Origin of the sequence: Streptomyces sp. NPDC005576, assembly GCF_042871745.1 — a bacterium.
In the GTDB taxonomy this organism is placed as follows: domain Bacteria; phylum Actinomycetota; class Actinomycetes; order Streptomycetales; family Streptomycetaceae; genus Streptomyces.
In genome coordinates this window covers 56,993-114,663 of the sequence record NZ_JBIAJC010000016.1, presented here as the reverse complement: position 1 = coordinate 114,663, position 57,671 = coordinate 56,993, and the positions used below count along the sequence as shown (strand labels likewise).

Sequence of the window (57,671 nt, the reverse complement as noted above, 5' to 3'; positions counted from 1 at the left end):
CGGCCGCCGTACCCGGTTCGGAGTGGACGATCGGCGAGGTGGCAGCCCATCTTGCACTGGCCAACGAGCTGATGGCGGACCTGGCGGCCGGACGGGAGCGTCCTTACGGCGACGGTACGCCGCAGAGTCTGGCACCGGCCAACGCGCAATCGCTCGCGGCGTTCGAGGAACGCCGTGCGGAGCCGCTCGCGGCGGCGATCACGGAGCAGGCGGAGGCGTTCCTGGCCGCCATGGATACGGCCGCCGCGGACCGGGCCGCCGTGGACCGGGCTGCCGTCGGCCACCCGCCGCTGATTTCGCCCCTGGGCCCCATGGACCGGGGCGTACTCGCGTCCTATCTGCTGACGCACATGCTGGGCCACGGCTACGACCTCGCGCGCGCGCTGCGCCGCCCCCACATGATCGACGGCGAGCGGGCGGGCCTGTGCGTGCCGTTCCTGCTCTCCGTCATGTCGCGTGTCGCCGACCCCCTCGCCACTGCCGATCTCACGGCCCGCTATGCCGTCAGGTTGCGGGGCGGCGGACCAGTGTTCGGGGTCGACCTGACCGGCGGCACGGTCGTCGTCACCGAGGGGCTGCCGCAGCGGCCCGACTGCACCCTCCTCATCGACCCCGTCGCCTTCCTGCTCATCGCGCTCGGGCGGCGCTCCCCGTGGCGGGCCATCGCCCGGGGCCAGGTGTTCGCCCGGGGGCGCAAACCGTGGCTCGGCCCCCGCTTCCCGACGCTCTTCACCGCGCCCTGACAGCGGGACGGCCGGGGAGACCCGTCACCGGGTTCCGCGCAGTTGGAGCAGGTAGACGGCGGTCAGCGAGACGGCGCGGTCCTCGTCGTGCGACAGCTCCACGAGGGCATGGGACGCCGTCGTCCCCGGGATGCCCGCCAGCGCCTGGGTCAGTCGTCCGCGTGCGGGCGCTCCGGTGGTGTCGCGGGTGAGGCGGTCGACGAGCCCGGTCGCGATCCGGTCGGCCGTCGCGGTGTCCGCGGCCAGCTCGCTCAGCGCGTCCGCCGCGTCGGTGTCGTTGCCGCCCTCCTCGATCATGTCGATGAGGGTCGGGACTGCTTCGGCCGCTCCCCGTGTGCCGAGCGCCAGAGCCGCGTACCGGCGTACCACGTCGTCCGGACCGTTGAGGGCTTCGCGCAGGTGTGCGGTCGTCTCGGCACCCGGCAGTTCGGCGAGGGACTGGACGGCCCGTTTCCGCACCGCGGCCACCGGTGAACCGAGCCCCTTCGCGAGCAGTTCTCGGCCGCGGTCGCCCGACTGCGCCAGCGCCCACCGCAGCGCCCCGGAGACGACAGGGTCCGTCTCGCTCAGGACCGCCTCGACCAGGACCTCCACCGGCACCGGAACCTTGTCGACCGAGGAGAGGGCCGCGCGCTGGCGGGCGTCGGCGCTCTGCGACCCCAAGGCCTGCAGGAGCGCCACCACGTGGAGGACGCCCTCCCAGTCGGCCGGGTCCGCGGCGTCGATCCGGCGCAGCCGCGTGAGCAACTCGTGCTCCGCCGCGATGCGTTCGTTCGTCCGGCGGATGAGATCGTCCACGAGGGCCGCGGGGGTGAAGCCGGGGTCGTCGAGCGCGCGGCCGATCTCCCGCAACGACAGACCCAGCGACCGCAGGCTCTCGATGTGGAAGATCCGCCGGATGTCCTGTGCGGAGTACTCCCGGTAACCGGAGCCCGTACGGCCCGAGGGCCGCACCAGGCCGAGCGATTCGTAGTGCCGGAGCATGCGGGCACTGACCCCGGACCGTCTCGAGACCTCACCGATCAGCACGGTTCTCATCGTCCGTGCCGGGGGCGCCGGAGAGGGCCACGACGCGCTTGGCCTCCTCGATCGCCGACTCGAATCCGGTGTCCGGGTCGCGCAGCAGTTGCTCCGTGGCGAGCGCGTGGGCACGCGCGCGCGGGTCGGCCGCCGCCGCGGTCCGGAGAGCGGGCACGATCACGTCGCCCAGCGCGACCAGTGCCTGGCTGAGACTCAGCCAGGTCGTACGCCCACCGCGTCCCAGTTGGCCCGCCAGTACTGCCGCCAGCGCGGGTTCCTCGCCTTCCGGTACGAGCAGGACCGCTGCCCGCCACGCACTCTTCGCCACCTCGTCGTCGGCGTCCGACAGGAGTGCGGGTGTGATCGTCGGCCAGGCCTGCCGGTCACCGATCTTGGACAGCGTGTGCAGTGCCTGGCTCCGTGCCTGCGCGCGCTCCGAGCGGACCTCCTTGAGCAGCACGGGGAGTGCCAGGTCCACCGGGTGGCGGACGAGCGCCCACGTCAGCATGTCGCGGACGAAGAACTCCGGCTCGATCGCGCACCGCTCGACGAGCTTGTCGACGAAGCACGGGTCGGGCGTCGTTCCGACCGCCAGAGCCGCCCGCAGTCGCACGGTGGGATCGCTGTCCTCCAGCGCCTGGAGCGCTCGTGTCGCGTCCGCGCCCTGTCTCGTCATGGTCATCGGGACCACCTCCTCGGGGAGCAGTGAAGACCTTGTCACCGTGTCAAGGTCAAACGGTGCCGGCGGACCGGTGCCGTCCCGCGGGGACGGTACTGCCCTCCCTCACGGCCCTCTCGGCCCCGGCTCTCGGCCGGGCGGGGCGTTCCGCTCACACGGCCTTCCCCGGGTTCAGGATGCCGCGCGGATCGAAGGCGGCCTTGATGCGCCGTTGCAGTGCGTGGTTCTCGGCGCCCAACTCCTCCGCGATCCACTGCCGTTTCAGTGTTCCGACGCCGTGTTCGCCGGTGAGGGTGCCACCCAGCCGGAGCGCGAGGGCGAAGATGTCGCCGGCCGCTTCCCAGACCGCCTCGGGGAGTTCGGTGAGGGCCGCGTCGACCACGATGATGGGGTGCAGGTTGCCGTCGGCCGCGTGGGCCAGGGTGAAGACCGGCACCCCGCGCCGGGTGGAGATGTCCGCGATGCCCCGTACCGCCTCGGCGAGCCGCGAGCGGGGTACGGCGATGTCCTCGATCAGCGGGCGCCCCCGGCGTTCGAGCGCGGGCAGGGCGAGCCTGCGCGCCGCGAGCAGGGCGTCCGCCTCGGTGTCGTCGGCGGCGACGGCGAGCGAGGCGGCGCGCCCACTCAGGACGGCCACGACCCGCTCGGCCTCGGCCCGCGCGCCGGCGCCGTCGCACTGGACGATGAGGAGAGCCGCACCCCGGCCGCGCAGCGAGGTGCCCTCGGCCGCGTCGATCGCGTCGAGCACCGGTCCGTCCAGCAGTTCGGCCGTCGCGGGCTCGATGCCGGCCGCGGTGATCGCGGTGGCGGCGTCGGCCGCGGCAGCGAAGGTGTCGAACCAGGCTGCCAGGGTGGCGGTCGCGACGGGTATCGGCCGCAGCCGCACGGTGGCTCCCGTGATGACGGCGAGGGTGCCCTCGGAGCCGGTCAGCAGGGCCGTCAGGTCGTATCCGGCGACTCCCTTGACCGTGCGCCGGCCGGTCCGTACGACCGTCCCGTCCGCGAGTACGGCTTCCAGGCCCAGCACGCTGTCCCGGGTGACCCCGTACTTGGCGCAGCGCAGGCCGCCGGCGTTGGTCGCGATGTTCCCGCCGATCGTGGAGAGGGCCGCGCTCGCCGGGTCCGGGGCGTACCGCAGTCCGTGGGCGGCGGCGGCCCGGTCGAGGTCGGCGGTGACGACGCCCGGTTCCACGACGGCGAGTTGATCCTCCGGGGCGAGTTCGACGATCCGGTTCATCCGGGACAGGTCGAGAACCAGGCTGCCCTCACCGGCCGTCGCCCCTCCGGAGAGTCCCGTACCCGCGCCGCGCGGCACGACCGGGACACCCAGCGCGTCCGCGTGGCGCAGGACCGTGGACACGTCGTCGGTGCGCAGGGCGTGCACGACGGCGAGCGGTTCGCCGGGAGAGGGGGCCCCGGAGCGGTCCGTGGCGTACGGCGCCGTGCGGAGGGGATCACTGGTGAGCCGGTCGGGGGGCAGGTCCCGGGCGAGCAGACCGAGCAACCGGGCCCCCGCCGCTGCTTGTTCGACGGATGGGGCGGCGGTGTTCACGGGGCGGCCGTGGTGTGCGACATGCGGCCAGGATGGCGAACCCACCGGGTACCTACAACAAGGAAGAACGATCACAAGTGATCGTGAATGCTTATTGATTGATGCTAGCGTTCCCGCATGGGTCCAGTTTTCGACATTGTCGCTCTGCGCAGTCTCGTCGCCGTCGCGGACCGCGGCGGATTCCACCGGGCCGCTGAATCCCTGATGCTCAGTCAGTCGGCGGTCAGTCAGCATGTCCGACGCCTGGAGCGGGCGTTGGGCAGCCCGGTGGTCGAACGAGCGGGCCGGGCAACCCGGTTCACCGAGGCCGGGGGCCTTCTCCTCGAAGAGGCGCGCCGGATACTCGGCGTCCACGACGAGGCCGCACGCAGGCTGCTCGGCTCCGAGCCCGCCACCATCGTCATCGGCTCCACCGAGCACGGAGCCGACCAGATCCTCCCCCGGATCACCGAGGCCGTGCACGGGACGCTCCCGCACTGCCGGGTCCGGTTCCGCATCGATCGCTCCGCACGACTCGTGGAGGCCGTGGACCGCAGATCGGTGGACCTGGCGGTGTACGTGACCGAGGCGGCCTCCACGGAGGGCATGCAGGTCGGCGGGATGCCCCTGACCTGGTACGCCGCACCGGGATGGTCGCCGCCCCCGGACCCGGCGCCCCTCCCGCTGGTGGCGGTGGCGGCGCCGTGCGCGATCCGCCGCAGGGCGCTGGACGTACTCTCCGCGCACGGCATCGCCGCCTCGGTGGTCTGCGACGCGGGCTACCTGGCAGGAGTACTGGAGGCCGCGCGCGCCGGCCTCGGGGTGGCCCTGCTGGCGACCGCGGGCCGGGGCCCGGACGGCCTGGTCGAGTACGCCGGCCTGCCGCAGGCACCCGCGATCCGGATGAGCGCGCACGCCCGGCCGGGCGCCGACCCCGCGATGGTAATGCACGCGGTGGAGGCCGTCCGTTCCCTGCTGGTCGGGCTGGTGCCGCGACCGGCAATGCCCGTCCCCTGCCCCTGAGGAGCGGTGGCCGGTGCGTGCGACCGCAGGGCGGCCGGCGGGGGAGGCGACGGCCGCGGGCCGGACGCCGTCGGCCGTGCCCGCCCGGTGAGCCGTACCGCCCGGACACCGCTCCGGCGAGTCCCGGCGGCCGCCCCCGACTCCGGGCGGCGCGCCCTGGATCGTAGGGCAGATCCTCTCGGCGCTGCGCGATGTCTTGACGTGACCCCGACAGAATGGCTTCATGGGAGCGCTCCCACCTATGGGAGCGCTCCCATATCGCCCCCTGCTCGACGCGTCCACCCTCTGGAGCCGCAGTGAGAACAGCGAGAAACACGGCACGAACGCACCCCGCCCCGCTCCTGAGGAGAGTGCTGACCGCTCTCCTCGGGATCATCCTCGTCGGCGCCCTGGCCCCGGCGACCGCTCTGGCACAGACCCGCTCGACGGAAGCCGCCACCACCGGGCTCCACATCAGCAACGGCCGCCTCCTCGAAGGGAACGGCAAGGACTTCGTGATGCGCGGGGTCAACCACGCGCACACGTGGTACCCGGGCGAGACCCAGTCGCTGGCCGACATCAAGGCGACGGGCGCCAACACCGTCCGCGTGGTGCTCTCCGACGGTTACCGGTGGACGAAGAACAGCCCCGCCGAGGTCGCCGGGATCATCACCCAGTGCAAGGCCAACCGGCTCATCTGCGTCCTGGAGGTGCACGACACCACCGGTTACGGTGAGGACTCCGCCGCGGGGACCCTCGACCACGCGGCCGACTACTGGATCAGCCTGAAGGACGTGCTGGCCGGTCAAGAGAGCTACATCATCATCAACATCGGCAACGAGCCCTGGGGCAACACCAACCCCTCCGGGTGGACCGCGCCCACCATCAGCGCCGTGAAGAAGCTGCGGAGCGCCGGCTTCCAGCACACGATCATGGTGGACGCCCCCAACTGGGGCCAGGACTGGCAGGGCGTCATGCGCGCCAACGCCCAGTCGGTGTACGACGCCGACACCACCGGCAACCTGATCTTCTCGATCCACATGTACAGCGTCTACAACACCGCCCAGTCCGTCACCGACTACCTGCACGCCTTCGTGGACGCCAAACTGCCCATCCTCATAGGCGAATTCGGCGGGCCGGCGGACCAGTACGGGGACCCGGACGAGGACACCATGATGGCCACCGCCGAGCAGCTGAAGCTCGGATACCTGGCCTGGTCCTGGAGCGGCAACACGGACCCGGTCCTGGACCTGGTCATCGACTTCGACCCGGCCCGGCTCAGCCCCTGGGGCGAGCGCATCTTCCACGGTGCCAACGGCATCGCGCAGACCTCGAAGGAAGCCACCGTCTTCGGTGGGTCGACGGCCGACACCAAGGCCCCGACCGCTCCCGGCACCCCGACCGCCTCGGCGGTGACCGCCACCTCGGCCACACTCAACTGGTCCGCCGCGACGGACGACGTGGGCGTGACGGGGTACGACGTCGTACGCGTCAGCGGCACCACCGAGACCTCGGTCGCCGCGACCACCACCACTGGTGTCACGGTCAACTCCCTCACCGCGGGCACCGCCTACTCCTTCGCCGTGTACGCGCGCGACGCGGCCGGCAACCGTTCGACCCGCTCGGCCGCAGTGAGCCTGACCACCGCCACCGGCGGCGGCACGCCGGGGGCAGGCTGCTCCGTCGCCTACCGCGTGGTCGGCGACTGGCAGAGCGGGTTCCAGGGCGAGATCACCCTCCGCAACACCGGCACCGCCGCCATCAGCGGCTGGAAGCTCGGCTTCTCCTTCGCCAACGGCCAGACCGTCAGCAGCATGTGGGGCGGGACCGCCACCCAGAGCGGAAGCGCGGTGAGCGTGGCCCCGGCCTCGTACACCTCCGCCATCGCAGCCGGCTCTTCGGTCACCCTCGGCTTCCTCGGCACCCGGGGGGCCACGAACACCTCGCCGGCCTCCTTCGACTTGAGCGGGACGGCCTGCACCGTCGTCTGACCCGGCCGGTCCGGTGCCCGGCAGGGGTACCCGCCCCTGCCGGGCACCGGCATGGAACAGCCCCGCCGTCCCAGCATGCGGACTGCCCATTGCCCGCGGCGTCGCCGACTGCCAGGGTCCATGACCATGACAACGTTCGGGGAACTCGGGTACACGCCCGCCCTGCTCGTGGCCCGTCGCCACGTGGACCAGTGCAGGCAGTCCAGCGCGCTCTGTCGCTGACACTGCCCGTCCGGCGCGCCCGGAGCAGCCGCCGTCCGGCGCTCCCTCGTGCCGCTCCCGGTCGTCTCCGCAGGTCCGCCGCGCGGTCACCGGTCCTCCTGGGGCAGTAGCGACCACCCGTCGCGCACCGTCCGACGCGGGGACCGGCTCCGGCTCCCTCCGCACGACCACGTGGAACCTCTCACCCGGCTCGTGCCGGGCTCACGTGCCTGCGGTCCTGCTCCTCGATCCGGCCTGTCCCCCAGCCTTGTGCCGCGGATCCCGGCTGCATCCGGCCGTCCTCCGTCCAGCACGGCCGCCTCTGCCGTCCCCAGCCGAATGGACTCACCCGTGTCTCGTCGTCCGTCCTTGTCCCCGCGCGCCGCCGTGCTGAGCGCCGCCCTGTTCACCCTGGCGGCCGCGTTCCCGGCCCAGGCGACGTCGGGGTTCGGCCCGTTGCCGCCGCACAACCCGTACAGCGGCCCCCAGGGCACCGCGACCATGCACGGCGACACCGGCTCGTCCGACGCCACTCCGCTCCCCGGGCCGGGTACGGGTCCGCTGACTTCGAAGCGCGTCGCACTCCAGTCCGCCTGCCCCACGATCCTGGTCGGCTCGGACGGCTACCCCGTGGCCCTGTGCACACCGATCTTCGGCCAGGTACCCACGGTTCATCTGCTCGACCCCGTGACCGGGGAGTCCCTGACGAAGCTCACCATCGCCAAGGGCTCACTGCTGGGTGGGGTGTACGCCTACCTCGACGACCAGGACCGACTGGTCGCGGTCGACGGCAACCGCGACCTGCTCCGCATCGGCCACCGCCGCACCGCGTCGGGAGGCTGGGAACTGTACGTCGCGAGCTCCCTCTCGCTGACGGGAGCCGTCCCGGAGGGCGACGCTGTCACCGGCGTCTCGCCGGACTGGCGGGGCCGGGTCTGGTTCGCCACCGGCGGCGGTGTGGTCGGTACGGCCGACGAGCGCACCGGCACCGTCCGCTCACTGGCTCTGCCCGCCGGGGAGCGCGTCGACAACTCGATCTCAACGGCGCCTGGCGGCACGGCGATCGCCACCAGCCACGCCACGTATCTGCTGACGGCCACCGAGGACGGCACGCCCACCATCACCTGGCGGCAGCCCTACGACCGCGGACCCGCCCGCAAGCCCGGTCAGCTGAGCTGGGGCACCGGCTCGACCCCGACCTTCTTCGGGCCGCGCACCGGCACCGACTACGTCACCATCGTGGACAACGCCTCCCCTACCGAGAATCTCCTCGTGTACCGGACCGACACCGGCGCCCGGGTCTGCTCGGTCCCGGTGCTCAAGTCCGGCAGCGGCAGCGAGAACTCCCCGGTCGCCGTGGGCAACTCGGTCTTCGTCGCCAGCACGTACGGCTACCCCTACCCCGCCCTCCCGGAGAACGCCGGCACCAGCGTCCCCGCCTCGGCCGACTTCACGGGCGGCTTCAGCCGGGTCGACGTGCGCGCGGACGGCTCCGGCTGCGATCTGAAGTGGGACACCGACACCCGCTCCTCGGCCGTGCCCCGTCTGTCCACGGCCGACGGCCTCCTCCACACCATCGTCCGCAGTCCGCTCATCCCGGGCACCAACAGCACGTCCATCCTGGACAACTTCGCGTACGCGGAGATCGACCCGGAGACCGGCAAGACGGTCCGCACCAAGTCCGTCGGCACGGGTTCGCTCTTCGACAGCCTGCAGATGGTGGGTTCCATCGCCCCCGGTGGCGTGGTCTACCAGGGGACCATCACCGGAGTGGTGCGCGTCTCCAACGGCTGAGCTGCCCGAGGGAGAGGCGTGGGGCGGAGACTTCGCGGGGACGTCCCGCGCCGGGTGCGGTACGGCTGGCCCCGGGCGCGGGGGCGCGGGGGTGCGGGGGTGGCATCGCGCGCGACCCCCGCACCCGGGCGCCGTCACGGTGTGGCCGTCTCCCTCCGTGGCGCCGGCAGGAACCCTGTGCCCTGGAAGTACGTCAGGTAGCGGGTCACCACGTCGTCGGTGAGGGGCGGCAGGTGGACGCCGAGGGCGGCCACCGCCTCGATGGTCCGGCCCGAGTCGAAGCGGCGGTGGTCGGTCGCGCCGCCCTCCGCACTCTCCCCTTCGCCGAGGAACAGCTGCGCGGCGTTGCCGGGCTGGGCCGCGATGCGGGACTGCCACTGGTCGGCGGGGACGGTGCGCACCTCGTGGCCGAGGCGGCCGGCCGCCTCGAAGACGCGGTCCAGACCGGGCGCGTCCGGGTGGGTGTGGTGGTACGTCGCGTTGCCCGGGCGCCCGCGGAGGGCGAGCGCCACCACCGCGGCGCTGACGTGGTCCACCGGCACCCAGCCGGTCGAACCGTGCGGCAGGTCGGGTACCGCGCCGGCCTGCAGGCATCCCTTGATCAGCTGCCAGAGCAGATCACGGTTCTGGCAGGCGCCGGTGGTGGTGTCCCCGCTGATGCGGCCGGGGCGGTGGACGCTCACCACGAGCCCGCGTTCCCGGGCCAGGCCCACGAGTCCTTCGGCGACCCACTTGCTCTGCGCGTAGCCGTCCGGCAGCCGCGTGGCCGGGCCGGTCGGGCTCGTCTCCGTGAGGGTGATGGGGGCCGGACCGGAAGCGGGGGCGTAGACGCCGGTGGTCGAGACGTAGTGCATCCCCGGTGAGGCGGAGTCGGCGAGCAGGCGCAGCAGTTCCTCGGTGCCGGCGACGTTGGCGGCGCGCAGGTCTCCGTACGGGGCAGCGAAGTTGACGTGTGCGCCGTTGTGCAGGACGGGGCCCAGGCGGCGCACCAGGGCGGCCCGGTCCTCGGGCGCCAGGCCGAGGCCGGGGGCGGCGAGGTCGCCGGGGACCGGGTGGATCAGCTCGGCGTACCGGGGGTGCCAGAGGCCGTAGTGCTCCAGGTTGGCGCGCAGCCGGTCCGCTGCCCCCCGTGCGTCGGCGGCGCGTACCAGGCAGTCGACCGGACCGCCGGTGGACTCGATGAGGTCGCGCAGGAGGAAGGCGCCCAGGAAGCCGGAGGCGCCGGTGAGCAGGGGGCGTGCGGCGGGGCGGGCCGGGTGGCGGGCCGGTGCCGGCACCCGGGCCCCGTGGCCGGTGGCGGTGATGTCCGGGGCGAGGCGGACTTCGGCGGCGAGGTCCACTGCGGTGGTGTCGTCCGACCGGCTCTCCTCGCGTGCGGTGCCTCCCAGGAGGCGGTCCATGCCCTCGGCCGTGGGTGCGGCGAACAGGGCGCGCAGGGTGGGGCGCCGGCCGCAGCGTTCCTCGATCCGCTGGGCGAGGGTCACCGCGAGCAGCGAGTGGCCGCCGAGCGCGAAGAAGTCGTCGGTGACTCCGACTTCGTCCATGCCGAGTGTCTCCGCGAACACCTCGCAGAGAGCCTTCTCGCGGTCCGTGCGCGGGGCGCGTCCGCCGGTCGGCGCGGCCCTGTCGGGCAGGGGCAGGGCCCGTCGGTCGGTCTTGCCGTTGGGGGTGAGGGGCAGCCCGTCGAGGCGTACGAAGGCGGCGGGGACCATGTGGTCGGGCAGGGCGGCGGCGAGGTGGGCACGCAGCTCGGACGCGTCCGGCCCGGCCGCGCCGTCGGCGGGCACGGTGTACGCGACGAGGCGCCGGTCGCCGGGCCGGTCCTCACGGACGACGGCGCAGGCCGCCGAGACGCCGGGCAGGGCGGTGAGCAGGGCCTCGATCTCGCCGAGCTCGATGCGGAAGCCGCGAAGCTTGACCTGGTCGTCGACGCGGGAGACGTAGACGAGGTGGCCGGGTTCACCGGGTCCGGCGTCCGTGGCCCAGCGGACCAGGTCGCCGGTCCGGTACATCCGCCCGCCGGTGCGGTCGGCGGGGTCCGCCACGAAGCGGCTCGCGGTCAGGCCGGGCCGCCCGTGGTAGCCGCGGGCGACTCCCGCTCCGGAGACGTACAGTTCGCCGACGACGCCGGGCGGCACGGGTGCGAGCCGGTCGTCCAGGACGTGGACGCGGGTGCCGTCGACGGGTACGCCGATGGGCACCGTACGGTCGGGGGCGAGTGGTCCGTCCGCGTGCTGGGCGGCGCTCATGGTCGCGCAGACGGTGGTCTCGGTGGGCCCGTAGGCGTTGACGAGGAAACGGCCGGACGCCCATTCCCGTACCAGGGCCGGGGTGCACGCCTCGCCGGCGAGCACCACGGTGGTCCCGGTGGGCAGCGAACCGGCCGGCATCACCGCGAGCGCGGCGGGCGGAAGCGTGAGGTGGGTGGCGCCGCGCTCGCGGACGGTGGCGGCGAGGGTGGGGCCGGGCAGCAGGGCGTCGCGTTCGTCGATCTCCAGGCAGGCTCCGGAGAGCAGCGCCATGCAGAGTTCCCAGAACGCGGCGTCGAAGCTGACGGACGCCATGTGCAGCACCCTGCTGCCGGGGGTGACGCGCAGCCGTTCCCGCTGGGTCCCGGCCATGGCGCCGACACCCCGGTGGGTGACGACGACCCCCTTGGGCCGGCCGGTGGAGCCGGAGGTGTAGATGACGTACGCGGGGTGCTCCGGGAGCGGGCGCCGGGCCGGAGTGGCGCGGGCGCCGGGGTCGCCCGCGTCCGCGGCGTACAGGTGGGGCACCGGCGTCACGGGGAGCCGGTGGTGGATCTCGGGGGTGGTCAGGAGGAGGCGCGGACGGGCGTCCTCCAGCATGTAGGAGAGGCGGTCGGCGGGGTAGTCGGGGTCGAGCGGTACGTACGCCGCCCCGGCCTTGAGGACGCCGAGGAGGGTGACGACGAGGTCGTGGGTGCGCGGCAGCGCGACCGCCACCCGGTCCTCCGGACCGATACCGAGGGCGGCGAGCCGGTGCGCGAGCGCGTCGGCGCGGGCGTCGAGAGCGGCGTACGTCAGGGTGGTACGGGCGTCGCGGACGGCGGGCGCGTCCGGGGTGCGCCGGACCCACTCCTCGAAGAGCGAGGGGACGGTGGAGCCGCGCAGGTCGTCCGCGGGACCGGTGCCCCATGTCTGGATGCGGCGGCGCTCGGCGGGTTCGAGTACCTCGTACGTGTGGAGCGGGCGGTCCGGGTCGGTGGTGACCGCGTCGAGCAGCAGGACGAGCCGTTCCGCGAGGGCGCGCACGGTCGCCGCGTCGAAGAGTTCGGTGGCGTAGTCGACGGTGGCCTCCATGCCCTCGGGCGCCCCGCTGCCGTCGTGGGTCTCGGAGAAGGTGAAGGAGAGGTCGAACTTGCTCACGGCCGTCTCGACGGGCAGGGCCGTGACGGCGAGTCCGGGCAGTTCGACGGGGGCGGCGGGGGTGTGGTTCTGGAGGACGAGCATGGTCTGGAAGAGCGGGTGGTGGTTCTGCGAACGGGCGGGGTTGAGCAGTTCGACCAGCCGTTCGAAGGGCACGTCCTGGTTCGCGTGCGCGGAGAGGTCGAACTCCTTGACCCGTGCGAGGAGTTCGCGGAACGTCGGGTCGCCCGAGAGGTCGGCGCGGAGCACCAGCGTGTTGACGAAGAAGCCGACGAGGTCGGTGGCCGCCTCGTCGGTCCGGCCGGCGACGGCTGTGCCGAGCGGGATGTCGTCCCCGGCGCCGTGGCGGGAGAGCACGAGCGACAGGGCCGCCTGGAGCACCATGAAGACGGTGCTGCCGGTGGTGCGGGCGAGGTCGGTGATCCGTCGTGCGGTGGCGTGACCGAGGGTGAAGGAGTGGGTGGCGCCGGTGTGCAGGGAGACGGGCGGGCGCGGCCGGTCCCAGGGCAGCTCGACGATCTCCGGCAGGCCTGCCAACGCGGTTTCCCAGTGGGCGAGTTGGCGGTGCAGCAGGCTGTCCGGTCCGTCCTGCGCGCCGCCGAGCAGGCGGCGCTGCCAGAGGGCGTGGTCCGCGTAGTCCAGCCGGAGTTCCGCCCAGGCGGGTGCCTCGGCGCGCAGGCGCGCGCGGTAGGCGGTGGCGAGGTCGCGGGTGAAGGGTGCCAGGGACGATCCGTCGGCCGCGATGTGGTGGATCACCAGGACCAGGACGTGTGCGTCGTCGGCCGGGGTCCGCCCCTCGACGAGCGGCACCAGACGCAGCAGGGTGGCGCGGACCGGCAGCCGGTGTTCGATGTCGATTGGTTCGGCCGCAGCGGCCCGGACGCGATCGGCGAGCTTCTCCTCGTCGACGGTTTCGACGAGGAGCGGGAGGCGCACGTCCTCGGGGTCGGTGATGTGCTGGCACGGCCCGCCGTCGCGCTCGGGGAAGACGGTGCGCAGGGAGGCGTGCCGGATGACGACGTCGTGCAGCGCCCCACGCAGCGCCCCGGTGTCGAGCGGCCCGTCGAGGCGTACGGCGAAGGGAATGTTGTAGGTGGCGGAGGGGCCTTCCAGCCGGTGCAGGAACCACAGGCGCTGCTGGGCGTAGGAGAGCGGGAGGACGGCCGGGCGTTCCTGCGGGACGAGGGCGGGGCGGGCGGGCCGGCGGGCCTGCTCCAGGGCTTCGGCGAGCGTGGCGACGGTGGGGTTCTCGAAGAGGGTGCGGATGTCCGCCTCGGTCTCCAGGGCGGTGCGGACCCGGCCCACCAGGCGGGTGGCGAGCAGTGAATGACCGCCCAGCGCGAAGAAGTTGTCGTCGGCGCCGACGCGGTCCACGCCCAGCACGTCGGCGAAGAGTCCGGCGAGTATCTCCTCGTGGGCGCCGCGCGGCGCCCTTCCGGCCGGTCCGGGCCGCCGGGCGGGCGCCGGCAGGGCCTGGCGGTCGAGCTTGCCGTTGGGGGTGAGCGGGAGGGCGTCGAGGGGCTGGATGGCGGCCGGCACCATGTACGCGGGCAGGTGGCGGCCGACGTGCGCCGCCAGCAGGCCGGGGTCCGGGGTGCGGCCGGGTGCGGGGACGACGTAGGCGGTGAGGGTGCGGTCGCCGGGCAGGTCCTCGCGGACCAGTACGCAGGCGGCTCGTACGGACGGATCGGTGCGGAGTACCGCCTCGATCTCGGCGGGTTCGATGCGGTGGCCGCGCAGCTTGATCTGCTGGTCCACCCGTGCCAGGTGGTGCAGCGCACCGTCCTGGTCCCGGCGCACGAGGTCGCCGGTGCGGTACATGCGCGCTCCGCCCCCGGCGAAGGGGTCGGCGACGAAACGCGTGGCGGTGAGCCCGGGGCGGCCGAGGTAGCCGCGTGCGACGCCCGGACCCGCGAGGTACAACTCCCCCTCGGCGCCCGCCGGTACAGGACACAGGGCCGCGTCGAGGACGTGGGCGCGCATGCCGTCGAGCGGCCGGCCGATCGGGGGGACTTGGCCCGGGGCGTCGCCGGGGCGGACGCGGTGGAGGGTGGCGAAGGTGGTGGTCTCGGTGGGCCCGTAGACGTTGAGGACGGCGGTGCCGGGGTGGGCCGCGGCCAGCCGCTGGAGGACGCCGGGCGCGGCGGCCTCGCCGCCGGCGGCGGCCAGTCGGAGCAGGCCGAGGGCGCCGGGGTCGGTCTCCGCGACGACGTTGAAGAGGGCGGTGGTCAGGAAGGCGGCCGTCACCTGGTGGCGTGCGACGAGGTCGCGGATCGCGGCGGGCTGGAGGGTCCCCTCGGGGGCGAGGACGATGCGGCCGCCGTTGAGGAGGGGGACCCAGATCTCGAAGGTGGAGGCGTCGAAGGCGTACGCCGAGTGCAGGAGGACGGCATCGGCGACCCCTCCGCCCCAGGTCCGGTCGGCGGCGAGGGAGGTGATGTCGGCGTGGGTGACGCCGACGCCCTTGGGCAGTCCGGTGGAGCCGGAGGTGAACATCACGTAGGCGAGGCGGGCACTGTCCCCGCCGGGCGGGAGGGTGCCGGGGGTGGCCGGCCCGCCGTGCAGCAGCCGGCCCGCGGCGTCGACGGTCACCACCGCCATATGGCCGGGCAGTTGCTCCAGCATCGGGTGTGCACGGTTGGCCTCGTCGACGATGAGCACGCGCGGGCCCGCCACTTCCGCGACGCGGACGAGGCGTTCGGCGGGCCAGCGCGGGTCGAGGGGCACGTAGGCGGCACCCGCGCGCAGAGCCGCGAGTGAGGCGGTGACCACGGCGGTCGAGCGGCCCATGAGGATCCCGATGCCGGACTCCGCGCCCGTTCCGAGGCCCGTGAGTGCCCGGGCGAGTTCGTCCGCCAGGCCCAGGAGCCGGCCGTACGTCAGCTCCTCGCCCGCGCCGGTGACGGCGATGCTCTCCGGCTGCCGGGCGGCGATCCGCGCCACCACGTCCGCGACGCCCGTCTCCGTTGTACCGGGCGGGAGTTCGGCCCCCCGCCCCAGAGCCAGCAGCGCCTCCCGTTCACCGTCCAGCAGGACGGGTACGGCGTCGGCGCGCAGATCGAGCCCCTGCGCCATCGCGGTCAGCAGGCGGCGCATGCGGGTCGCGGTGCGGGCCACCTCGTCGCGGCCGAGGACGGCGGCCCGGTGGCCGAAGGTGATCCGCAGGGTGTCGCCGGGGGCGATGGTGAGGGTGAGCGGGTAGTGGGCGGCATCCGTGCCGCTGAAGCCGGTGACGGCGAGTCCGGTCAGCCCCTGCTGGGCGGTGCGCAGGGCCTCGGCGTCCAGCGGATAGTTCTCGAACACCGTGAGGGTGTCGAAGAGTTCGTCCAGGCCGGTCATCTCGCGCAGCTCGGTCAGCCCCACGAACTGGGCGCCGAGGAGGCGCCCTTGCTCGTCCTGGAGCCGGGTCAGGAGCGTGGCGAGGGTGTCGTCTGCCGCCGGCCGCAGTCGGACCGGCACGGTGTTGATGAACAGCCCGACCATCGACTCCACGCCGGGGATCTCGGGCGGACGGCCGGAGACGGTGGTACCGAACACGATGTCCTGGCGTCCGGTGAGCCGGGCGAGGAGCAGCCCCCAGGCGCCCTGTACCAGGGTGTTGAGGGTGAGCCGGTGGGCTCGGGCGGTCTCGCGCAGCCGCCGGGTGGTCGCTTCGTCCAGGTCGAGCACGAGCGTCGCGGGCAGCTCCCCGGAGGCAGGCAGTTCCCCGGAGGCAGGCAGTTCCCCGGTGGCAGCCAGTTCCCCGGAAACCGGCGATCCCCCGGAGGCCGGCCGGGCTCCACCGGCGCGTCCGGCGAGCAGGGTCGGCGCCTCGATCCCGGCCAGCGCGGTGCGCCAGGTGTCCAGCGCCTCCGCACGGTCCTGCTGGGCCAGCCACGCGAGATAGGTGCGGTACGGGGCGACGCGCGGCAGGGCGGAGTCGTCGCCCCCGGTCGCGTACAGCTCGAACAGCTCCCGTACGAGCACCGGCATCGACCAGCCGTCCAGCAGGATGTGGTGGGACGTCATGACGAGCCGGTGGCGGCGGGGCGCGGTACGGACCAGCGTGAAGCGCATCAGGGGCGGGGTGCCGAGGTCGAAACGCCGGGTGCGGTCGGCGGCGAGGAACGCGGCGAGGCGCTCCTGTGTCGCCGCGGGGCCGTCCGGGCCGGTCAGGTCCAGCTCCTCCAGCGGTACCGGCACCTCGGCGGCGACGGCCTGCACGGGCTCGTCCAGGTCCTCGTGGAGGAAGCCGACCCGCAGGTTGGCGTGCCGCCGCAGCAGGCCGCCGACGGCGGCGTGCAGTGCGGGGACGTCGGGGGAGCCTTCGAGGTCGAAGACGAACTGCGCGGTGTAGACGTCCACGGCGGTGGAGTCGTACAGCGCGTGGAAGAGCATGCCTGCCTGCAACGGCGTCAGCGGCAGTACGTCCTCCAACTGGAACCCGGTCACTTGCGTCCACCCCACTTGTTCTGCAGTCGGTCGATCTGGGCCTGGTTCAGGGAGACCAGGGGGAGGTCGGACGGCGTCCAGCCGCCCGCCTCGGGCCGTTCGGCGTGTTCGGCGAGCACGCGCAGGGCTCGGCCGAAGGCCTCGGCCAGGGCTTCCACGTCCTCTTCCGGGAGGAGTTCGGCGGGCCAGGTCCAGCGGGTCACCAGGCTCGGGCCGTCCGGCCCGTCCTCGGTGTGCGCGTTGATGTCGAGCACATGGTGGACGGGCATGCCGGGGTCCTGGGGCCGGGGGCCGCCGCCGTCGAGCAGCACCTCCCAGTCGGCGCTCCCGCCCGAGTCGGCCGTACCGGACGAACCCGTGTACCGGCCGAGGTAGTTGAAGCCCATCTGGGGGTCGTGCGCGGCGGCCAGCCGGGGGCGGGTCGTCGCGTTGAGCCGACGCAGCATCCCGTAGCCGACACCGTGGTCGGGGACGGTCCGCAGTTGTTCCTTGACGCGCTTGAGGGCCCGTTCGGCCAGGGCGGCGTCGAAGCGTCCGGGGGCGCGGGGGTCGAGAGGTCCGGGGTCGAGGCGGACCGGGTACAGGCTGGTGAACCAGCCGACGGTACGGGAGAGGTCGAGGCTCTCGTCGATCTGCTCCCGGCCGTGGCCCTCCAGGTCGACGAGTACGCCGGCCCCGCCGGCCCCGCCGGCCCCGCCGGGACCGTCCGTGCCGTCCGTGCCGTCCGTGCCGTCCGCGCGGTCGAGGGACCGTTCCGCTCGCCAGGCGCTCACCGCGAGGGCGAGGCCGGTGAGCAGCACGTCGTCCACTCCGGCGTGGAAGGCGGTGGGGACGGTGGTGAGGAGGGGCCGCGTCCAGTCGGCGGGCAGCCGGGTGACGAGGGTGCGGGTCCGGCCGGCGGTGTCCCGCCCGGGGTCGAGGGGGCGGTGTCCCAGTCGTGGATCGGGGGTGCTCGACACCGCTTCCCAGAGCGGGAGTTCCGCCTCGCGGGCGGGGTCGTGCGCCTGGGAGGCGAGGAGGTGCGCCCAGTGCCGGTAGGAGGTGGTGGGGGCGGGGAGCAGTGCGCCCGGTCCGGCGCCTGCGGTGACGATCCGCCAGGCGGTGGCCAGGTCGACGGCGAGGATGCGCCAGGAGACCGCGTCGACGGCCAGGTGGTGGACGACGAGGAGCAGCCGCCCCCGCGCCCGGGGTCCGGCATCGCACCAGACGGCTTCCACGACGTTTCCGTCCGAGGGGCTGAGCCGTCCGCGGGCCTCCTCGCCCGCTTCGGTGACGGCCGCCCGGACCGCGTCGGTGTCGAGGCCCGCGATGTCGATCCGGGTGAGCCGGTCGCGGGCGGTGACGGAGCCGGTGGGCAGCGCTTCGAGGACGGGCTCGCCGTCGGCCGCCCGGGTGACCCGGAGCCGGAGCATGTCGTGGTGGTCGATGACGAGTTGGAGGGCTGCGGCCAGAGTGTCGGGGCCGGCTCCCAGCGGTGTGCGCAGCACTCCGGACTGGTTGTAGCCGTCCGTGATTCCGGGACGCTCCAGGAACCAGCCGACGATCGGGGTCGCCGGCATGGTGCCGGTCCCCCGCGCGTCCGCCGCGGAGGTGGCCGGGCCGAGCGCGGCCGCCCGGTCGAGCGGGGTGGCCGCGGCGGCGATGGCCTCGGGCGTGCGGTGGACGAAGACGTCGCGGGGGGTGACCCGGAGGCCGGCCTCGCGGACCCGGCTGACGAGCTGGATGGAGAGGATGCTGTCACCGCCGAGGGCGAAGAAGTCGTCGTCGGCGCGGACGGCGGGTGCGCGCAGGACGGAGGCGAACACGTCGCAGAGCACCTGTTCCCTCGCGGTGCGCGGCCGGCCGCCCGGACGTGCGGCGGCGGGCCTGGCCGGGGCGGGCAGGGCCCGTCGGTCAGTCTTGCCGCTGGGCAGCAGGGGCAGCGCGTCGAGGGGCACGAATACGGCGGGCACCATGTACGGCGGCAGGGTCCCGGCGAGGCGGGCGCGCAGTTCGCGCTCCGTCGGCGTCGGGGCACCGTCGTGCGGGTCGGGGACGGTGTAGGCGACCAGACGCCGTTCGCCGGGCCGGTCCTCACGGACCAGGACGCAGGCAGTGGCGACGCCGTCGAGAGCGGTGAGCGCGGCCTCGATCTCGCCCGGCTCGATGCGGAATCCGTTCACCTTGACCTGGTCGTCGGCACGCCCGACATGGGTGAGCAGACCGTCGGTGTCCCGCCGGACGAGGTCTCCGGTGCGGTACATCCGGCTTCCGGCGGGGCCGTACGGGTCGGCGACGAACCGTGCGGCGGTCAGGCCGGGGCGGCCGAGGTAGCCGCGGGCGAGTCCGTCGCCCGCGAGGTGCAGTTCCCCGGTGACGCCGGGCGGCACGGGCCGCAGACCGGCGTCGAGTACGTAGGCGCGGGTGTTGTCGACGGGGTGTCCGAGCGGCACGCTCCCCTCCCCCGCAGGCTGGTCCGCTCCGGTGGCCCGTTGGTGGTGGGCGGTGGCGTCGATGGTGGCCTCGGTGGGCCCGTAGAGGTTGTGCACCTCGGTCCGCCACTCCCGTCCGACGCGTTCCGCCAGAGCCCGGGGCAGGGGTTCGCCGCCGCACAGGACGGCCCGCAGCGTGCCGGGCGCCGCGTCGGGACCCGTCTCGGTGAGGACGACCGAGAGGTGCGAGGGTACGAACTGGGCGAGGGTCACGCCCTCGGCGTGCATCCTGGCCAGCAGCCCGGCGGGGTCGTGGTTGAGGGCGGGCGGCACGGGACAGGTGGAGCCGCCGTGCAGCAGGGGCAGCCAGGTCTCCCAGACCGAGGCGTCGAAGCTCGGCGAGGTGCGGGCGAGGACCCGGTCGTCACCGGTGAGGCCGAGGTGGTCCGCCATCCACGCCATGTGGTTGGTGAGGGAGGCGTGGGTGACGACCACGCCCTTGGGCCGGCCGGTCGAGCCGGAGGTGTAGATGACGTACGCCGCGTCGCGCGGGTCGGGCGCGGCGGCGGGCGGTGCGGTGCGCCCGGTGGACCAGGTGGCCCGGTCGTCGAGCGCCAGACGGGTCACGGAGAGGCCGGCTCGTTCGGCGCGGGTGCCGTGGGTGAGGAGCAGCGCCGGGCGGGCGTCGTCGAGCATGTGGGCGATGCGCGCCTCGGGGTACTCCAGGTCGACCGGCAGATAGGCGGCTCCGGCCTTGGTGACGGCCAGCATCGCGAGGGCCTGGTCCGCGGTGCCCTCGAGCGCCAGGGCGACCAGGTCGCCCCGGCCGATGCCCCGGTCGTGCAGGTGGTGCGCCAAGTCGTCGGAGAGCGCGTCGAGTGCGAGGAAGCTGATCCCGTCGCCGCCGTCGCGTACGGCGGTCGCGCCGGGGGTGCGGGCGACTTGCGCGCGGAACGCCTCGGGTGTGGTGCGGGCCGCCGGGGGGCGGGCCCGGCCGTGTGCGACGCGGTCCAGGCTCCGCCGCTCGTCCTGGTCGAGGACCTCCACGGCGTGGACGCGCCGGTCGGGATCGGCGGCGAGGAGGGCGAGGAGGCGGGTCAGCCGGGCGGCGAGGGTGTGGGCGGTGGCGGGGACGAAGAGTTCGGTGGAGAACTCCAGGACGCCCCCGAGGCCGGCGGGCCGCCCGGCGTCGTCGTACGTCTCCGTGAAGGTGAAGGTCAGGTCGAATTTGCTGATGCCGGTGTGCACGGGCTGTTCCGTCACCGTCAGCCCGGGCAGGCCGATCGTGGCGTCCCCCTGGTTCTGCAGGACGAGCATGGTCTGGAAGAGCGGGTGGTGGTTCTGGGCGCGGACGGGGCTGAGGGCGTCCACCAGCCGCTCGAAGGGCAGGTCCTGGTGGGCGTAGGCCGCCAGGTCGAAGTCCCGCACGCGGTCCACGACTTCACCGAACGTCGGGTCGCCGCTCAGATCGGTGCGCAGCACCAGGGTGTTGACGAAGAAGCCGACCAGGTCGTCGAGTGCCTCGTCGGTGCGGCCGGCGACCGCGGTGCCCAGGGGAATGTCCTCTCCGGCGCCATGGCGGGAGAGGAGGACCGACAGGGCGGCCTGGAGGACCATGAAGAGGCTGCTGCCCCGGGTCCGGGCGAGGTCGGCGAGCGCCCGGTGGGTGTCGGGGCCGACGGTGAAGGGGTGGGCGTCGCCGCAGTGCGCGGGCACGGCGGGTCGCGGCCGGTCGCAGGGGAGTTCGAGGAGGTCGGGGGCGCCGGCGAGGGCGGTGCGCCAGAAGGCCAGTTGGCGGGCGGCTTGGCTGGAGGGATCGTCCTCCTCGCCGAGGAGTGCGCGCTGCCAGAGGGTGTAGTCGGCGTACTGGACGGCGAGTTCGCTCCAGCCCGGCTCCTCGCCACGGGCTCGCGCCCGGTACGCCTCGCCCAGGTCGCGGGCGAGCGGGGCGAGGGACCAGCCGTCCCCGGCGATGTGGTGGAGCACCAGTACCAGTACGTGGGCTTCGGGTGCGAGTCTCACCAGCCGTGCCCGTATGGGGAGTTCGGCGCTCACGTCGAAGGCGTGCGTCACCTCGGCGGTGAGGGTGTCGCCGAGGTCGGAGGGATCGGTGTCGCGGGGTGTCAGGTCGAGGTCGGCGCGAGCGCTGCCGACCACCAGCTGCCGGGCCACGCCGTCGGTGTCGGGGAAGACGGTGCGCAGGCTCTCGTGGCGCTCGACCACGTCCGCGAGGGCGCTCTCCAGGGCTTCCACGTCGAGCGGGCCGTCCAGCCGGAGCACCAGCGGCACGTTGTAGGTCGCGCTGGGCCCCTCCAGCCGGCCGAGGAACCAGAGGCGCTGCTGCGCGAAGGAGAGCGGTAGCGGATCGGGGCGTTCGGCGGCTCTCCGGAGCGGTCTCCTGGCCGCTTCGGCACCGTCCAGGACCGCGGCGAGGGCGGCCGGGGTGGGGTGCTCGAAGAGCGCCTTGACCGGTATCTCCACTCCGAGGGCGGTGCGGATGCGGGCGGCGAGGCGGGTGGCGAGCAGGGAGTGTCCGCCGAGGGCGAAGAAGTCCCCGTCACCGTCGACGTGCCCCCCGCCGAGTCCGAGGACGTCGGCGAAGAGTCCGCGGAGGATCTCCTCGCGGGCGGTACGGGCGGTACGGGCGCGGCTCGTGCCCGGGCGGTCCGGGCCCGCGTGCGCGGGTGCGGGGAGTGCGCGCCGGTCCACCTTGCCGTTGACGGTCAGTGGCAGCGTGTCGAGCAGCACGAACGCGGAGGGCACCATGTAGGCGGGCAGGGACCGGCCGAGCGCCCGGGCGAGGTCGGCGGGCGTCGGGCGCGTTCCTGCGGTGGGCACCACGTAGGCGACGAGGCGCCGGTCGCCCGGGGTGTCCTCGCGGACGACGGCGAAGGAGTCGGCGACCCCCTCGCAGGAGGCGAGGACGGATTCGATCTCGCCCAGTTCGATGCGGTAGCCGCGCAGTTTCACCTGTCCGTCGGCGCGGGTGACGTAGGCGATGTGCCCGTCCCGGGTCCAGCGGACGAGGTCGCCGGTGCGGTACATCCGTCCGCCCGCCGGGCCGTACGGGTCGGCGACGAAACGGCCGGCGGTCAGCGCGGGCAGTCCGGTGTAGCCGCGGGACACCCCGCGCCCGGCGAGGTACAGCTCGCCGACGACGCCCGGGGCGACCGGGCCGAGGGAGCCGTCGAGCACGTACAGCCGCATGCCGTCGAGCGGGCGGCCGATGGGCGGTGGTCCGGCCGGAAGGGTTGCGGCCACGTCGAACCGGGTGGCGAAGGTGGTGGCCTCGGTCGGCCCGTACACATGCAGGACGCGGAGGCCGGGCGTGGCGCCGGCGATCCGCTGCATGGCGTCCGGGGAGGCGAGTTCGCCGCCGGCGCACAGCAGGCGCAGGCCCTGGAAGGCCCCCGGATCGGTCTCGGCGATCACGTTGAAGAGCGCGGTCGTCAGGAAGACGGCGGTCACGCCGTGTTCGTGGACGGCTTCGCGCAGGACGCGTGCTTCCAGGACGCCCTCCGGCGCGACGACGATCCTGCCCCCGTGCAGGAGCGGGGCCCACATCTCGAAGGTGGAGGCGTCGAAGACGTACGCGGAGTGCATCAGCACCGCGTCGGCGGCACCTCCGCGCCAGGCGGCGTCCTCGGTGAGCGCGGCCACGTCGGCGTGGGTGACGCCGACCCCCTTGGGCAGGCCGGTGGAGCCGGAGGTGAACATGGTGTATGCGAGGGCTTCGGGCCCCGGCGCGGCGCCCGGGCGGCCCGGCCGCTCGGGGGCGCCGCGCAGGACCCGGCCGAGCCGGTCCACCACCACGACCGGCAGCCGGCCGGCGGTCGCGGTCACCCACGGTGAGGCGAGGGCGCTGTCATCGACGACCAGGACCCGCAACGACGCGACTCCGGCGACCTGTTCGAGCCGCTCCTCGGGCCAGCGCGCGTCCATGGGTACGTAGGCGCCGCCCGCGCGGACGGCGCCGAGGGAGGCCGTCACCACGGCGGGCGACCGGGCGAGGAGCACGCCGACACCTGCCTCGGGGCCCACGCCGAGTCCGGCCAGCGCTGCGGCCAGGTCGGCGGAGAGCGTGTCGAGCTCGGTGTAGCTGAGGGCGGTGGTGGCGTCGACGACCGCCGGGGCGTCCGGGGTGCGGAGCGCCTGGGCCGCGAAGAGGGCGGGCAGGGTGGTGTCCGGTGCGGGCTCACCGAGAGGGGCGCCCGTGCCCCAGCGGGTGACCCGGGTGTGTTCGTCGGCCGTCAGCAGGTCGTGGCGGGCGAGCGGTCGTCCGGGGTCGGCGGCCACCTGGTCCAGGAGGCGGACCAGCCGGTCGGCGAGGGTGACGACGGTGTCCCGGTCGAAGAGGGCGGTGGCGTACTCGATCCCGGCCGTGAGGCCGCCGCCTCCGCGTTCCTCGGTGAACGCGAAGGTGAGATCGAACTTGCTCAGGCCGTTGTGGACGAGCCGGTCCTCCACGATGAGCCCGGGGAGTTCGGGGCGGACGGATTCCTGGTTCTGGAGGACCAGCATGGTCTGGAAGAGGGGGTGGTGGTCGCCGGCCCGGACCGGGTTGAGGCTCTCCACCAGCCGCTCGAAGGGCACGTCCTGGTTGCTGTAGGCGGCGAGGTCGAACTCCCGCACACGCACGAGGAGTTCTCGGAAGGACGGGTTGCCCGACAGGTCCGTTCGCAGGACCAGGGTGTTGACGAAGAACCCGATCAGGTCCTCCAGCCCTTCGTCGGTGCGCCCGGCGACGGGTGTGCCGAGCGGGATGTCGTCGCCCGCGCCGTGCCGGTGCAGCAGCGCGGCCACCGCCGCCTGGAGCACCATGAAGAGGCTGCTTCCCGACTCCCTCGCCAGGTCGAGGAGCCGGGCGTGGAGCGCGGGGGTCACGTCGAACTCGTGGACGTCTCCACTCGGGTCGGCTGTGACCGGGCGCGGCCGGTCCAGCGGCAGGTCGATCAGGCCCGGCAGCCCGGCGAGGGCGGTGTGCCAGTGGTCCAGTTGCTGCCGCAGCGCGCTCTGCGGTGCGATGCCGTCGCCCAGGGTGGCGTGCTGCCAGAGGGTGTAGTCGGCGTACTGGAGCACGGCGCCGGTCACCGGTGCGGGTTCTCGGCCGGCGAGCCGGTCCCGGTATGCCTCGCCGAGGTGGCGGGCGAGCGGGGCGAGGGACCAGCCGTCGCCCGCGATGTGGTGCAGGACCAGCACCAGGACATGGCGGCCGGGGGCGGAGCGCAGGAGCAGGGCGCGCAGCGGCAGGTCGGTGGTGACGTCGAACGGCTCACGTACGGCGTCGAAGACGGTCTCGTCGAGATCGGCGGGGGCCACCCCGACGACCGGCAGTGCGGGAGTGGCGATGTCGGCGCCGACGACCGACTGACGCGGTGTGCCGTCCCGCTCGGGGAAGAGGGTGCGCAGCGACTCGTGCCGCTCCACGACGTCGCGCAGCGCCGCGCGCAGCGCGTCGGCGTCCAGCGCGCCGTCGAGTTCGAGCACGAGCGGGATGTTGTAGGTGGAGGTGGGTCCTTCGAGGCGGTTGAGGAACCAGAGCCGCCGCTGGGCGAAGGAGAGTGGCAGCGGATCGGGCCGCCGTTCGACCGGTACCACGGGCGGGCGGGTCCGGGCGGCCGGGTCGAGGGCGCGGGCCAGGCCCGCGACGGTCGGGTGCTCGAAGAGGGTGCGTACGGCGATCTCCGCGCCCAGTACCGCACGGACCCGGCTCACCACGCGCATGGCGAGGAGCGAGTGTCCGCCGAGGTCGAAGAAGCTGCTGTGCCGGCCCACTCGGGGTTGGTGCAGCACGTCGGCGAAGATCCCGGCGAGCAGCTCCTCCCGCAGGGTGAGTCGTCCCGGAGCGGCCGGCCCGTCTGTGTCCTGACCGGGTTCGGGCAGGGCACGCCGGTCCACCTTGCCGTTGGGCAGGAGGGGCAGGGCGTCGAGCACGACGACGGCGGAGGGCACCATGTGGTGCGGGAGGGCTTCGGCGAGGCCGTCGCGCAGGGCGGCGGGGTGTACGGCGGCACCGTCGGTCACGGCGTAGGCGACGAGCCGGCGTCGGCCGGGCGCGTCCTCGCGGATCACCGCGCAGCCGCCCGTGACGCCGGGGCTCGCCAGGAGCGCGGCCTCGACTTCCCCCAACTCGATCCGGAAACCGCGGAGTTTGACCTGATCGTCGGCGCGGGCCAGGTAGTCGAGCAGTCCGTGGCCGTTCCACCGGACCAGGTCGCCGGTCCGGTACATGCGGCTGCCGTCGGCCGTGAAGGGGTCGGCGACGAAGCGTTCGGCGGTCAGGGCGGCCCGGCGCAGGTAGCCGCGGGCGAGGTTGGGCCCGGAGAGGTACAACTCCCCGGTGACGCCGGGCGGTACGGGGCGCAGCCGGCCGTCGAGCACGTAGGCGCGCATGGTGTCCACCGGCCGGCCGATCGGGACGGTTTCGGCGGGGGAAGCGGTCCGGGGGCCGTCCTCACGGTGCGCGGTCGCGTCGATGGTCGCCTCGGTGGGCCCGTACAGGTTGTGCACGTCGGCGCCCCAGCGGCCGGCGATCTGGTCGGCGAGTGCGCGGGGCAGCGGTTCGCCGCCGCACAGCACGGCGCGCAGCCGGGGCAGTGGCGCGGCATGGGCCGCCTCCGCGAGGACGTGGGTCAGGTGCGAGGGGACGAACTGGGCCACGGTGACGCCGAACCGGTCCATCCAGGCGAGGAGTTCGGCGGGTTCCCGGTTGGCCCGGGGCGGCAGTACGCAGACCTCGGCTCCGTTCATCAGCGGGAGCCACAGTTCCCAGACGGAGGCGTCGAAGCTGGTGGAGGTGCGGGCGAGGACCCGGTCCTCGCGGGTGAGGGCGAGGTGGTCCGCCAGCCACGCCATGTGGTTGGTGAGCGCGGCGTGGGGCACGACCACGCCCTTGGGGCGGCCGGTGGAGCCGGAGGTGTAGATGACGTAGGCGGGGTCCGCCGGGTGGGGTACGTGCCGGGTGCGCGGGACGTGCGGGGCGGCCGGGTCCGCGGGGGCGTCGAGGGCGAGCCACGGCAGGCCGGCCGCCGGCAGCGTCGGGTGGGTGGCCGTGGTGGTGAGCAGCAGGACCGGCCGGGCGTCGTCGAGCATGTGCCGGATGCGGGCGGCCGGGTATTCCGGGTCGACGGGTACGTAGGCGGCGCCGGCCTTCAGCACCGCCAGCAGGGCGACGACGGTGTGGACGGACGGGGGCGCGGCCACGGCCACCCGGTCCTCGCGGCCGGCGCCCCGCTCGCGCAGGGCGTGGGCGAGGGCGTCGGCGCGGGCGTCGAGCTCCGCGTAGGTGAGGCTGGTGTTCTCGTCGCGGACCGCGACCGCATCCGGGGTACGCGCGGCCTGCTCCCGGACCGCCTCCGGGGCGGTGGTGGCGGGCAACGGTCGCGCGCTGCCCCTCCCCTGGGCGAGCATCCGGTCCCGCTCGTCCGGTCCGAGCGGGTCGAGACTCCCGACGGGGCGGTCGGGATCGGCGACGGCGAGGGTGAGCACACGGGCGAACCGGGCGCTCAGGCCGCGGGCGGTGGCCGCGTCGAAGAGGTCGGTGGCGTACTCCAGGTATCCCCCGATCCCTCCGGGCGCCCGGGTTCCCGCGCCGGGCTCCTCGGCGGCGGAGTCGCCCGCCGGAGAGCCGAGTTCGGTCAACGAGAACGTCAGGTCGAACTTGCTGATCCCGGTGTGCCGGGACCGGTCCCGGACGGCGATCCCGGGCAGGTCCAGGTCCGTCCGCTCCTGGTTCTGGAGGACCAGCATGGTCTGGAAGAGGGGGTGGTGCCCTCCGGACCGCTCGGGATTGACGGCCTCCACGATCCGTTCGAAGGGGAGGTCGCCGTGGCTGAAGGCGGCGATGTCGAACTCCCTTACGCGTTCCAGCAGTACGCGGAAGGTCGGGTCGCCGGAGAGGTCCGTGCGCAGGACGACGGTGTTCACGAAGAAACCGACCAGGTCACCGAGGGCCTCGTCGGTGCGGCCCGCCGCGGCGGTGCCCAGAGGGATGTCGGTGCCGGCGCCGTGGGCGTGCAGCGTCACCGCCAGCGCCGCCTGGAGCACCATGAAGGGGGTGCAGCCCGCCGCGCGGGCGAGCCGGACGAGCGCGGCGTGTCCGGACGTGGGCAGGGCGAAGGGGACCGCGTCGCCCCGGTGGCTCGGCGCGGCGGGGCGCGGCCGGTCCAGCGGCAGGTCGAGCAGGTCGGGGGCGCCCCGCAGGGCTTCTCGCCAGTGCGCGAGCTGGATCGCCGCCAGGCTCTCCGGGTCGGTGTCGTCGCCGAGCAGCCGGTGCTGCCAGAGCGTGTAGTCGGCGTACTGCACCGGCAGTGCGGGCCAGTCGGGGGTGCCGGTTCCCTCGGTCCTGGCGCGGTAGGCGGCGCCGAGGTCGCGGACGAGGGGGGCGAGGGACCAGCCGTCGGCGACGACGTGATGGAGGACGAGGACCAGGAGGTGACGGGCCGGGGCCTCCTGGAGCAGGCTCGCCCGGACGCTGAGGTCGCCGGTGAGGTCGAAGGGCTCGGCGGTCAGGCGGCGGATCGTTTCCTCCGCCCAGGCTCCCGCGTCGGGCTCCCCGGCCGGGGGCCGCCGTACGGTGAGCGGGACCAGCTCCGCCGCGGCGGCCGCGTCGAGGACGTGCTGGCGGGGCACGCCGTCGTGCTCGGCGAAGACGGTGCGCAGGCTCTCGTGCCGGGCGACGACGTCGGCCAGGGCGCCCCGCAGGGACTCCGTGTCGAGCGGCCCTTCGAGCTCCAGGACGAGCGGGATGGTGTACGTGTCGCCGGGGCCCTCCGCCCGGTTGAGGAACCACAGCCGCCGCTGCGCGAAGGAGAGCGGCACCGCTTCGGGCCGTCGCTGCGGTGTGAGGGCGGGCCGGGCGGCGCCGGCGGTGTCGAGGACCGCCGCGAGCGAGGCGACCGTGGGGTGGTCGAAGAGGGTGCGCAGGCCGATTTCGGTGCCCAGGGCGGCGCGCACCCGGCCGGTGAGGCGGGTGGCGAGGAGGGAATGGCCGCCCAGGGAGAAGAAGTTGTCGTCGGCGCCGACCGCGGGGACGCCGAGGACGTCGGCGAAGAGACCGGCCAGCACCTCTTCGTACGCGGTGCGCGGGGCACGGCCCGTGGCGGCCGCGGCGGGTGGGGCGGGCAGGGCGCGGCGGTCGATCTTGCCGTTGGGGTTGAGCGGAAGCGCGTCGAGCGTCACGAACACCGAGGGCACCATGTACGCGGGCAGCGCGCGGCCCACCCGGCGGGCGAGCGCGGTGTCGTCCGGCCGGGCGCCCGCGGCCGGCACCACGTACGCGACGAGCCGGCGGTCGCCGGGTATGTCCTCGCGGACCAGCACGCTGACGGCCCGTACACCCGGGTCCGCGAGGAGGGTGCCCTCGATCTCGGCGGGTTCGATGCGGTATCCGCGGAGTTTGACCTGCCCGTCCACGCGCCCGACGTATTCGATCTCGCCGTGCGCGGTCCACCGGACGAGGTCCCCGGTGCGGTACATGCGGTCCCCGCGCGGCCCGTGCGGGTCGGCGACGAACCGGCCGGCGGTCAGCGCGGGCCGGCCCCGGTAGCCGCGTGCGACACCCCGGCCGGCCACGTACAGCTCCCCCACCACGCCGGGCGGCACCAGGGCGAGGCCGGCGTCGAGGACCTGGAGCCGCATCCCGTCGAGCGGGCGGCCGATGGGAGGCACCTGGCCGGTGTCCGGCGCCACCCGGTGGCGGGCGGCGAAGGTGGTGGTCTCGGTGGGCCCGTACACGTGCAGGACCCGGGTGCGGGGCGCGGCGGCGGCCACCCGTTGCATCAGTTCCGGCGTGGCGGCCTCGCCGCCCGCGGCGACCAGCCGGAGCCCGGCGAAGGCCGCCGGGTCCGCCTCGGCCACCACGTTGAACAGGGCGGTGGTCAGGAACAGCGCGGTCACCCCGCACCGGTCGACCAGGCCGGTGAGGACGGGTGCCTCCAGGACGCCCGGGGGCGCGACGACCACCCGGCCGCCGTGCAGGAGCGGAACCCAGATCTCGAAGGTGGAGGCGTCGAAGACGTACGCGGAGTGGAGCAGCACCGCCTCGCACGTCCCGCCGGTCCACTCGGTGTCGGCGGTCAGTGCCAGCACGTCCGCGTGGGTGACCCCGACGCCCTTGGGCAGGCCGGTGGAGCCGGAGGTGAACATCACGTAGGCGAGCCGGTCGGGGTGCGTCGCCGCCGGGAGGCGCCCCGGAGCGGGTGGAGCGCCGCGCAGCACACCGCCGAGGGTGTCGACGACGATCACCGGCAGGACGGCCGCCGTCACCTTGACCCAGTTCTGTCCGGCGGCGGCCTCGTCGACCACCAGGGCACGGACGTGGGCGACGTCCGCGACGCGGTCGAGGCGCTCCTCCGGCCAGGCGGCGTCCATCGGTACGTACGCGGCGCCCGCGCCGACCACACCGAGGGTGGCGGCCACCACGGCGGCGGAGCGGTCCACCAGGACACCGACGCCGTCCTCGGCCGCGAGTCCCCAGCCCGCGAGCGCTCCGGAGAGTGCCGCCGCGCGGTGAGCCAGTTCCCGGTAGGAGAGCGTGACGTCGCCGTCCACCACCGCCGGGGCTTCCGGCGTACGGCCTGCCTGCGCGCCGAACGCCTCCGGCAGGCCGCCGGCCGGTGCCGGCAGGGCGGCGCCGCGGCCGTGCCCGAGGAGTTCGCGGGCGGCCGGGCCGTCGGTCAACGTCAGTTCATGCAGGGGGGTTTCGGGGTCCGCGCCGGCGAGGGCCGACAGGAAGGAGATGACAGCACGCTGGCTCAGCTGCACGTCCTCGGGGCGGTACAGCTCCGGGTTGGCGTCGAACCCGATCAACGGCCCGGTCCCCTCGGAGCGTTCGGAGACGAAGAGGGAGACGTCGTCGACCGGGCCGATGGACAGCACCCGCGAGACGGCGGGAGTGCCGGCGAACTCGAGGTCGTACTCGTAGCCCATGATGTTGACGACGACGTCCGTCAGGCGTGCCGCGTCGTCGGTCATTCTGAGTTCGCGGGCGAGTTGTTCACGGGAGAAGCGCCGGTGGCGGAGGGCGCCGCGCATCTCCAGGGCTACGGCGCGGACGAGTTCACCGACCGTCATGTCGGCGGTGATGCTCAGCCGCAGCGGCAGGATGTTGGCGGTCATGCCGACGATGTGCCGCAGTCCGCCGTGGCGGCCGTTGGAGGCGAGGCCCACGACGACGTCCCGGGTGCCGGTGGCCCGGCCCACGTAGGCGGCGACGGCGCTCACCAGGACGGCGGTCCAGCTGGTGCGGTTGGCGGCGGCCAGCCGGCGCAGTTCGTCGAGGACGGTGACGGGCAGGGTCTCGCCGGTGTGCAGGTGCACGCCGTCCGCGCCGGCGGGAGCGGCCGGTGCAGGAGTGTCGGTACGGCGGCGGATGAGCGGCGCGCCGCCCCGTGCGCCGGTCCCGCCACCGGAGCTGTCGGAGCCGTCGGCCCGCACGGCGGCGGTGGCGTCCGGCGCCCGGTCGGCGAACTTGGCGGTCCAGTAGGCCCGGTCGGCCGTGTACCGGTCGGAGTCGAGGTAGGCGGCCTCGTCCGCGAGGAGGTCGGCGAGCGGGGCGGGCGGCAGCTCGGCCTCGGCCACGTCCTCGCCCCGTGAGAGGCGCGCGTAGAGGTCGGCCACCAGCCGTGCGAAGACGGCGCCACCGAGACCGTCCACCACGAGGTGGTGGAAGCGGATGTACCAGTAGTGCCATCGGGGGCCGAGGCGCAGCAGTGCCATGCTGTGGCGTGGGGCGTCGATGCGGTCGACGGTCGCCATGTCGTCGGCCATGTAACGCTCGGCGGCGGCGGCGGGGTCGTCGTCGCCGGAGAGGTCGACCAGGCGGAGCCGGTCGGGGCGGGACCGGGGCGGCGGCACGACCCGTTGACGCACGCCTGCGTCCGTCAGGACGAACTCGACGTTGAGGCTGTCGCAGAGGGCGGCCGCGCGGGCGACGGCGGCCGCGAACACCTCCGCGTCGAGATCACCCCGGATCTCGAAGCATTCGGCGATGTTGAACTTGGGGCTCTCCGGCTCGACCAGTTGTCCGTACCACACACCTTGTTGCGCCACGGTCAGCTCGAAGAAGTCTTCGGGAATCGAACGAGAGGGGATCACGTCGTTTTCAGTCATGCCTGGTCGACACCTTCGGGGAGAGATTACGGGGACGACGGAGGGGGCGGAGGCAGAAATCCGCCGCGCCGGTGCGCACATCGCCGGCAAAGGGTCGCGGAAGCGGAGAGAGGGACGGGCGCACCGCATGGCGGAAACATGGGGGCTCACGCCGGGCGCATTCACCCGGCGCAGAGCCGCCACCCCCGTCCGAAGGGGCCACGGGGTGCCTCGTCGACGGTCTCCGCACGGCTCGTGCATTCCGCCCGGCGCAGCAGGAACACTTCCGCCGAACAAGGATCGGAGGCCAGTCGCACCCCGGTCGATTCCACTCCGGCCAGACCCGGTGGCGCCCAGGCCCGGTAGGGGCAGGACGCGCGAGGGCCTGAAAGATGAGAAGCGATCAGGACGCGTACCGGATCGCGCCCACGAGCGCAGGCGTCCGAGAGGGCGGAGCGCCCCCGTGTGCCTTGCGGTCGGCGTCACGGCTCGCGGAGAATCGACCTGCTGGTTCTGAGACGCGGCGGCGCAGGGTCAGAGCGTCGGGCGCCCGCATGTCGTTCTCCTGCAAGCCCTTACTCGGCCGCGGCCTCCATGGCTCGCACCAGGCCGGCAGGCCGCATGTCGGTCCAGGCGGCCTCGATCGCTTCCAGGCACTCCTGACGCGACCCCTCCGGACCGACGGCGCGCCAGCCTCCCGGGATCTCGATGTGCGCGGGCCACAGCGAGTACTGCCCCTCGTCGTTGACCAGCGCCACGAACCGTCCCGACTCGTCGTCGAAAGGATTGGTCACGGCCGTCCCCCACTTGTTCTCGCTCTTTCTGCGACATTTCATCAGCCATTCCCGAGCACACCACGCCGGGGCATTCCCCGCCGTGACTTCGCCGGCCCGACCCTTCCACCCGAGGCGTCGGCCATACCGAGAGCGCCAGCACATCGCACGCTCTTTCGATCGACCTGAGCGACCGGATCGGGGTCACCCGACTTCACCCGTTCACGCCAATCACATTAGAGGACGTACGGCCGACCATGTCTCGATTCAATCCATTGCCCGCACACCTCTTACCCAGGGGGGCGACCCACCTCGCCCAGGACATATGCCAAGTGATCACTCGTGAACCTGTTCAGTCATCAACTATCCCGCTTGGGCGGATATCACTGAATTTGATCCCGGGGATTTCTGAAAAGCGCCCGCGCGCGCCCGCAGACACCTGAGCACCGAGTGATGCAAACGCGCTCCCGTGCGCCGGGCACGCGCCCCGTCCGCCGCGCCGTCACCCGTGCCCCTCACCCTTGCGTGGCGTGCCCTGCCCACGTCCCGCGCCCCGTACGCCGCATTCGCGTCCGCGCGCCCCGTTCTGCGCGCCCCGTTCCGCGCGCCCCGTTCCGCGCGCCCTGTTCTGCGCGCCCTGTTCTGCGCGTCACGCTCCGCGCATCACGATCCTGGCGACGCGATCCCGCGAAGCGGCTCTTGCGCCGGGTGGAGCGCGACCGGGCGCGCCCCGCCCGGCGTCAGAGGGCGATCAGCCCCGCCGGTGTCGTCCGGAAACCGCAGATGTCGGCGTAGAACGTCCGCAGATGCTCCTCGAAGTCGACGTGCAGCCAGGCGCACCCTGCGGCGCGGGCCTCTTCGACCGCCACAGCGACGAGAGCCGCACCGACCCCGCGCGACCGGCGGTGCCCCGCCACCACCGTGTCGAGGAGGAAAGCGTGGAGCCCGCCGTCCCAGAGCACGTTGACGAAGCCGATGAGGGAGCCGTCCTCCCAGGCGCAGACCCAGCCCAGGCTGTGGCGTTCCAGTCGCGCCCGCCAGTCGGTCCCGGAGGCCGGAGCGCCGAATCCCTCGGCGTGCAGCGCGTCGAGGGTCGCGTTGTCGAAGTCGCCCCGCCACTCGTACGTAGTCGTCACACCAGGAGCGTAGGGGCGTCGGGCGACGGGGCGGGAACGGAGTGCAGGGCGCCGGGGGAGGCGGCCGAGCAGCTCGGCGGGACGAGCTGCCTCCGAGGCCGCGCCGGTCTCCGCACCGGACAGCCCTCCGCGCCGCCGGAGACCTTCTGAGGGGATGGAGCGGCTCTCCGAGCTGCGGCGGGAAGCCGCCGAGGGGCGTGCCGGCTGGGCCGTCGTCTCCGGTGGGCCCGGCACGGGCAAGACCCGCCTGCCGTGGAAGTGGTCCGGCATGCCTCGCGTCCGGCTTCCGCGTGGGGTGGACCCGGTGCACCGGGAACGCCGGGGCTCCGGTGCCCCTCGGTGGACGGGGAACGGTCCGGCGGAGCGGCCGGCGCGGGATCTCCGTGACCGGGCGGCGGCAACGAGGTCGTCACCGGGCGCGGTGGTGCCGGTCCTGTACGTGGTGCCGGTCCTGTACGTGGCGGAGGATCTCCACCGTGCGGACGACGGCCTGAGCGGGCTGCTCACCGGCTGTGCGCGCGTGGTGCGGGGAGCTCCGTTCGCCGTCGTGGCGGGAACCCCTTCCTGCTCACGGAGTCGCTGAAACTCCCCGAGCACCTCCGGACGGGTGCGCACGCCAGGACGCCTCCGGCCGTGCGGAGCGTGACGCGGGTCCGGCCGGCCGGGCTGACGCCTGCCACGCGCGTCGGATCGTCCACATCATGGCGGCCTTCGGGGACCGCCGGACATGGCTCTTGTCGCCCGGTCGGCCGCCATGCCGGTCCGTGACGTACTGAGGTCGGCGGACGGGAGCGTCACCGCCGGGCAGCCGGCCTGGGGGACGACCCCGACGCCCCGTATCCGGGCGGCGGTTACCGTTTCCCGGCCGGGCTGCTGAGGCGGGCGGTCCTGGCGGAGCTCGCGCCGTCCCGCAGGGAGCTCCTGGGCGCGGCCCGCCCGGTCGCACACAGCGCCCCCTGCCCGCGGGCGAAGTCCACCTCGCGGCACCGGGTGGACGGCCCGGCGTGGCCCACCCCGGAGTTGCCGGTGCTCCCGCCGAGTGCCCCGAACGCCGGGGACGGCCACGCCCAAGCGCAGTGCTACGCCGCTGTCACCTGCCGGTTCGCCGCAGGTGGACGGAGGTCCCCCGCCCGGCGACGGGAGGTCCCCGCCCGGCGACAGCCGGAACCGGCACACCGGCACCCCCGAAACCCCTCGTCCGGGGCCTGCGGGCGGTCTGCGGGAATGAGCCCGGCCGGGCTCGCACAACGCTCCGGCGGATGACCAACTCTCCGCCGGATCAACGAAGTCCGACCGATCACGGCTGTCCGGCGGACCACGCCAGGACGGTGGCGCCGCCCAGAAGCGCACACCCGGCCCCGGGCCCCGAACCGCCGGACCCCGCCCGCCTGTCGGTACTCAATCCGTCGGCGGGCCAGTCACTCGACCGGCCAGTCCCTCAGCAGGCCGTCCCCTCGACAGGCCACCGCTCAGCCGGCCGGTCCGCTCAACAGGCCGGTCCGCTCAGCCGGTCGAGCGGACGGCACGCAGGATCAGATCCGTCACAGGTTCCGGGTCGCTCACCGAGGCCGCGTGCGGCGCACGGACGCTGACCGTGTGGGAGCCTGCCCGCTCGGCCATCCACTCCTCGGCGGCCGGCGGGATGTTGCGGTCCTCGGTGGCGACGAGGTACCAGCTGGGGATCTCCTTCCAGGCGGCCGCGGTGGCCTTGCCCTGGAGGGCGGCGAGGGCGATCGGACGCTGGCCCGCGGCCATCACCCGGGCGGTCTCGGCAGGGACCCCTGCTGCGAACTGCCCCTCGAAGAGCTCCTGCCGGATGACCAGTTCCTCGCCCCGGCCGCCTTCGGGCAGCGGGTAGTACTGGGCGGTGGTCGCCTCGCCCAGGGTGCTGCCGGGGAACTTCCCGGTGAGTTCCAGCGCGCTCTCACCGATGTCCGGCACGAAGGCCGCGATGTAGACGAGGGCCTTGACCTGAGGGAGGCCGGAGGCGGCGATGCTGATGACCGAGCCGCCGTACGAGTGGCCCACCAGCACGACGGGGCCCGAAACGCTCTCCAGCACGCTGCGTATGTAGGCGGCGTCGCTCTCCAGGCCACGCAGCGGCAGCGCCGGCGCCACCACGGGAAGGCCCTCGTGCTGGAGGCGTTGGATCACCTGGTTCCAGCTGGAGGCGTCGGCGAAGGCGCCGTGGATCAGGACGACGGTGGGGCCGGTGGAGGGAGACATGGGGCAACTCCTGGTGAGGCGTGGTGCGGACGGGGGTGACCGACCGGCCGGGGTGGGGCCGGGCGGTCAGGAGGAAGGAGGAACGGTGCGTGGCCGACGGCGGTCCGGTGGTGGGAAATGCCGCTCGCCGGGTCCGCGTCAGGCGCGGACGAGCGGGGTGTCGACGAGGTGCTCGGCCAGGAACCACGCCTGCAGTTCACCGGTCCGGATGACCTGCGAGACCAGCAGGTCGTTCGTGCCGTCGTCGCCGAGCTCGATGGTCCTGGCCGCGGCGTCGTGGGCGTCCACGAGGATCGCCTCGTGCGCCTCCAGCAGCCGGGACAGCATCGCAGGTACCTCTTCGACACCGTCCGGAGGGCGCGGGACGGAGGTGATCTCCGCGACGTGCCGGGGGTCCCCCACGGCGACCCCGCCCAGGGACTGGACGCGTTCGGCGATGGTGTCGACGAGTTCGAGCTGCTCACCCGCGTGCTTGTCCAGCACCAGGTGCAGTTGGTAGAAGGTCGCGCCGCGCATCAGCCAGTGGTGCTTCTTGTAGAGGCCGTAGAGGATCTGCGTATCGGCCAGCACCCTGTTGAGCCGCTGACAGGAGTACATCCGCGCCTCGTAGGTGAGGCCGATCGGGAACTGCTTGACCGTGCCGAACTCCTGGATCACCTCACCCTTCTGGTGCAGCCACGGCTGGCTGCTGCTCGCGGACGACGAAGGGGTGCTCATGGGGTTCCTCCTGCGGTGCCGTGCTGTTCTGTTCGTACTGTTCGTACAAGGGCGACGCTAGGCAACGCGGCAGGCGGCGCGAGTCCCGCAGTGCATGCGGTGATGCCCACCAGTGCACAGTGCGTGACCGCCGGCCGTCTCCGCGGCACGCCACGTCACGTGGACGGAGCACCGGCGCGGCGGGGATCTGAGCGCCCGGACACCGGAGCGCGACCACCCTCGACGGCGAATGCGGACAGGAGTGCGCTCTCGGGACGTGCCCGGTGCACTGCCGGGACATTCGGGCGCGCGCATTTCTCCTAATCTCCTGACGGGGCGATCCGAGCCGATCGATTCGAACGAAGGCGCCTCAGGGCTATCCCTCTCTCGTTTCCGTTCCCGCTTCCGTCACCGTCCTGGGCCGGTCTCTGACAATTCCCGCCGGGCGGGCGGCGCCCGGCACTGACGCGGGCTCCACGCGGCCTCGCCGGAACCGATACCGGTGCGGGTGGCGGCACGCACGGAAAAACAATGTTGTTCCCATTCCAGGAGGTTGTCCCAAGGTGTCCACGATGCCCGTCGGAGGGCTGGTTCCCAGCGCCACCGAAAACGCTGCGGACCTCGTCGTCCGCAACGCGAAGATCCACACAGGTGACCCGGGGCGCCCCCGAGCGGGGGCCCTCGCCATCCGCGACGGTGTCATCACGGTCGTCGGCGACGACAACGACGTGGCGCCTTTCGTCGGGCCCGCCACCCGGATCGTCGACGCACTCGGCCGCCGGATGATCCCCGGCCTCAACGACTCCCATCTGCACGTGATCCGGGGCGGGCTCAACTACGTACTGGAACTCCGCTGGGACGGGGTCCGCACCCTGCGCGAAGGTTTGGCGATGCTCCGGGAGCAGGCGGCCCGGACCCCGAAGGGCCAGTGGGTGCGGGTGGTGGGGGGCTGGTCGGTCGAGCAGTTCGCCGAACGGCGGCTGCCGACCGTCGCGGAACTGAACGCAGCCGCACCCGACACCCCGGTGTTCGTGCTGCACCTGTACCAGTCGGCGGTGCTCAACCGGGCGGCGCTCAAGGCCGCCGGGTACAGCAGGGACACCCCCGATCCGAAGGGCGGGCAGATCGTCCGCGGTCGGGACGGCGAGCCCACGGGCATGCTGCTGGCCGCGCCGAGCGCGCTGATCCTCTACTCGACGCTGGCCAAGGCGCCGGTGCTGGAGGGCGAGGACAAGAAGATATCCACCCGTCATTTCCTGCGGGAGCTCAACAGGTTCGGTCTCACGTCGGCGATCGACGCCGCCGGTGGATTCCAGAACTTTCCCGAGAATTACAGCACCGTCGCCGAACTGGCCGCGGAAGGGCGGTTGTCGCTCCGGATCGCCTATCACCTCTTTCCGCAGACCGCCGGGCAGGAAGTCGCCGACCTCACGCGCTGGATCGAGATGACGCGTGCCGAGGACGGGGACGAATGGCTCCGCCTCAACGGAGCCGGTGAGAATCTCACCTGGGCGGCGGCGGATTTCGAGAATTTCGCCCAGCCACGGCCGGAACACTCCCCGGACTACGAGGTCGAGTTCGAGAAGGCCGTGCGTCTTCTCATGGAGAACGGCTGGGGATTCCGGCTGCACGCCACGTACGACGAGACGATCCGCCGGGACCTCGCGGTGTTCGAGAAGCTCGCCTCGGAGGGCCTCTTCCCTGCCGGGAACCGGTGGCTCTTCGACCACGCGGAGACCGCGTCGACGGACAGCCTCGACCGGGTCGCCGCACTGGGCGGCGCCATGTCCGTACAGAACCGTCTGTCGTTCCAGGGCGAGGCCTTCCTGCGCCGCTACGGTCCCGGCGTCGCCGCGGACGCACCTCCGATCCGGGCCATGCTGGAGCGTGGACTGACCGTGGGTGCCGGCACGGACGCCACCCGGGTCTCCTCGTACAACCCGTGGATCGCCCTGCACTGGCTGGTCACCGGCCGCACCGTCGGCGACCTGGTCCTGCGTCCGCCGCTGAACCGTGTCGACCGGGCCACCGCGCTGGCCATGTTCACCACGGCGGGCGCGGAGCTGACCGGCGAGCAGGACGTCAAGGGCGTCCTGCGCCCGGGCTCCTTCGGTGACCTCGCGGTCCTGTCCGAGGACTACTTCGAGGTGCCCGACCAGGACATCGCGCACATCGAGGCCCTGCTGACCGTCGTCGGCGGCCGGATCGTCTACGCCACCGGCGAGTACGAGGGCCTGGACGAGGAACTGCCGCCGGTCAGCCCCGAGTGGAGCCCGGTCACCCGTTTCGGCGGCTTCCGGGCCGCCCCGCGCCCGGGTCCGTCGGGCGCCCGCCAGGCCGAGCTGCTCGGCCAGGCCGTCGCCGAGTCCGAGCAGCACCGCCAGTGGCGGGCGCGACGCGGTCTGGCTCCCGAGACGGAGAGCCCGGTCTTCGACCCCTGCTTCTCCCTCTGATCTCCCGGGAGGGGCCCGGCCACGAGCCGCCCCTCCCGGGGCACCACCCCGCTCCGCACCGGACGACCGTCCGGGTGCGCTCCGCTTCTGGAAAGGCTTTCCCATGATCGACATCTCCCAGGTCACCGCTGTCCCCAGCGACGCCCTGCTGACCCCCGACAACTGCGCGGTTCTCTTCGTGGACCACCAGCCGCAGATGTTCTTCGGCACGGGCAGCGGCGACCGCACGGCCATCATCAACGCGACGGTCGGCCTGGCGAAGGCCGCCAAGGTCTTCGACGTCCCCGTGGTGCTGAGCACCGTGGCGGCCGAGTCCTTCTCCGGCCCGCTCATGCCGCAGCTGGCCGACGTCTACCCCGGGCAGGAGATCATCGACCGCAGCACGATGAACGCCTGGGAGGACGTGGCGTTCGTGGAGGCCGTCAAGGCCACCGGCCGCAAGAAGCTCGTGATCGCCGGTCTGTGGACCGAGGTCTGCGTGGTCCTGCCGACCCTGTCCGCGCTCGCACAGGGCTACGAGGTCTACGTGGTCACCGACGCCTCCGGCGGTGTCACCCCCCAGGCCCACGAGTACGCCGTCCAGCGGATGACACAGGCCGGCGCGGTCCCGGTCACCTGGGTGCAGGTGCTGCTCGAACTCCAGCGCGACTGGGCGCGTACGGAGACGTACCTGCCGGTCATGGACGTGGTGAAGGAGAACGGCGGCACCTACGGCCTCGGGGTCGTCTACGCGCAGGCCGTCATCGGCGAGCACGCGGCCGGCTGACCCGCTTCACCATCGAGGGAACGTCAGGAACAGGCATGAACGCAATGAACACCGGACTCCTCGTCCTCCGGCTGGTGGTGGGACTCCTCATCGCCGGACACGGAGTGCAGAAGGTCAGCTTCCTGCTGGGCGGCAACGGACTCGCGGGCGGGACCGAGGAGTTCCGCCACGACGGCTTCCGCGGCGGCCGTCTCACCGCGCTCGCCGCGGGCGGCAGCCAGATCGGCGCCGGCCTGTTCCTGGCGGCCGGCGCACTCACGCCCCTGGCGGCGATGGCCGCCATGGGCGCGATGACCGTCGCCGGAACCGTCAAACGGCACAACGGGGTGTGGGTCCAGAACGACGGATACGAGTACCCGATGGTCCTCGTCGTCGCCTCGGGGTCGCTGGCGCTCACCGGTCCGGGCCGCTGGTCGGCCGACCAGCTGCTCGGAGCGGCCCCCTGGCCGCTGTGGGTCGTCGTCACGGCGCTGGTCGCCGGCCCGGCCAGCGGCCTGCTCACCCGGGCGGTACTGCACCGCCCCTCCGCACCACACCCCGCCGCCCCGGAAGGAGCGACTCCTCATGCGCACCCTACTCACTGACGCGGCCCGCACGCTGGTTCCGCCGAAGGAGGACCGGCACGGCCCGCTGCCGCCCCTCATGCTGACGCTGACGGTGGTCACCGGTCTGATCGACGCCGTGAGCTATCTGTCCCTCGGCCACGTCTTCGTCGCCAACATGACCGGCAACGTGGTGTTCCTGGGGTTCGCCCTGGCGGGCGCCGAGGGTCTGTCGGTGCTCGCCTCGCTGGTGTCGATGGCCGCCTTCCTCACCGGTGCGCTCGCCGGAGGCCGGTTCGGCTCCCGGTTCGCGGCGCACCGGGGGCGGCTGCTGGCCTTCACCACGGCGCTCCAGGCGGTGCTGGTCCTCGGGGCCCTCGTCGCGGTCACGGTCTCCCACGGGGAGGTGACCACCTGGGCCCGGTACACCCTGATCGTCCTGCTCGGCCTGGCCATGGGCATGCAGAACGCGGTCGCCCGTCGTCTCGGCGTCCCGGACCTGACGACGACCGTGCTGACGCTGACCCTGACGGGACTCGCCGCGGACTCCGTCCCGGCCGGCGGCGCCGCGCCCCGGCCCGGACGGCGGGTCCTGTCCGTCCTGGCCATGTTCCTCGGCGCGCTCGTCGGCGCCGCGCTGCACACCGAACTCGCCGTCACCCTGGGTCTGGCGCTGGTGTTCCTCGTGGTGACGTCCTTGGTCACGCGTCGCCTCTCGGCCCCGGACGCGGCCTGGGCCAAGCCGGTCTGACAGACCAGTGGGCCCGGACACCTCTGCGGTGTCCGGGCCCGTCGGTCGTACGCGCTGCTCGCCCGTCGGAGGGAGCCACCGGCTGCCTCAGGCGGAGAGGAGTCACCGTCCGCCCGCCGCATGACTCCGGCCCCCGACGGGAGTCAGGGCCCGACCGGGAGGGGCCGGCTCCGACGAGGCCGTGGACTGCCACTGGCTCGGAGACATGCCGTAGGCGTCGCGGAAGGCCCGGCTGAAGTGCGACGGGCTGACGAAACCCCAGCGGTGCGCCACGGCGGCCACGGTGACCCCGCGCCCCGGCGACCGGCCGAGTTCGCGCCGGCACGCCTCCAGCCTGCGGTGGCGGATCAGCCGGCCCACCGTGGTGCCCTCGCCCTGGAAGAGCTTGTGCAGATAGCGGACGGAGATGTGGTGGGCGCGGGCGATCGAGTGCGGCGACAGGTCGAGGTCCGCCAGATGGAGTTCGATGTACTCCCGGATGCGGACCGCCATGCGTGTAGCGGGGTCCGGACAGTCCGGGCGCCCCGTTCCGAGGATGTCCGTGACGAGGGCGGCGAGGATCTCCACCGCGTTGGCGACGAGCCGGTCGCCGGTCTGCGACCGGTGGACCTCGCTCTCCTCGGCGAGCACCGACAGGAACTGCGACACCAGCGCCCCCGCTCCGTCCGCGCAGCGCAGCGGCACCCCCATGACCTGGCGCAGATCGGCGTCGTCGATGTCCAGGAGGTGACGCGGTACGTGGAAGACCGTCACGCGGTACCCGTCACGGGGGGACGGGAAGGCGAGCGTGCCGGGCTCGCAGAACACGATGTCACCCGCGTTCAGGAGGACCTCGGCTCCGTCGTGGGTGACCGCCGCCGTACCGCGGACATGCCGAGCGACGTGCAGCGTCTCCGCGTCCCCGGAGTCCGGCAGCCACGGCGGGACGGAAATCCGCTGACGGCCCGGGGAGACGGAGACGCCCGAGTGGCGGGGGCCACAGGAATCCAGGACCGAGATCCGCATACGCCCGCCCGTGGAACCGGGGGCACGGACCGCCGGGTGCGGGCGGACCGGTGCCAGGGCCGGGCGCACGACGGAAGCGGAAGGGGCGGACGGGGCCGGCAGGACCGACAGGTGCACGGGGCGGGCCGGTTCCCCCGTGGGTCCGCCTCCGGCCGCGGAACGGCGGCACCGGCCGGTCGGCCGGTCCGCGCTCGCCCTCCCTCTCGCCCCTCCTGAGTCCCTGCCTCCCTCGGCATCCGCGTACCTCTGGGTGTCCACTGCGTTCCTCACGTGGTGATCTCTCTGTCTTCGCTGTGAATCGTCGGCACCTCGACATGACGACCGGGGCACGTGCCCGGTCCCGGCACGGCGTGTCGTGGCACGGGCGGCGTATCCGCGCGCTCGGTCCGGGACGCCGGTGGGTCTCGCTCGATGCGCCGTGCCCGGATACCTCGGATGCTGTCAGGGGGGCGGGACGCAGCGCTTCTGTCATGTGACCGGTCATGGGCCGGGCGGGCAGCCGCTGCGGTCGGCCCGCCCGGCACTCCACGCCTCCGACCTGGCAGGATGCCGGGGAGTGGCGAGCACGTGCGTCGCTCCGCCCGCCCCTTCGGGTGGTGGCCCGCAGGAAGGAAGAAGCACTATGGACCTCGGCACCGAGACGCTCACCGAGCCGGAGATCATGGGCAGGGACCGTGAACTGTCACGGATCTCCCAGCTGGTCGACGCCGTGGAGGGGACCGGCTCGAAGGTGCTGGTGCTGAGTGGCGAGCCCGGTGCCGGCAAGAGCACCCTGGTGGACCGGGCGGCTTCCTACGCCGCCTCCCGCGACCGGCTCGTGCTCCGGGTCCGGGGGGCCGAGGGCGAGAGGGAACTCGGCTTCGCGGGAATCCATCAGTTGCTGCATCCCCTCCTCGGCGGCATCGGACGACTGCCCGCCGGGCAGCGGGACGCGCTGCGCCTCGCGTTCGGCATGGCGGAAGCGGAACCCGCGCAGCGGCTCGACCCGATGCTGACCCGGCTCGGCGTACTGACCCTGCTGTCGGACGCGGCCGCGGAGCGACCGCTGCTGCTCGTCGTGGACGACGCCCAGTGGCTGGACCTCGGCACTCTGGAGGTGCTCGCCTTCGTGGCCCGGCGGCTGGAGGGCGAACCCGCCGCGCTGCTGCTCGCCGCCCGGGACGAAGCGGTCCCGGCTCGGTTCGACCGCGACTTCCCGCTCATGACGGCCGGTCCGCTGGACCGGGCCGCGGCGGTGCTCCTGCTGGACGCACAGCCCCACCCGCCCCGGGGCAGGGTCCGGTCCCAGATCCTCCAGCAGGCCGCGGGAAACCCACTGGCCCTCATCGAGCTCTCCCGTGCCTACGCCAAGGACCCGAGCCGCCGCGACACGGGGTCGGTCGACTCGCTGCCCCTCACCGCCCGGCTGGAGCAGATCTTCGCCTCCGAGCTCCCCGGGCTCCCGGAGGCGACCCGCAGGGCTCTGCTCCTGGCGGCGGCGGCCGGTACCGACCGGCTGCCGGGCCTTCTCCACGCCGTCCCCGGCATGGACGGCCCGCAGGTGTGGATGCCCGCCGAACGGACGGGGCTGATACGCGTCGAAGGCGGCCAGGTCCGGTTGCGCCATCCGCTCGTCCGCTCCGCGATCTACCAGGCCGCGACCTTCACCGAACGGCGTGAGGCCCACTTGGCCCTCGCCGAGGCGCTCTCCCACGAACCGGACCGCCGTGCCTGGCATCTCGCCGCAGCTTCGCTGGGCCCGGACGCGGAGGTCGCCGACGCCCTCGCCGAGAGCGCGGAACGCTCCCGCCACCGGGGCGGATACGCCGCGGCCGCGGCCGCTCTGGAGCGCGCGGCCGAGCTCACCCCGGAGCCCGGCCGGCGCGCCGTCCGCCTGCTCGCCGCCGCCAAGTCGGCGATGCTCGGCGGGCAGCCGCAGTGGGTGAACGAGATCGCGTCCCGGGTCGAACCGCTGACGGACGACCCGGAACTCCTCGGCGAGGCGTCCCTCCTGGCGGGGTGGTCCCTGGCCGTCACGTCCCGGTACGACGACTCCCTGGCGTACCTGCTGCCGGTGGCCGAAGCCATGGCCACCGAAGCGCCCGCCCTCGCCCTGGACGCGCTGGGAACGGCCGCCACCCCTTCCTACCGCTCGGCCAACCCCTTCTACCGGGCCGAACTGAAGCGGATCAACGACCTCGTCGTGGAGGAGCCGTACAAGGTCGACCGGGTGTGGGTACTGGCATCCGTCGCGCCCTTCACGGATCGCGAGCGGACGATGGGACTCTTCGAGCGGGCGGAGGAGGCCATGGCGGAGAGTTCGCTGGCCGACGCGGTGATGCTCGGAGGTGCCGCCTGGGTCCTGGACGAGACCGACCGGGCCGTTCGCCTGCTCGGCCGGGCCATGGATCATCTGCGGCGGGCCGCGACCGCCGGCACCAACGCCACCGTGGCGTACTCCCTCGCCAACTCGCTCTTCGAGAGCGGCGCCTGGACCGCGGCGCAGTCCACGGCGGAGGACGCGTTCTGGATGGCGACGGAGGCGGGGGCGGACTACATGGCCGTGGGATCACCCATCCTCCAGGCGACCCTGCGCGCGGCGCGCGGCGACCACGCGGGTGCGCGGCAGCGGGCGGACCGGGCGGTACGCACCGTCGACCTGCGCAAGTCAACCAGCCTCTACGTCCTCCATCTGCGGGCGCTCGGCATGGCGTCTCTGGCCGAGGGCGACCACAGGACGGCGTACGAGCAGTACCGGCGCATGTTCACCCGGGACTTCCACCCCGTCCCCGTGCACTACCACGCGGCTCTCTACTCCCTCGCGGACCTCGCCGCCTCCGCCGTCCGCGCGGGACAGGCCGAGGACGCCCGGACGGTGCTGCACGCCGTCGAAGGGACGCTGGGCGAGTCGCTCTCCGTCCGCCTGCGGTCGATCCTGCACCGCGCCCGGGCTCTGCTGACCGACTCCGACGACGCCGAGCTCCACTTCCGCGCGGCACTCGCCGATCCGAAGGGCGCCCGATGGCCCTTCGAACACGCCCTGGTCCACCTGGACTTCGGCGAGTGGCTGCGGCGTCACCGGCGCAGCGCCGAGGCACGCCCGCTGCTCACCACTGCCCTGGAGTACTTCGACCGGCTCGACGCGCGCCCCTGGGTCGAGCGTGCCGGAGCCGAACTCCGCGCCGCGGGCGTGTCGGTGGCGGCCGTGGCCGCTCCCGACGCCGCGGCCGGTCTGACCCCCCAGGAGCTGCAGATCGCCCAGCTGGCCGCAGAGGGCCTCACCAACCGGGAGATCGGTGCCCGGCTCTATCTGTCGCCCCGCACCATCGGCTTCCACCTGCACAAGATCTTCCCCAAGCTCGGCGTGACGGGGCGCGCCCAACTGCGCGACGCCCTGGGGTCCGCCGGCGCGGGGTCCGACTGAGCACCGGCCCCGCCGGGGTCACGCGGGCAGGCGCGGCACGCTGTCGATGAGCCGGCGGGTGTAGGGGTGCGCCGGTGCGCCGAGCACCTGGGAGGTCGCGCCCTGCTCGACGATCTCCCCGCGCTCCAGCACCGCGGTGCGTTCACAGAGGGTGGCCACCACGGAGAGGTCGTGGGAGACCATCACCAGTGTCAGCCCCCGCTCCGCCTTGAGTTCGGCGAGCAGGTCGACGACCTTCACCCGGGTGGTGACGTCCAGGGCGCTGACCGGCTCGTCGGCGAGCAGGACCCGGGGGTCGCAGACCGTGGCGCGGGCGATGGCGATGCGCTGGCGTTGTCCCCCGGAGAACTCGTGCGGGTAGCGGTCGGCGGCGTCGGCCTGGAGACCGACCCGCTCCAGCGCCGCGGCGACCTTGGGTGCGGCGGTCGTACGGCTGTCGATGCCGAGCGAGCGCAGCGGCTCCGCGACGATGCGGCCGACCTGCCGGCTGGGATCGAGCGAGGAGTAGGGGTCCTGGAAGACGCACTGCACGCTGCGCCGGAAGCGGCGCATCTGTTCGCGGTCCCGGGTGTTCAGGTCGGCCCCGTCGAAGCGGACGGTACCCGCCGTGGGCCGGGCCAGGCCCAGCAGCAGGCGGAGCAGTGTCGTCTTGCCGGCGCCGGACTCGCCGACCAGCGCGAGGCTCTCGCCCGCCTCGACGGCGAGGGAGACGTCCCGCACCACGTCGGCGGCGGAGCCCCGGTAGCGTACGGCGGCGTCCTTCAGCTCCAGTACGGGCGTCATCGCGCGCTCCTCAGGTCCAGGGCGGATTCCAGCTTGCGGGCGCTGGCGACCAGGGTGCGGGTGTACTCCTCGCGCGGCGCGTGCACCACGTCGTGGACGGCGCCCTGCTCGACGGCCCGGCCGTCCTTCATCACGAGGACCCGGTCGGTGACCTGGGCGACGACGGCGAGGTCGTGACTGACGAAGAGCACGGCCATCTCCCGTTCGCGTACCAGGCCGTCGATCAGTTCCAGCATCTCCGCCTGGACGGAGACGTCCAGGGCGGTGGTGGGTTCGTCGGCGATCAGCAGCTTCGGTTCGCAGGCGAGAGCCATGGCGAGGGCGACGCGCTGACGCTGCCCGCCGGAGATCTCGTGCGCGAAGGCGCGCGCGATCCGCTCGGGTTCGGGGAGCCGGACCTGCTCCAGTGCCTCGAACACGGCGGCGCGCAGGGGCTTGCCCCTGAGACCCGTGCGGCGGGCGAGCGGTTCGGCGATCTGGCGGCCCAGTCGCATCAGCGGGTCGAGCGCGGTCAGCGGCTCCTGGAAGACGATGGCCGCGTCCCTTCCGCGGACGGAGGTGAGGCGCTTCTCGGCCACGCCCACCGTCTGGGTTCCGGCGAGTTCGACGCTGCCGGAGGCGGTCATGCCGTCGGGGAGCAGTCCGAGTACCGCGAGGGTGGTCAGGGATTTGCCGGAGCCGGACTCGCCGATGAGGCCGAGGCGTTCGCCGCCGGCCACCGTGAAGGAGAGGTCGTCGACCAGGGTCCGGCCGTCGTCGGTCCGTACGGTCAGGCCCGTCACGTCGAGGAGAGTCACGCGCGCCTCCGCCGGGTGGCCGGGTCGAGGGTGTCCCGCAGGCCGTCGGCGATGAGGTTCACGCCGATGACCAGGAGGACGAGGAGGATGCCGGGCGCGAGCGCGCCGACGGGTGCCGTGGTGAAGGTGGCCTGGGCCTCCTGGAGCATGCGGCCCCACGAGGCGTTGGGCGGCGGCGCGCCGAGGCCCAGGTAGGAGAGTCCGGCTTCGGCGAGCACCGCGAGCCCGAACTGCAGGGCCAGGTTGACCACCAGCGTGGGCCAGATGTTGGGCAGCACGTGGGAGAGGACGATGCGCGGCCAGGTGGTGCCGGAGGTGCGGGCCGCGGTGATGTAGTCCCGTGCCAGCACCCGCTTGACGAGGATGCGTACCAGTCGTGCGACGACCGCGCTCTGCGCGAGGCCGATCGCGAGGACCGCCGAGCCGAGCGTCGCCGAGCGCGCCGCGACGATGAGCATCGCCAGGAGCAGGGTCGGGAAGGCGATGAGGATGTCCAGCAGTGCGGAGAAGGTGTCGTCGAGCCAGCCCTGCGCGAACGCGGCGAGTACGCCGAGGGAGACCCCGATGAGCGCGGCGACGCAGACCGAGCCGAGTCCCGCCTCGACGGCGATGCGGGAGCCGGTCATCACCTGGGTGAAGAGGTCGCGTCCGAGCTTGTCGGTACCGAGCAGGTGGCCGCCACCGGGTCCGGCGAGCCGTCCGCCGGAGGTGTCCTCCGCGTCGAACGGCAGCCAGAAGACCGACACCACGGCCAGCAGAGCGATGAGTCCGGCGAGTACGCAGCCGACGACGAGGTTGGCGGAGCGGCGGGGGCGCCGCTTGGCCGGAGGGACCACCGCGGGGGCTGCCGGGGTGATGAGTTCCGTCCCGGTCATCGGGTGCCTCCCGAGAGTCGGCCGCGCAGCCGCGGGTCGATGATCCGCTGGACCAGGTCGGCCACGAAGCCGATCAGGAGCACCGCGAGGGTGGAGACGAACAGAACGCCCTGGATGTACGGGTAGTCGTGCTGGCTAATGCCGGTGGCGAGCAGCGAGCCGAGGCCCGGCAGCGCGTACACCGACTCCACGACGACCGCGCCGAGGAGCGTGGAGGCGAGTTCGATGCCGAGGATGGAGATCACCGGGACGGCGGCGTTGCGCAGCCCGTGCCGCCACATGGCGCGGCCGAAGGAGGAGCCGAGCGCCCGCGAGGTGCGCAGGTAGTCGCTGCCGAGCACGTCGAGGGTGGCGGAGCGTACGTAGCGGATCAGGGACGCGCTCATCACCAGGGCGATGGTCACGACCGGCAGGGCGAGGGCGCGGACCGCCTCGGCGGGGTCGCCCCAGCCCTCCTGCGGGAAGCCGCCGGACGGCAGCCATCCCGCGTTCAGCGCGAACACCTGGATGAGGATCATGCCGAGCCAGAAGACGGGGATCGCGATGCCCAGTTGGGACACGCCGTTGAGGAGTGCCCCGTACCAGGTGCGCCGCTTGTACGCGGCCACGAACCCGGTCGGTACGGCGATCAGGACGGCGAGGACGAACGCGCCCAGCGTGAGCGGGACGGTGACGTCGAGCCGGGCGCCGATCTCGGAGCCCACCGGGAGCGAGCTGACGAACGAGGTACCGAGGTCTCCGCTCGCCAGCTGCCCGATCCAGTGGGTGAACTGCTCGGGCAGCGGCCGGTCGGAGCCGATGGAGTGGCGGGCCGCGGCGATCTGCTCCGGGCTCGCGCCGACCGCGGTGAGCGCGTTGGCCGGGTCGCCGGGGAGCAGGCGCAGCAGTGCGAAGAGCACCACGCTCGCCAGGGCCAGCGACACCACCAGGAAGGCGAGCCGGCGCAGGAGGTAGCGCGCCATCAGCCCGTCTTCTTGATGTCGTAGGCGAAGAACTGGGAGTTCAGGCCGTTGACCGGGTAGCCGGAGAGCTTGGTGCTCGCGACGACGATCTGCGGGTAGAGGTAGAGCCAGTCGCTGGCGGCGTCCTTCGCGGTCTGCTCGTTGACCTTCTTCAGCAGCTCGGTCTGCGCGCCGGCGTCGGGCGCCTCTTCGGCCTGCTTCACCCACTGGGTGACCTGCGGGTTGTCGTAGCCCCAGTAGAAGTCGGGGTTGCCGTACCAGACCAGGTCACGGTCGTTGACGTGCTCCTGGAGCGTGGCCGAGAAGTCGTGGTTCTTGTAGACCTTGGTGTACCACTCGTCCGGGGTGATCGTGTTGATCTTGACGGTGATGCCGACCTTGGCGAGCTGGGACTTGATGAAGGTCGCGGCGGTCGGGTGCGGGTCGTAGTTGGGGGTGTCGAGGGTGAAGCTGAAGCCCTTGGCGTAACCGGCTTCGGCGAGCAGCTTCTTGGCCTTCGTCACGTCGTAGGCGTTGACGGAGGTGAGGTCCTCGTACCAGGGGTCGGTGGGCGGGACCATCGAGCCGATCTGCTTGCCGTAACCGCCCCAGACGGACTCCAGGAGCTTCTTGTCGTCGATGGCGGCGGAGACGGCCCGGCGGACCTTGACGTCGGTGAAGGGCTTGGCCTTGTCGTTGAACGCCAGCAGCAGCTTGGTGGTGGAGTCGCCGTCGTTGACCTTGTACGAGCCGTTGCTCTTGAACTGCTCCAGGGCGTCCGGCGACTGCTCGCTGGTGACCACGTCGACGGCGTTGGTCAGCAGCGCGTTGTTCAGCGCGGTGGCGTCCTTGTAGTAGTGGAAGACGACCTGCTTGTTGGCGGCGGCGGTGCCCCAGTAGCCGGCGAAGCGGTTCAGGCTCAGCGCGGAGCCGCGGGTCCACTTGTCGAGGGCGTACGGACCGGTGCCGTCCTCGGTCGTCTTCAGGCTCTTCGCCCGGGAGTTGATGATCCAGACGTAGGAGAGGTTGTAGACGAAGGAGACCGACTTCTGGGACAGCGTGACCTTCACGGTCCGCGCGTCGGGAGTGGCGATGTCCTTGACGACCTCGAGGTTGCTCTTGCGGGCGGACTGGGAGTCGTCCGCGAGCACCTTCTCCAGGCTGTACTTCACGTCCTGGCTGGTGAGTTCCTTGCCGCTGTGGAATGTAACGCCGTCGCGCAGGGTGAAGGTGTAGGTCAGGCCGTCGGCGCTGGTCCGGTAGTCCTCGGCGAGGAGCTTGTCGACCTTGCCGTCGTCGGTGAGGCGGAACAGGCCCTCGTAGACGTTGCCGTTGAGCACCTCGGTGACGCCCTGGCCACCGCCCGCGGTGTTGTCGAGGTTCTGCGGCTCGTAGAGGGAGCCGATGTTGACGACGGCGTCCTTGTTCCACGTGCCGCCACCGGAGGCGCTGGTACCGCCGTTGCCGCCGCAGGCGGTCAGGGCCACGGCGAGGGCGGCGACGGTCGCGGTGGAGAGCAGGACGTTCTTCTTGGTGCTCATGGGGTGAGGGCTCTTTCGGTGCATGGAGCTGCGGGGAGGTGGGGCCGGTCGATCAGTGCTGCGCGTGGGAGCCGTCGCGGAAGACGGGAAGCTTCTCGCCGGCCTCGATGGGCAGGTGGAAGCGGTTCTGCCGCGGCGGCATCGGACAGTTGTACTGATCGGAGAACCCGCAGGGCGGCACGAAGGCCTGGTTGAAGTCGAGGACGACCCGGTTCTCGTCCTCGGTGCGCCGCACGAAGAGGAAGCGGCCGGCACCGTAGGTGGAGTCGCCGTTGGTCGGATCACCGAAGACGAGCAGCAGAGTGCCGTCGTCGTCGAAGGCGCTCAGGGTGTAGTCGCGGCCGTCGAAGGTGAGCGCGATGTCGCCCGGGACGACCAGGTCACGGCTGCCGCCGTTGTCCCGGATGTGCTCGAAGGCGACGCGGCGCGCGCCGGCGACGGGCGTGTACGTGGCTTCCAGCACCAGGGCGGGGTCGTACGGGAAGACGTCGACCCGGACGAAGTCGCGGATGGCGGGCGCGTCGGCGTCCCAGAAGCGCAGGCCCCGCTCGGGCTCGCCGCTGGCCAGGTCGGTGCGCTGGACCGGGGTGACGGTCACCGTGTCCGGCGCGTCCGCACGTGCGGCCTCCGCGTCCGGGGTCTCCCCCGCCGGCGCCCAGCGGGTCTCGACCAGGGCGAGATTGCCCATGGGGGAGGTGAGCGCACGGTGACGCTCGGCACGCCAGGCGTCCCACACCTCCGCCTGGTCGACGGAGGCGCGGGCGGGGGTGGAGTCGGACACGGCAGTACTCATTCGTCTAGGCGGGGCAGCTCTCAGCGTCCTGCGTGACAAGACGTGAATGCATGGCCAAAGCATCCTCTTTATTGCCCATAAGTCCTCCTAATGTCAAACTTTCGCACCGCATGGCGAGACGACCGTCCCGAGCGAGGGAATCCGACATTCCGCCCCTTCGGCCGACGATGTGGCTCAAGTCGTGGTGTGGGAGGGGGACTTGCGGGCATCCGGAGTGCAGGCCGGTCCGCCCCCGGATCGGCACCCAGGGTGACCGTCCCAAGGAGCGAGCAGATGACCACGGAGTACGACAACCAGCCGACCGGGCAGCACTACCCCGGCACGCCGCAGCGCACCGGCGGGGCGGCAAACGTGCTGAGCATCATCGCGATGGTGCTGGGTGTGATCTCGCTCCTCTTCTTCCCCATCGTCTTCGGCGTGATCGGCGTGATCCTGGCGATCATCGCCAAGACCGTCCGCCACGAGCGGCTCGCCACCATAGCCATCGTGGTCAGCGCGGTCGGCCTGGTGGGCGGCATGATCCTGGGCGCCGTCGTCGCGAACGCGTGACCGCACCCCAGGGACTGGGGCCGTCCGCCGACCGGGGTGCCCAGGGTGATGGGCACCCCGACGTGCGCGCCGTCGAAGGACCCGGCAGCCGAGCATGAGGACCGGCTCGCGCACGCGCCGGCCAGGAAGCGCAGTCCAGTCCCCACCGCGCGAACCCGGTCGAGCCCCAACTCGAAAACTTCGACGTAAACGGCGTTGTCGCACTCGTCGACCGTCTCCACGAACGAACCGCTCTCGCCCTCCGCACCTTCCGGGGCCCTCTGCCCTTGACGGTCGCCCCTGCCCACAGGGATCTCTCGACGGCCAGAACGGCAACGACGTCCTCGACGACACCTCCGGCACCGACACCATGAGCGGCGCGCTGGGCAACGACACCATCAACGTCCTGGACGGCGTCGGCGGCGACATCGCCAACGGCGGCCTCGGTTCCGACACCTGCACCACCGACGCCGGCGACACCGCCACCAGCTGCTGACCCTCACGGAACACAAACGGCCCAGCGCGGAAAGCCCTTGAGCGCAGCCCTCACCCGTCGCCCCGGCCCGCACCACGAGCCGGGGCGACTCGCTGCCGCCGACCCGGCCACCACCCACCCCACCCCCGCACGACGACGAACCGCAGCATCCCGGACGCCCCCTCCGGCCAACCCCCTTTCCGGCCATCCGCTTACGCCAGGATCATCCCGGCGTAAGCTGCGCTCGGCATGAACACGGCGGGGGTGCGGAACACATGACGGCTGGACCGGCGCGGAGCTGGGAATCGACCCTCGACTCGGTCGTGGTGTACGCGCAGGGCGCGCTCTGTAGTCGCCTGGCCAGGGGCACCGTGCCGCCCGACGGCCGGGTACGGGTGACGGGGCTGCCCCGCACCCTCGATCCGGGTTCGCTGCGGGCCCGCGTGCTGGGCACGTCGGGGCCGCGCGTCACCGAGGCCAGGGTGGAGACCGAGGCCGCACCGCTCGGCGCGGAAGCCCCCCACGGTCTGCGGGACGAGGTCGAGCGGCTGAAGGACGTGTACGCGGCGGCGCGGGGACGACGGGACCGGATGCTGGGCCGGATCGAGGAGGTCGGGGCGCTGCGCCCGGTACCGCCTCCGCGCAAGCGGGACGACCCGCACCGCCGCACCCCGGTCGACGCGTGGCTGGAGCTGGCCGGGTTCGTGGACGAGCGCCTGACGGGGCTGCACCACCGCCTCGCCGGGTTTGAGGAGGCCCTGCGCACGGCCGAGCACGAGTGGGAGGTCGCCTCCGACCGGCTCGCCCGCGCCTCCACGGACACCCCGGCCGGGCACGTGGAGACCACGGTCAGTGCGGTGCTGACGCTCGACGGCGCCGGTGACGCGGAGGCGGAGGTGGAAGTGGAGTACGGCGTGCCGGGCGCCGTGTGGGTACCGGCCTACCGCCTCGCGTACCGGCAGGGCGACGGCAGCGGGCGTCTGGTGCTGCGGGCGTCCGTCGCCCAGCGGACCGGCGAGGACTGGACCGGTGTACGAATCGCCCTGGCCACCGCCGACCTGCGGCGCATGACCGATCTTCCGCGGCTCCGCTCCGTCCGGATCGGGCGCAGTCAGCCCGCCCCCGCGCCCGCCGGGTGGCGTGAGCCCCCGGCGGGGCTGGCCGGTCTCTTCACCGGTTACGACGCGGCGGGCCCCCGCCCGGCGGCGCCCGTCACCGCGTGGGCGGCCTCGGCGAAGGTGGGCGGCGTACCGGCCGGCGGTGCCCCGGCCGGCTTCGCCTCCGCCCCACCGCCGCCCGCACCGGCGTCGAAGCGGGCCCGCACGGGGCCCGGCGGTCCACCGCCCGCCGGTGGGCCGGCGGCCGCACAGGCCGCCATGGCCTACGGCGCCGCACCCGCCCCCGGCGCCCCCGCCCCCAGGGCGCCGGGGGCGCCCAGCCCTGCCGCGACGCCTCCCCCGCCGGCCGGTCCTCCCCGGCCGACCAGCGCCGAGCTCGACTACGCGAGCCTCGTCCTGTGCGGCCCCGACGAGCAGGGCGGTCGCCGGGGCCGGCTCTTCGCCGACGCGCCGTTCGACCCGGTGGTGGCCGAGTACCGCCGCCGCGCCGAAGCGGTGGCCGCGCTGCCGCTGCCCGGACAGGCGGTACGGCCCCGGGAGTCGGCCGGCTCCTTCGATCACCGCTTCGACGCCGCAGCCCGGGCCGACGTACCGTCCGACGGGACCTGGCACACCGTCACCGTCGGCGAGATCCCGGTCGGTCTGCGTGCCGAGTACCTCTGTGCGCCGTCCGTGGAGCAGACCGTCTACGCGACGTTGGCGCTCTCCAACGCCACCGGCCAGGCGCTGCTGGCCGGGCCGGTGGAGGTCACCGTCGACGACGAGTTCCTGTTGACCGCGGCGCTGCCCACGCTCGCCCCCGGCGCGGTCCGCCGGGTGGGGCTCGGGCCCGCCGAGGGGGTCCGCGTCACCCGTCGTACGAACCTGCACGAGTCGACCTCCGGCCTGCGCGGCAACACCACCGTGCTCACCCACGGCGTCCGCGTGGAACTGGCCAACGGGCTCGCGCGCCCCGTCCGGGTGGAGGTCCACGAGCGGGTGCCCGTCACCTCCGATCCGGACGTACGGATCGAGGAACGGGCCGACTGGACCACGCCCGTGGAAGGCGCGGGGCCCGACCGGCACGCCCCGGGCACCCGCGTCTGGCGATTGGACCTGGCCGCCGGGGCCACCGCCGCCCTCGACGGCGGCTACGAGATCCGTATCCCGACCGGCAAGTCCCTGGTCGGCGGCAACCGCAGGAGCTGACACCCGCCATGTCCACGGCCCCGAAGCCTTGTCCCCTCCCCGTCACCGCCGTTACCTGCCTGGAGGACCGGGCACACGTCGAGCGCACGGCCGTGCTCGACCTGGTGCCAGGCGTCCAGCGGCTCCGTCTGGGCCCCGTCAGCGCGCTGGCCGTCGACCGGAGCCTCCACGCGGAACTGACCGCCCCGTACTCCGCGACCGTCCTCGACGTACGGATCGTCCGCACCTGGACACCGCGCGGACCGCATCCGCTCACCGACGAGGACTCCCCCCTCCGCCACCGTGTGCGCGCCCTCGAAGAGGAGCAGCCGTCCCTGGAGCGGCAACGCGACCGCCTGCGCACCCTTCTCGACGTGCTCGGCCGTCTCGCCGCCGATCTCCTGCGGGACATCGGCGAGGGCGCCGGCGCCGGAGAGCCCGAACAGTCCCGCTGGGCGGCCGAACTGGACCGGGTGGACGACGAGCGCGACACGTCCGGCGAGGAACTCCGCTCGGTGGAGGCCCGGCTGACGACCCTGGCCGACGAACTCGGCGAAGCGGAAAGGGCGATGGCCCTCACCGAGGACGAACCCGCGGAACTCGTCGGTCACATCGAGCTGACCGTGGAGGCCGGGGCGGCCGGGCAGGCCGGGCTGCGTCTGACCCACCTCACCCCGTGCGCGCTGTGGCGGCCCGCCTACCGGGCCGTGCTCGACGGGGGGTCCCTGACGCTGGAGACGGACGCGGTGGTCTGGCAGCGGACCGGCGAGGACTGGTCGGACGTACCGCTGACCCTGTCGACGGCCCGCTCGGCGTCGGCGGGCGCGCCACCACGGCTGGCCGAGGACCGGCTGACGCTGAAGGACCGCCCGGCGGCCGAACGCCGCACGGTCGAGGTCGAACTGCGCGAGGAGGAGACTGCGACGCTCGGTCCTGTACCGGTGCTCGGCCTCCCCGGGGTGGACGACGGCGGCGAGGCGCGGGTGCTGACGTCTCCCGCGCCGGTCTCGGTGGCCGGTGACGGCCGCGCCCATCGCGTACCGCTCTCCTCGTTCACCGCCGCAGCGCGCGACGAGTACGCCTGCGCACCGGAGTTGTCTCCGCTGGTCACCCAAGTGGTGCGGTTCGACAACCGGTCCGGCCACGCGCTGCTCGCCGGTCCGGTGGACCTGATCCGCGGAAGCGGGTTCAGCGGGCGCGGCACGCTGGGTTTCACCGCACCCGGCAGCCCGGTCGAGCTGGCCTTCGGCAGCCTCGACGACTTCCACGTGGTCCGGGAGACCGAGGAGTCCCGCGACACCACCGGCATCACCCAGCGGACCGTGGTCACCCGGACGGTACGGCTGCGTCTGTCGCGGTTCTCCGCCCCCGGGGAGAGGGACGAGCGGGTGGTCGTCCTGCGGGAACGCATTCCGGTCTCGGAGGTCTCCGCGGTGGAGGTGCGCCTGCGCAAAGAAGGCTGCTCCCCCGCGCCGGAAGCGGTCGACGCCGAGGGCATCGTCCGTTGGGACATCGCCCTCCCACCCGGCGGCCATCGCACCGTCACCCTGGTCTACGAGGTGTCGGCGGGCGCCAAGGTCACCGGCCTCTGAGTCCGGCGCTCAGGTACGGTCCGCGGGCCCGGATCCACGCCCGCGGGCCGTCCACCCACGCTGGCACCCCTACGGCATTGGGTTGACGGGACCACGTCCGAAAGGAAAAGATCATCGGACTCGACTCTGACAACGTTGTCTTACGAGAGGAATGCGATGAAAGCGTTGAAAAAACGCGTATGCGGTGTCCTGTTGATCGCCACCACGCTGGTCGCGGCTTCCGCCACCTCCGGCGTCGCGAACCCCCGGGTCCAAGGTGCGAAGTTCGCCGCCGATCCCACCACGCTGGTCGACACGTCCATCGGCAACAACGGCGACGGGACCACCTTCCCCGGTGCCACCGCGCCGTTCGGCATGGTGCAGCTGAGCCCCGACACCCAGCTGAACAAGTACGCCTCGTACGACTACGCCCAGGACACCATCCTCGGTTTCAGCCACACGCACCTCTCGGGCGTCGGTTGTCAGACGATGGGCAACTTCCGGTTCATGCCGACCACCGGCGCGGTCACGTCGTCCGACCCGGCGCAGTACGGCGCCACGTTCAGCCACGAGAACGAGACCCGCTCACCTGGCTACTACGGCGTGAAGCTCGACAACGGCATCGAGGCCGAACTCACGGCGACGGAGCGCACCGGCCAGCACCGCTACACCTTCCCGGCGGGGTCGGGGCCGGAGAACGTACTCATCGAGTCCGGCCAGAGCAACGGCAGCACCTACGCCGGTGACATCAAGGTGGTCGGCGACGACACCGTGGAGGGCTGGCTCCAGGGCGGCAACTTCTGCGGCGAGACCGGCAAGGAGCGCTACCGCATCTACTTCAGCGCCACGTTCGACCGGAAGTTCTCGACCTTCGGCACCTGGTCCGACGACACCCTCACCCCGGGCGCGCGCGAAGCCTCGCGCGGTACCGGGCGCGCGGGCGCCTGGCTCTCCTTCGACCCGTCCGAGGGCGACCAGGTCGGTGCGTCGGTCGGCCTCTCCTACACCTCGGTCGACGGCGCACGCCTCAACCGCAGGGCCGAGCAGCCGACGTCGTTCGACCGGGCCCGCACCGGCGTCCACGGCGCCTGGAAGGACGAGCTGAACCGGATGCGCGTGGCCGGCGGCACCACCGCCGACCAGCGCACGTACTACAGCGCGCTCTACCACTCGCTGCTGCACCCGTCGATCGGCTCCGACGTCGACAACCGCTACCGCGGCTTCGACGACCGGGTGCACCGCGGGGACTCCACGTACTACCAGATGTTCTCGCTCTGGGACACCTACCGCTCGCAGAACCAGTTGGTGGCGCTGCTCGACCCGGACAAGGCCACGGACATGGCCACGTCCGTGCTGCGCGTCTACCAGGACGGCGGCTGGCTGCCGCGCTGGGGCCTCGGCAACGGTGAGACGAACGTGATGAGCGGCGACCCCGTCACCCCGTGGGTCGTCGACCTGTACAACCGCGGTCTGCTCGACCCGAGCACCTCGCGTCAGCTCTTCGACGCGCTCTGGAAGAACGCCAACGAGGTCCCCGCCGACCAGTCACTCTTCCGCGGCCGCGACGGCAACCCGACCTACGTCCAGAACGGCTGGGTCGCCTACCAGAACCTGCCCGGTTACACGTACGGCGACAGCCGCCAGGCCGGTTCCGCCACGCTGGAGTACGCACTCGCCGACTGCGCGCTCTCCACCATGGCCGACGGCCTCGGTCACCAGGACAAGGCCGCGACGCTCGCCTCGCGCTGCGACAACTTCTCCACGCTCTGGGACTCCGGCGTGACGTCACAGGGGTTCACCGGCTTCCCGGTCACCCGCAACGCGGACGGCACCGTCGCCGGCGACCCCGACCCCACCGAGTCCGGCGCCTTCCACGAGGGCACCGCCTGGCAGTACCAGTGGCTCGCCCAGCAGGACCCGCAGACTCTCTACGGCCTGATGGGCGGCAAGGACAAGGCCGAACAGCGGCTCGACACCTTCTTCGACCTGCCGACCGTGCTCACCGACCCGGCGAAGGCCGCCGAGGAGAGCTGGGTGACCGGGGCGTAC

General features: G+C 73.1%; 31 protein-coding genes (2 of these 31 running past the window's edge). 15 read left to right on the top strand and 16 right to left on the bottom strand.

The window, feature by feature from the left end:
• Positions 1-743: the 3' portion of a maleylpyruvate isomerase family mycothiol-dependent enzyme gene (locus ACFYPN_RS26915; RefSeq protein ID WP_389301694.1), read on the top strand. 79 nt of this gene lie to the left of the window's left edge; 743 of the gene's 822 nt are visible here — the last part of the coding sequence; its start codon lies off the left edge, out of view; its stop codon occupies positions 741-743.
• Between the two features lie 24 nt (positions 744-767).
• Here the strand turns inward: ACFYPN_RS26915 and ACFYPN_RS26910 are convergent, their stop codons facing one another.
• The 3 genes from ACFYPN_RS26910 to ACFYPN_RS26900 form a co-directional block, all read right to left on the bottom strand.
• A complete protein-coding gene (locus ACFYPN_RS26910) occupies positions 768-1,772 on the bottom strand; it encodes a HEAT repeat domain-containing protein (protein ID WP_389301690.1) in 1,005 nt (334 codons plus the stop codon).
• A complete protein-coding gene (locus ACFYPN_RS26905) occupies positions 1,759-2,445 on the bottom strand; it encodes a HEAT repeat domain-containing protein (RefSeq protein WP_389301687.1) in 687 nt (228 codons plus the stop codon). The genes ACFYPN_RS26910 and ACFYPN_RS26905 overlap by 14 nt, the downstream gene beginning before the upstream one ends.
• A gap of 148 nt (positions 2,446-2,593) precedes the next feature.
• Positions 2,594-3,994 (bottom strand): FAD-linked oxidase C-terminal domain-containing protein, encoded by a 1,401-nt coding sequence (locus ACFYPN_RS26900; RefSeq protein ID WP_358761189.1) that lies wholly within the window; start codon positions 3,992-3,994, stop codon positions 2,594-2,596.
• 117 nt (positions 3,995-4,111) lie between these two features.
• Between ACFYPN_RS26900 and ACFYPN_RS26895 the strand changes: the two genes are divergently transcribed.
• The 4 genes from ACFYPN_RS26895 to ACFYPN_RS26880 all read left to right on the top strand — a co-directional run bounded on the left by ACFYPN_RS26895 (position 4,112) and on the right by ACFYPN_RS26880 (position 8,961).
• Entirely contained in the window at positions 4,112-4,996 is an 885-nt protein-coding gene (locus ACFYPN_RS26895; protein ID WP_389301684.1) for a LysR family transcriptional regulator, read from the top strand.
• Positions 4,997-5,292: 296 nt separating this feature from the next.
• Complete coding sequence (locus ACFYPN_RS26890; RefSeq protein WP_389301681.1) at positions 5,293-6,966, top strand: cellulase family glycosylhydrolase; 1,674 nt, start codon at positions 5,293-5,295, stop codon at positions 6,964-6,966.
• 126 nt (positions 6,967-7,092) lie between these two features.
• Positions 7,093-7,188, top strand: coding sequence for a putative leader peptide (locus ACFYPN_RS26885; RefSeq protein ID WP_389301678.1), 96 nt, complete (start codon positions 7,093-7,095; stop codon positions 7,186-7,188).
• Between the two features lie 318 nt (positions 7,189-7,506).
• A complete protein-coding gene (locus ACFYPN_RS26880) occupies positions 7,507-8,961 on the top strand; it encodes a hypothetical protein (RefSeq protein WP_389301676.1) in 1,455 nt (484 codons plus the stop codon).
• Positions 8,962-9,095: 134 nt separating this feature from the next.
• Here the strand turns inward: ACFYPN_RS26880 and ACFYPN_RS26875 are convergent, their stop codons facing one another.
• The 6 genes from ACFYPN_RS26875 to ACFYPN_RS26850 all read right to left on the bottom strand — a co-directional run bounded on the left by ACFYPN_RS26875 (position 9,096) and on the right by ACFYPN_RS26850 (position 36,134).
• A complete protein-coding gene (locus ACFYPN_RS26875; RefSeq protein WP_389301673.1) occupies positions 9,096-16,781 on the bottom strand; it encodes an amino acid adenylation domain-containing protein in 7,686 nt (2,561 codons plus the stop codon).
• A complete protein-coding gene (locus ACFYPN_RS26870; protein ID WP_389301670.1) occupies positions 16,778-31,303 on the bottom strand; it encodes an amino acid adenylation domain-containing protein in 14,526 nt (4,841 codons plus the stop codon). The genes ACFYPN_RS26875 and ACFYPN_RS26870 overlap by 4 nt, the downstream gene beginning before the upstream one ends.
• 554 nt (positions 31,304-31,857) lie before the next feature.
• Entirely contained in the window at positions 31,858-32,076 is a 219-nt protein-coding gene (locus ACFYPN_RS26865) for an MbtH family protein (protein ID WP_358760272.1), read from the bottom strand.
• Positions 32,077-32,795: 719 nt separating this feature from the next.
• On the bottom strand, positions 32,796-33,191 hold the full coding sequence (locus tag ACFYPN_RS26860) for a GNAT family N-acetyltransferase (RefSeq protein WP_358760158.1): 396 nt from the start codon (positions 33,189-33,191) through the stop codon (positions 32,796-32,798).
• Positions 33,192-34,694: 1,503 nt separating this feature from the next.
• Positions 34,695-35,417 (bottom strand): alpha/beta hydrolase, encoded by a 723-nt coding sequence (locus tag ACFYPN_RS26855; RefSeq protein WP_358760161.1) that lies wholly within the window; start codon positions 35,415-35,417, stop codon positions 34,695-34,697.
• A gap of 138 nt (positions 35,418-35,555) precedes the next feature.
• Positions 35,556-36,134 (bottom strand): DNA starvation/stationary phase protection protein, encoded by a 579-nt coding sequence (locus ACFYPN_RS26850; protein ID WP_358760163.1) that lies wholly within the window; start codon positions 36,132-36,134, stop codon positions 35,556-35,558.
• 551 nt (positions 36,135-36,685) lie between these two features.
• Here ACFYPN_RS26850 and ACFYPN_RS26845 point away from each other — a divergent pair.
• From ACFYPN_RS26845 to ACFYPN_RS26830, 4 genes are all read left to right on the top strand, one after another.
• The gene (locus ACFYPN_RS26845) at positions 36,686-38,566 is read left to right on the top strand and encodes an amidohydrolase (protein WP_358760274.1); all 1,881 of its coding nucleotides are present in this window, start codon (positions 36,686-36,688) and stop codon (positions 38,564-38,566) included.
• 103 nt (positions 38,567-38,669) lie between these two features.
• On the top strand, positions 38,670-39,332 hold the full coding sequence (locus ACFYPN_RS26840) for a hydrolase (RefSeq protein ID WP_358760165.1): 663 nt from the start codon (positions 38,670-38,672) through the stop codon (positions 39,330-39,332).
• Between the two features lie 44 nt (positions 39,333-39,376).
• Positions 39,377-39,916, top strand: a complete 540-nt coding sequence (locus tag ACFYPN_RS26835) for a DoxX family protein (RefSeq protein WP_389301787.1) — start codon at positions 39,377-39,379, stop codon at positions 39,914-39,916.
• Complete coding sequence (locus ACFYPN_RS26830) at positions 39,897-40,625, top strand: YoaK family protein (protein ID WP_358760167.1); 729 nt, start codon at positions 39,897-39,899, stop codon at positions 40,623-40,625. Before ACFYPN_RS26835 ends, ACFYPN_RS26830 begins: the two co-directional genes overlap by 20 nt.
• Positions 40,626-40,727: 102 nt before the next feature.
• Here ACFYPN_RS26830 and ACFYPN_RS26825 read toward each other — a convergent pair whose 3' ends face one another.
• On the bottom strand, positions 40,728-41,630 hold the full coding sequence (locus tag ACFYPN_RS26825; RefSeq protein WP_389301667.1) for a helix-turn-helix domain-containing protein: 903 nt from the start codon (positions 41,628-41,630) through the stop codon (positions 40,728-40,730).
• 622 nt (positions 41,631-42,252) lie between these two features.
• On the opposite strand from ACFYPN_RS26825, the gene ACFYPN_RS26820 reads away from it, so the two are divergent.
• Positions 42,253-45,033, top strand: a complete 2,781-nt coding sequence (locus tag ACFYPN_RS26820) for a helix-turn-helix transcriptional regulator (RefSeq protein ID WP_389301665.1) — start codon at positions 42,253-42,255, stop codon at positions 45,031-45,033.
• An 18-nt stretch (positions 45,034-45,051) separates the two neighbouring features.
• Here the strand turns inward: ACFYPN_RS26820 and ACFYPN_RS26815 are convergent, their stop codons facing one another.
• Genes ACFYPN_RS26815 through ACFYPN_RS26790 form a run of 6 tightly spaced genes read right to left on the bottom strand, consistent with a single transcriptional unit; the run spans position 45,052 to position 50,763 of the window.
• The gene (locus tag ACFYPN_RS26815) at positions 45,052-45,816 is read right to left on the bottom strand and encodes an ABC transporter ATP-binding protein (RefSeq protein WP_389301662.1); all 765 of its coding nucleotides are present in this window, start codon (positions 45,814-45,816) and stop codon (positions 45,052-45,054) included.
• Positions 45,813-46,613 carry an ATP-binding cassette domain-containing protein gene (locus ACFYPN_RS26810; RefSeq protein ID WP_389301660.1) on the bottom strand — a complete coding sequence of 267 codons (801 nt, stop codon included), beginning with the start codon at positions 46,611-46,613 and terminating at the stop codon, positions 45,813-45,815. The genes ACFYPN_RS26815 and ACFYPN_RS26810 overlap by 4 nt, the downstream gene beginning before the upstream one ends.
• Complete coding sequence (locus tag ACFYPN_RS26805; RefSeq protein WP_389301657.1) at positions 46,610-47,488, bottom strand: ABC transporter permease; 879 nt, start codon at positions 47,486-47,488, stop codon at positions 46,610-46,612. Before ACFYPN_RS26805 ends, ACFYPN_RS26810 begins: the two co-directional genes overlap by 4 nt.
• Complete coding sequence (locus ACFYPN_RS26800; RefSeq protein WP_389301654.1) at positions 47,485-48,450, bottom strand: ABC transporter permease; 966 nt, start codon at positions 48,448-48,450, stop codon at positions 47,485-47,487. The genes ACFYPN_RS26805 and ACFYPN_RS26800 overlap by 4 nt, the downstream gene beginning before the upstream one ends.
• On the bottom strand, positions 48,450-49,970 hold the full coding sequence (locus ACFYPN_RS26795; protein ID WP_389301651.1) for an ABC transporter substrate-binding protein: 1,521 nt from the start codon (positions 49,968-49,970) through the stop codon (positions 48,450-48,452). The genes ACFYPN_RS26800 and ACFYPN_RS26795 overlap by 1 nt, the downstream gene beginning before the upstream one ends.
• A gap of 52 nt (positions 49,971-50,022) precedes the next feature.
• Complete coding sequence (locus tag ACFYPN_RS26790; RefSeq protein WP_389301648.1) at positions 50,023-50,763, bottom strand: DUF1684 domain-containing protein; 741 nt, start codon at positions 50,761-50,763, stop codon at positions 50,023-50,025.
• A gap of 273 nt (positions 50,764-51,036) precedes the next feature.
• Between ACFYPN_RS26790 and ACFYPN_RS26785 the strand changes: the two genes are divergently transcribed.
• The 5 genes from ACFYPN_RS26785 to ACFYPN_RS26765 all read left to right on the top strand — a co-directional run.
• Positions 51,037-51,312, top strand: coding sequence for a hypothetical protein (locus tag ACFYPN_RS26785; protein WP_358760185.1), 276 nt, complete (start codon positions 51,037-51,039; stop codon positions 51,310-51,312).
• A 349-nt stretch (positions 51,313-51,661) separates the two neighbouring features.
• Positions 51,662-51,787 carry a hypothetical protein gene (locus ACFYPN_RS26780; protein ID WP_389301645.1) on the top strand — a complete coding sequence of 42 codons (126 nt, stop codon included), beginning with the start codon at positions 51,662-51,664 and terminating at the stop codon, positions 51,785-51,787.
• A 254-nt stretch (positions 51,788-52,041) separates the two neighbouring features.
• Positions 52,042-54,072 carry a DUF4139 domain-containing protein gene (locus ACFYPN_RS26775; protein ID WP_389301642.1) on the top strand — a complete coding sequence of 677 codons (2,031 nt, stop codon included), beginning with the start codon at positions 52,042-52,044 and terminating at the stop codon, positions 54,070-54,072.
• 8 nt (positions 54,073-54,080) lie between these two features.
• Positions 54,081-55,643: a mucoidy inhibitor MuiA family protein gene (locus tag ACFYPN_RS26770; RefSeq protein ID WP_389301639.1), complete on the top strand. Its 1,563-nt coding sequence runs from the start codon at positions 54,081-54,083 to the stop codon at positions 55,641-55,643.
• Between the two features lie 192 nt (positions 55,644-55,835).
• Positions 55,836-57,671, top strand: the 5' portion of a protein-coding gene (locus ACFYPN_RS26765) for a GH92 family glycosyl hydrolase (protein ID WP_389301636.1). It continues 504 nt past the right edge of the window; 1,836 of the gene's 2,340 nt are visible here — the first part of the coding sequence; the start codon lies at positions 55,836-55,838; the stop codon falls past the right edge of the window.

Coding starts and splice junctions, on each gene's coding strand:
- ACFYPN_RS26905 (WP_389301687.1), bottom strand. CDS start 2,445: ATGACCATGACGAGACAGGGCGCGGACGCGACACGAGCGCTCCAGGCG.
- ACFYPN_RS26895 (WP_389301684.1), top strand. CDS start 4,112: ATGGGTCCAGTTTTCGACATTGTCGCTCTGCGCAGTCTCGTCGCCGTC.
- ACFYPN_RS26885 (WP_389301678.1), top strand. CDS start 7,093: ATGACAACGTTCGGGGAACTCGGGTACACGCCCGCCCTGCTCGTGGCC.
- ACFYPN_RS26880 (WP_389301676.1), top strand. CDS start 7,507: ATGGACTCACCCGTGTCTCGTCGTCCGTCCTTGTCCCCGCGCGCCGCC.
- ACFYPN_RS26870 (WP_389301670.1), bottom strand. CDS start 31,303: ATGACTGAAAACGACGTGATCCCCTCTCGTTCGATTCCCGAAGACTTC.
- ACFYPN_RS26855 (WP_358760161.1), bottom strand. CDS start 35,417: ATGTCTCCCTCCACCGGCCCCACCGTCGTCCTGATCCACGGCGCCTTC.
- ACFYPN_RS26850 (WP_358760163.1), bottom strand. CDS start 36,134: ATGAGCACCCCTTCGTCGTCCGCGAGCAGCAGCCAGCCGTGGCTGCAC.
- ACFYPN_RS26845 (WP_358760274.1), top strand. CDS start 36,686: ATGCCCGTCGGAGGGCTGGTTCCCAGCGCCACCGAAAACGCTGCGGAC.
- ACFYPN_RS26840 (WP_358760165.1), top strand. CDS start 38,670: ATGATCGACATCTCCCAGGTCACCGCTGTCCCCAGCGACGCCCTGCTG.
- ACFYPN_RS26835 (WP_389301787.1), top strand. CDS start 39,377: ATGAACACCGGACTCCTCGTCCTCCGGCTGGTGGTGGGACTCCTCATC.
- ACFYPN_RS26830 (WP_358760167.1), top strand. CDS start 39,897: ATGCGCACCCTACTCACTGACGCGGCCCGCACGCTGGTTCCGCCGAAG.
- ACFYPN_RS26825 (WP_389301667.1), bottom strand. CDS start 41,630: ATGCGGATCTCGGTCCTGGATTCCTGTGGCCCCCGCCACTCGGGCGTC.
- ACFYPN_RS26820 (WP_389301665.1), top strand. CDS start 42,253: ATGGACCTCGGCACCGAGACGCTCACCGAGCCGGAGATCATGGGCAGG.
- ACFYPN_RS26815 (WP_389301662.1), bottom strand. CDS start 45,816: ATGACGCCCGTACTGGAGCTGAAGGACGCCGCCGTACGCTACCGGGGC.
- ACFYPN_RS26805 (WP_389301657.1), bottom strand. CDS start 47,488: ATGACCGGGACGGAACTCATCACCCCGGCAGCCCCCGCGGTGGTCCCT.
- ACFYPN_RS26800 (WP_389301654.1), bottom strand. CDS start 48,450: ATGGCGCGCTACCTCCTGCGCCGGCTCGCCTTCCTGGTGGTGTCGCTG.
- ACFYPN_RS26795 (WP_389301651.1), bottom strand. CDS start 49,970: ATGAGCACCAAGAAGAACGTCCTGCTCTCCACCGCGACCGTCGCCGCC.
- ACFYPN_RS26790 (WP_389301648.1), bottom strand. CDS start 50,763: ATGAGTACTGCCGTGTCCGACTCCACCCCCGCCCGCGCCTCCGTCGAC.
- ACFYPN_RS26785 (WP_358760185.1), top strand. CDS start 51,037: ATGACCACGGAGTACGACAACCAGCCGACCGGGCAGCACTACCCCGGC.
- ACFYPN_RS26780 (WP_389301645.1), top strand. CDS start 51,662: ATGAGCGGCGCGCTGGGCAACGACACCATCAACGTCCTGGACGGCGTC.
- ACFYPN_RS26775 (WP_389301642.1), top strand. CDS start 52,042: ATGACGGCTGGACCGGCGCGGAGCTGGGAATCGACCCTCGACTCGGTC.
- ACFYPN_RS26770 (WP_389301639.1), top strand. CDS start 54,081: ATGTCCACGGCCCCGAAGCCTTGTCCCCTCCCCGTCACCGCCGTTACC.